40 protein-coding genes are annotated in these 40529 nt (G+C 39.7%); 8 read left to right on the top strand and 32 right to left on the bottom strand.

Going from position 1 to position 40529, the window contains the following annotated elements; all coding sequences use genetic code 11:
• Positions 1–230 precede the first annotated feature (230 nt).
• From SGI74_04825 to SGI74_04800, 6 genes are all read right to left on the bottom strand, one after another.
• On the bottom strand, positions 231–476 hold the full coding sequence (locus SGI74_04825; protein ID MDZ4676816.1) for a hypothetical protein: 246 nt from the start codon (positions 474–476) through the stop codon (positions 231–233).
• A 410-nt stretch (positions 477–886) separates the two neighbouring features.
• Positions 887–1273 carry an SRPBCC domain-containing protein gene (locus tag SGI74_04820; protein ID MDZ4676815.1) on the bottom strand — a complete coding sequence of 129 codons (387 nt, stop codon included), beginning with the start codon at positions 1271–1273 and terminating at the stop codon, positions 887–889.
• A gap of 577 nt (positions 1274–1850) precedes the next feature.
• Positions 1851–2531: a hypothetical protein gene (locus SGI74_04815; GenBank protein ID MDZ4676814.1), complete on the bottom strand. Its 681-nt coding sequence runs from the start codon at positions 2529–2531 to the stop codon at positions 1851–1853.
• Positions 2532–2536: 5 nt separating this feature from the next.
• The gene (locus SGI74_04810; protein ID MDZ4676813.1) at positions 2537–3790 is read right to left on the bottom strand and encodes a recombinase family protein; all 1254 of its coding nucleotides are present in this window, start codon (positions 3788–3790) and stop codon (positions 2537–2539) included.
• Between the two features lie 295 nt (positions 3791–4085).
• Entirely contained in the window at positions 4086–4286 is a 201-nt protein-coding gene (locus tag SGI74_04805) for a hypothetical protein (protein ID MDZ4676812.1), read from the bottom strand.
• A gap of 17 nt (positions 4287–4303) precedes the next feature.
• Complete coding sequence (locus tag SGI74_04800; protein ID MDZ4676811.1) at positions 4304–4612, bottom strand: hypothetical protein; 309 nt, start codon at positions 4610–4612, stop codon at positions 4304–4306.
• 168 nt (positions 4613–4780) lie between these two features.
• Between SGI74_04800 and SGI74_04795 the strand changes: the two genes are divergently transcribed.
• Positions 4781–5191 carry a hypothetical protein gene (locus SGI74_04795; GenBank protein MDZ4676810.1) on the top strand — a complete coding sequence of 137 codons (411 nt, stop codon included), beginning with the start codon at positions 4781–4783 and terminating at the stop codon, positions 5189–5191.
• Positions 5192–5210: 19 nt separating this feature from the next.
• Here the strand turns inward: SGI74_04795 and SGI74_04790 are convergent, their stop codons facing one another.
• From SGI74_04790 to SGI74_04750, 9 genes are all read right to left on the bottom strand, one after another.
• On the bottom strand, positions 5211–5741 hold the full coding sequence (locus SGI74_04790; protein ID MDZ4676809.1) for a GNAT family N-acetyltransferase: 531 nt from the start codon (positions 5739–5741) through the stop codon (positions 5211–5213).
• A gap of 299 nt (positions 5742–6040) precedes the next feature.
• Complete coding sequence (gene lexA, locus SGI74_04785; protein ID MDZ4676808.1) at positions 6041–6652, bottom strand: transcriptional repressor LexA; 612 nt, start codon at positions 6650–6652, stop codon at positions 6041–6043.
• 48 nt (positions 6653–6700) lie between these two features.
• On the bottom strand, positions 6701–7786 hold the full coding sequence (locus SGI74_04780) for a hypothetical protein (protein ID MDZ4676807.1): 1086 nt from the start codon (positions 7784–7786) through the stop codon (positions 6701–6703).
• A 188-nt stretch (positions 7787–7974) separates the two neighbouring features.
• Positions 7975–8499, bottom strand: coding sequence for a hemerythrin domain-containing protein (locus SGI74_04775; GenBank protein ID MDZ4676806.1), 525 nt, complete (start codon positions 8497–8499; stop codon positions 7975–7977).
• 26 nt (positions 8500–8525) lie between these two features.
• A complete protein-coding gene (locus SGI74_04770) occupies positions 8526–8855 on the bottom strand; it encodes a hypothetical protein (protein MDZ4676805.1) in 330 nt (109 codons plus the stop codon).
• Between the two features lie 79 nt (positions 8856–8934).
• On the bottom strand, positions 8935–9129 hold the full coding sequence (locus SGI74_04765; protein ID MDZ4676804.1) for a hypothetical protein: 195 nt from the start codon (positions 9127–9129) through the stop codon (positions 8935–8937).
• 168 nt (positions 9130–9297) lie between these two features.
• Positions 9298–9993, bottom strand: a complete 696-nt coding sequence (locus SGI74_04760; GenBank protein MDZ4676803.1) for a hypothetical protein — start codon at positions 9991–9993, stop codon at positions 9298–9300.
• On the bottom strand, positions 9990–10706 hold the full coding sequence (locus SGI74_04755) for a hypothetical protein (GenBank protein ID MDZ4676802.1): 717 nt from the start codon (positions 10704–10706) through the stop codon (positions 9990–9992). Before SGI74_04755 ends, SGI74_04760 begins: the two co-directional genes overlap by 4 nt.
• A 26-nt stretch (positions 10707–10732) precedes the next feature.
• A complete protein-coding gene (locus SGI74_04750; protein ID MDZ4676801.1) occupies positions 10733–12055 on the bottom strand; it encodes a hypothetical protein in 1323 nt (440 codons plus the stop codon).
• A 182-nt stretch (positions 12056–12237) separates the two neighbouring features.
• On the opposite strand from SGI74_04750, the gene SGI74_04745 reads away from it, so the two are divergent.
• On the top strand, positions 12238–12948 hold the full coding sequence (locus tag SGI74_04745) for a VIT1/CCC1 transporter family protein (protein MDZ4676800.1): 711 nt from the start codon (positions 12238–12240) through the stop codon (positions 12946–12948).
• Here SGI74_04745 and SGI74_04740 read toward each other — a convergent pair.
• On the bottom strand, positions 12926–13390 hold the full coding sequence (locus tag SGI74_04740) for a hypothetical protein (protein MDZ4676799.1): 465 nt from the start codon (positions 13388–13390) through the stop codon (positions 12926–12928). The genes SGI74_04745 and SGI74_04740 overlap by 23 nt on opposite strands.
• A 350-nt stretch (positions 13391–13740) precedes the next feature.
• Here SGI74_04740 and SGI74_04735 point away from each other — a divergent pair, with 350 nt between their 5' ends.
• Together SGI74_04735 and SGI74_04730 are read left to right on the top strand one after the other, a co-directional pair.
• Positions 13741–14610 (top strand): hypothetical protein, encoded by an 870-nt coding sequence (locus tag SGI74_04735; protein MDZ4676798.1) that lies wholly within the window; start codon positions 13741–13743, stop codon positions 14608–14610.
• 235 nt (positions 14611–14845) lie between these two features.
• Entirely contained in the window at positions 14846–19738 is a 4893-nt protein-coding gene (locus SGI74_04730; protein MDZ4676797.1) for a hypothetical protein, read from the top strand.
• Here the strand turns inward: SGI74_04730 and epmA are convergent.
• Positions 19735–21051 (bottom strand): EF-P lysine aminoacylase EpmA, encoded by a 1317-nt coding sequence (gene epmA / locus SGI74_04725; protein ID MDZ4676796.1) that lies wholly within the window; start codon positions 21049–21051, stop codon positions 19735–19737. The two genes, SGI74_04730 and epmA, sit on opposite strands and share 4 nt — an antisense overlap.
• A gap of 181 nt (positions 21052–21232) precedes the next feature.
• Between epmA and SGI74_04720 the strand changes: the two genes are divergently transcribed.
• A complete protein-coding gene (locus tag SGI74_04720) occupies positions 21233–22045 on the top strand; it encodes a hypothetical protein (protein ID MDZ4676795.1) in 813 nt (270 codons plus the stop codon).
• Positions 22046–22064: 19 nt separating this feature from the next.
• On the opposite strand, the gene SGI74_04715 is transcribed toward SGI74_04720, so the two are convergent.
• The 3 genes from SGI74_04715 to SGI74_04705 all read right to left on the bottom strand — a co-directional run bounded on the left by SGI74_04715 (position 22065) and on the right by SGI74_04705 (position 25014).
• On the bottom strand, positions 22065–22349 hold the full coding sequence (locus SGI74_04715; protein ID MDZ4676794.1) for an HU family DNA-binding protein: 285 nt from the start codon (positions 22347–22349) through the stop codon (positions 22065–22067).
• Positions 22350–22465: 116 nt separating this feature from the next.
• Positions 22466–23767 (bottom strand): O-antigen ligase family protein, encoded by a 1302-nt coding sequence (locus SGI74_04710; protein ID MDZ4676793.1) that lies wholly within the window; start codon positions 23765–23767, stop codon positions 22466–22468.
• Positions 23764–25014, bottom strand: coding sequence for a glycosyltransferase family 4 protein (locus SGI74_04705; protein MDZ4676792.1), 1251 nt, complete (start codon positions 25012–25014; stop codon positions 23764–23766). The genes SGI74_04710 and SGI74_04705 overlap by 4 nt, the downstream gene beginning before the upstream one ends.
• A gap of 100 nt (positions 25015–25114) precedes the next feature.
• On the opposite strand from SGI74_04705, the gene SGI74_04700 reads away from it, so the two are divergent.
• Positions 25115–26254, top strand: a complete 1140-nt coding sequence (locus SGI74_04700; GenBank protein ID MDZ4676791.1) for a DegT/DnrJ/EryC1/StrS family aminotransferase — start codon at positions 25115–25117, stop codon at positions 26252–26254.
• On the opposite strand, the gene SGI74_04695 is transcribed toward SGI74_04700, so the two are convergent.
• Entirely contained in the window at positions 26217–27380 is a 1164-nt protein-coding gene (locus SGI74_04695; protein ID MDZ4676790.1) for a glycosyltransferase family 4 protein, read from the bottom strand. The genes SGI74_04700 and SGI74_04695 overlap by 38 nt on opposite strands.
• Before the next feature lie 5 nt (positions 27381–27385).
• Positions 27386–27820 (bottom strand): 8-oxo-dGTP diphosphatase MutT, encoded by a 435-nt coding sequence (gene mutT, locus SGI74_04690; GenBank protein MDZ4676789.1) that lies wholly within the window; start codon positions 27818–27820, stop codon positions 27386–27388.
• A 130-nt stretch (positions 27821–27950) separates the two neighbouring features.
• On the opposite strand from mutT, the gene SGI74_04685 reads away from it, so the two are divergent.
• A complete protein-coding gene (locus SGI74_04685; protein ID MDZ4676788.1) occupies positions 27951–28787 on the top strand; it encodes a serine protease in 837 nt (278 codons plus the stop codon).
• A 14-nt stretch (positions 28788–28801) separates the two neighbouring features.
• Here SGI74_04685 and SGI74_04680 read toward each other — a convergent pair whose 3' ends face one another.
• The 10 genes from SGI74_04680 to SGI74_04635 form a co-directional block, all read right to left on the bottom strand.
• The gene (locus tag SGI74_04680) at positions 28802–30037 is read right to left on the bottom strand and encodes a class I SAM-dependent methyltransferase (protein MDZ4676787.1); all 1236 of its coding nucleotides are present in this window, start codon (positions 30035–30037) and stop codon (positions 28802–28804) included.
• Positions 30034–31014, bottom strand: a complete 981-nt coding sequence (locus tag SGI74_04675; protein MDZ4676786.1) for a GDP-L-fucose synthase — start codon at positions 31012–31014, stop codon at positions 30034–30036. The genes SGI74_04680 and SGI74_04675 overlap by 4 nt, the downstream gene beginning before the upstream one ends.
• Positions 31015–31021: 7 nt before the next feature.
• Entirely contained in the window at positions 31022–32035 is a 1014-nt protein-coding gene (gmd, locus tag SGI74_04670) for a GDP-mannose 4,6-dehydratase (GenBank protein ID MDZ4676785.1), read from the bottom strand.
• A gap of 32 nt (positions 32036–32067) precedes the next feature.
• On the bottom strand, positions 32068–33054 hold the full coding sequence (gene galE / locus SGI74_04665) for a UDP-glucose 4-epimerase GalE (protein MDZ4676784.1): 987 nt from the start codon (positions 33052–33054) through the stop codon (positions 32068–32070).
• A 61-nt stretch (positions 33055–33115) separates the two neighbouring features.
• The gene (locus SGI74_04660; protein ID MDZ4676783.1) at positions 33116–33850 is read right to left on the bottom strand and encodes a WecB/TagA/CpsF family glycosyltransferase; all 735 of its coding nucleotides are present in this window, start codon (positions 33848–33850) and stop codon (positions 33116–33118) included.
• Positions 33850–34542, bottom strand: coding sequence for a hypothetical protein (locus SGI74_04655; protein MDZ4676782.1), 693 nt, complete (start codon positions 34540–34542; stop codon positions 33850–33852). Before SGI74_04655 ends, SGI74_04660 begins: the two co-directional genes overlap by 1 nt.
• Positions 34543–34568: 26 nt before the next feature.
• Complete coding sequence (locus SGI74_04650) at positions 34569–35558, bottom strand: Gfo/Idh/MocA family oxidoreductase (protein ID MDZ4676781.1); 990 nt, start codon at positions 35556–35558, stop codon at positions 34569–34571.
• Positions 35555–36388 (bottom strand): SDR family oxidoreductase, encoded by an 834-nt coding sequence (locus SGI74_04645; protein ID MDZ4676780.1) that lies wholly within the window; start codon positions 36386–36388, stop codon positions 35555–35557. Before SGI74_04645 ends, SGI74_04650 begins: the two co-directional genes overlap by 4 nt.
• Positions 36385–37716 carry a nucleotide sugar dehydrogenase gene (locus SGI74_04640; protein ID MDZ4676779.1) on the bottom strand — a complete coding sequence of 444 codons (1332 nt, stop codon included), beginning with the start codon at positions 37714–37716 and terminating at the stop codon, positions 36385–36387. The genes SGI74_04645 and SGI74_04640 overlap by 4 nt, the downstream gene beginning before the upstream one ends.
• The gene (locus tag SGI74_04635) at positions 37713–38690 is read right to left on the bottom strand and encodes a galactokinase (GenBank protein MDZ4676778.1); all 978 of its coding nucleotides are present in this window, start codon (positions 38688–38690) and stop codon (positions 37713–37715) included. Before SGI74_04635 ends, SGI74_04640 begins: the two co-directional genes overlap by 4 nt.
• A 177-nt stretch (positions 38691–38867) precedes the next feature.
• Here SGI74_04635 and SGI74_04630 point away from each other — a divergent pair, with 177 nt between their 5' ends.
• Entirely contained in the window at positions 38868–39992 is a 1125-nt protein-coding gene (locus tag SGI74_04630) for a phosphoglycerate dehydrogenase (GenBank protein ID MDZ4676777.1), read from the top strand.
• Positions 39993–40529: the final 537 nt, after the last annotated feature.

Raw genomic sequence — 40529 nt, 5'->3', positions numbered from 1 at the left:
TCATTAAGACAAGCATTCGTTACCAGCTTGCCTACGATCCACCCACTTGCCAGACCGTATAGCATCCGCTTTTATAGGCTGACGAAGATATAAAATCATCAGTTAGCAGCATCAATTTTTTGCATGACGATCGAACTGTAAAAGGTCTATCAAAGTTTATCTAGATTTTTGATGGCAACATCCAAGACTGTCGTTTTTTGTTCAAGATGCTCTAATCTTTTATCATGCTGTTAAACTTTTGAGCTAACATCAGGCAAACGAGCTGATGCATCAAAGGCACCAAGAATTTCTTCTTTCATCTTATGAATATCAGCTCTTTGATCTTGAATTTGGCGTTCTAGATCCTTTGAGGTAACATCAATTTTATTATGGAGATGAATTTCAAGACCCTCCATTTTACCATGAATATCTCTAATGGCAGACAAAATATCAGTGGAATCAGTGGATTTAGTCTTGGATTTTTTCTTTTCAGTCATCAATCATTCTTTTCCTCAAAATAAGAATGACAAACTATCAAAACTCTCAAGAGAGGTCAAAGTTTTTTAGTCTGAGATAGAGTCTTCTCCCATTGGTGGAAATCAAGACGTACGCACAGGCGGTTCAGCTGTAGGTGCTGCAGGAACTGTCGTCGCAATCATGATCGGTGGTGATGACTACACTGCTGAAATGTCGTTTAAGTGTCAGTGATAAAATACCAGCACATACTTACAATCCTGATATTTTTAACAATTGGGGCAATCTCCGCTCAGGCGGTAACACCTATTGAGTCTGAAACAAACGCGGGAAGTTATCTCTTAAAATCTTTTTGAGCCCTTTCGCAAGTGACTCCAAAACAATAGAAACAGCAAATCAGTCAATCACAACTACAAACCAAAAAAATTAATTCTTAAAGCAATTTCAAAGGCTCCCAATAATGGTCCTTCCAACCCTGACTCTTTGCTTTGAAGTCGTCTGCAGGCACTCCAATTTGAGAGAACTCGAGCAGTGTCTTATCGGAACCGGAATGTGAAAGGGAATAGGTCACTATGGAATAGTGGTGATCGGGCCATTCCTTTGAACGCCACGCTTGCACAATGAGTTTGCCTGGCCTGAGTTCAAGATTGAAACCGGTTATATAGTCGCCATAAACTTTGAAACTACTACCGATTTTTCCGCCAATCTTTGCCTTGTCTCCAGTAAAAACAGCATGCTTTTTTGAGTCCATTAGGGAGTCGTACACTTGCTTTGGTGTACCTGGTAAAATGACTTTCTGTAAAATATTTTTCGTTTTCATAGCTTTCCTTCTGATTAATGTTCTTTATCAGAATATTCAAATTCCTCAATCCCTTCAACCTAAAGTCTTTGTTTGAGTCTGTTGTGAAAATATATATGGAGCCTTTACCCATTGAATAATGGCCACAAAATTGGAATAATCAAAACATATGGTGAATAAGCATCTTGTAACGACAACATTTTTACTTTTGGTCATAGCTGGATGCGGCTTTATCAAGTATTCAGTCAACGGTCTTAGAGATCCCATTGTTTATTTAGCCGATGGGGGGAATCAGCGGATTTTGGCGTGGCGTTCTTTTCCAACGACTACTCAGCAACCAGCTGATCTTGTTTTGGGGCAACCTAATATGAACGTGGGCACCGCTAATCAATGTGCCTGCGCCACACCTGATTCATTTACGATGCGGGGTCCTGCATGGCTTGATACCGATGGACGAAGATTATTTATGGCCGATTTTGTTAATAACCGCGTTCTGATTTGGAACACCCTACCTACGATTACTAATCAACCCGCAGATATTGTTTTAGGTCAAAGTGTAATGACAACAAGTTCAATTAATAGCGGAGGGATTAGTGCTTCAAGTCTCTGGGCACCTACCATTTCCAACGACTTGCGAACCAATGATGGCCAAGTTGTTAGAATTCGTAGATTCCGAAGTAGCTTCCGCTTCTTCGGAATTTTTTTGCCTTTTTTCTGCTAAATCAATGACGTTATTTTCAAAAATCTTTGCCGCTGCTAACTCCTCGGGAGTGACATCTTTATTCAGATCGTGCTTCAAACGGAACTGAATCTTAAGCCCCTTGGGGCCGACGAGAACGAAGTAAACCAGATCTTTCAGCAAAGACTTCTTCATCACGGCTGACGCCTTTATCCAGCCTTTGCGGAATGAACCAAGGCGGTCCTTCAGGTCATTGATCGCGTCATCAACGTCACCTTTTTCGAATTCTTTGGCTTTCAGACTTTCAAGTTCTACCTCTAGGTGGCGTTTCTTCCGGCTAAGTTCTTCAAGCTCTCTGGCAGTTTCGCGAATGGCATCGGACTCGCAATTAAGGGCCGCCTGGATCTTAAAAGTATTTTTCACGGCAAGAGTTAGCTTTTGAAGTTCCACAGAAATTCGATTTTTATCTGCTTTAAGTTGCTCTGGCGAATGCGCCGCAAGCTGATGGATGCGCTCCTCGATCTGGTCGAAGTGGCCTGCCTCAAGTAAAATATCAGATAAATATTTGGCCAGTTTCAGTTCGATTTTCTCAGCCTTCACACGTTTCACCGAGCAATTGATGACGTCGCCTTTTTTAGTAGAGTGGACGTAATATCGGTGAACCTGAATTTTTCCGTGTGCTGACTGGCCGACGTATCAAGACGCATTCTTTCGCGTTCGAAATTTTCAGCGAGGATTGTATTTGTAGTGTTGAACATCACTTCATCAACAATCGCGGGCCAAGAAGCTGAATAGCTTCCAAATTTTTGCCAAGCTTTGAGTTTACTCTGATCTTTGTTCTTACTAACTTTATTGACATCGCGAACGGCAATGTAGGCCTTATTTTTAAGGACAAAACTCAAAGATTCGATGGTCCATCGTCCGGCTTTGACCAGACGGTTTTTTTCGTTTTCACGGACTTTCGGTTTTATGTTTTCTGCCGCGACTGCATCAATTGTGCGGCTTAGACTTCTTTGTTCGATGAAGAGTTCAAAAATTCTGCGAACATCTTTTGCTTCTTGTTCGTTGACGAGAAACGTAGCTTTCTTTGCCGGATCTTTATCGTAACCAAGGATTGCGGGACCGCCGTTAAGAAGTCCGCGCTGGGCGCGGGAGTGGCAGTTGATCGCAACACGTTCTGACGTTTGCTCTCGTTCGAACTGCGCCAAATTTATCATATTATAGAGCATCATTTTTCCGGCAGGAGTGCTCGAATCAAATTGTTCTTTGATCGAAAAAAACTTCGCTCCCTGACTTTCGAGCATCTTATGAAAGTCACAGAAGTCGGGAATGTTGCGCGATAGCCGTGAAAGTTCCGTCACCATCACAGCATCTATTTTACCGGACTTTAAAGCTTTCATCATCCGTGCGTAAGCCGGGCGGTTGGTGTCTTTGGCAGAGTATCCATCGTCTACGAAATACTCTACTAAGTGACCCCAGTTAGGCTCTTGCATATTTTTAATGTCGATAAAAGACTGCATTCGGTGGCGTTGGTTATCGAGTGATCCTTCGATAACATTTGCCTGCTCGTCCGTCGATACTCTTGAATAACACCCAATAAGAAGTGCCGCTACTTGACTGCAAAGTCCAGCATCTATTTTTTCAATCATCCTATTAAGAGCAGGTCGACTTTCTTTTGCTCCCGATATTCCGTGATCAGTGAAAATTTCAAAATTTATAATATTATTTTTTCCGCACCAATCAGTCAATGCACGTGCTTGGCTTTCGGCACCGCCGATTTGGTCGAGTGTCGAGACGCGGACATATAAAAAGACCGCTCTTGTATTATTTTGCTGCTGATAAATTTGATTTTGATTCACAGCTGACCTTGCTTTTGGTTTTTATTTTTAATCATAGATCACCTCCTAGGTTTGTTGTTTTCGATTCTTCTTGGAGATAGATTGAGCAAGAAATGTACATTGCAAAAAAGTTGTCACTGTCACCTAAGTAGGTACTTGAAATGTAAGAAGTAATTTAAATGTTCAAGAAACGACGGCTTGAACTTAGATGGCGAACTTCCGCCACCCTGTAATTTAAAAAGCTAAAAAAATACGGCTATTTAGCGAAATAAAGATCTCCTGGCGGGATGTCGCCATGGCGGCCGAGCAAAAATATTTATTTTTCTCTGACGGCATGCTTGTTAGATACTTCAACATCAGAGAAAAATCTTGGACTTCCCCAGTTTGAGGATCTGGATTCGTAAATAACGTGGGCTTGAGCCTTCCATATCCAATTTTGTAAAACGTCGAGCTGTCCGATGGAAGCGAATGCGATGACAACCCCAGTAATCCAAATAAAAAGTCTTTCTAAATTCATTTATGTGCTCCTTGATGTTATTGTTTTGTCGTTGTAATTTTAAGACGCTGAGTGATGTTAAAGACATGGGCTTGCTTCCAAGATTTGCCATGCCGAGTTTTAAACTTTTTGCCGTCCAAGTATCGGGCGATCTCCGTTGGATTTTCCCCGGTCTGCCGCTGTTTTTCGATTATTTGAAGGATTGGGTGCTCGCGAGGGTCTTTTTGCAGTCGGCCTTCAAGGTAACAAAATCCATATGCGGGCGGCGCTGAATTTTTAAAAGTCTGCCGTTGATTTTCTAAAAACTTGACGGACTTGTTTGCACGGAACGTCACTTGCTGCTTCACAAGTTGCCGATGGACGCTGGTATAGGCCAAATTAAATTGTGCTGCGATCTCTTTGATCGAGTGGCCTTGTTCATAAAGATACTTTAAATCGGGGTTTTCTTGCGAAATTAGGTGGACCTGAATTTCAATGAAATCATGTACTTGACTGAGATTGCAGGTCCTTAGAAGATGCCTAGCGCTGTATCGACAAATGGCACACAGCTCTTAGTAGTTGAAAGAGATAATCACCGAGCTCTCCTTTGGAACTCGATTCCTACCGTCACAAAACAACCAGCCGATGTGGTTTTAGGTCAACCTGATTTTACAACCGCTACTGCGGGCATCACTCAATCAAAACTTTCATCACCAATTGGTGGTTATATCGATAAAAACAGAATCTATATTGTTGATTTTGGAAACAGACGCGTTCTGATTTGGAACTCAATCCCAACTACTAATGGCGCTCCGGCAGATATCGTTTTAGGTCAGCCTAACTTTACAACAAATATTGCTGGTGCCACAGCTACTGGCATGAATGCTCCTCAAGGGTTTAGCTCCAATAGCTTGCTGCAGGGAATTAAACTTCCGAGTGGTTACTAATGGCCATCGGGAAGAGTTCCTAAGAAATGCCAGTTGATGTTTGTGAAATGGAGAAAAGTTTTAATTTTTCTGAATCTAGTTCGAAGTCTTTCTCAAAACTCATTCCGATTTTTTCTAATACTTTAATCGATGCTTGATGCTGGGGATTCACAATGGCGTCGATTTTTTTGCCATTGAGTACACCAAAGCCATAGTTTAAACAGGCTTGGGCACTCTCGGTGGCGAAGCCTTTGTTCCAGTGAGATTTTCGAAATCTGTAGCCAAGTTCCATGTTGGGAATGCTTTCACGGGCATGAAATAAACCACACACACCAATTACACTTTGCGATGCTTTTTCAATAACAGCCCATAAACCGTATGAGTATTTTTCATAATGGGTGAGATATCTATGAATACGTTTTTCTGTATCTGCAATTGATTTATCAAGACCATTATGGCTGATATATTTTGCGCCCTCAGGTTCACCGAATGTATGAAATGCTTCGGGTATATCTGTGGGTTCATAGCGGCGTATGATTGTTCTTTTGGTCTCAATGATTATTTTATTCATCTATTATAATACTTAATATTTTTTATTGTAATCACACAATTGAAAATATTTTATATAACCCGCGTTGGGGGCTCTTGCGTCTTATATATGTAAGAGCTGCAGGGAAAGAGCTCAATACAGTACGTAGAGGGTAGGGTCAGTGGGGTTCCCATGGACGGGAACTTGAGGAGTAAGGCCAGCCCTGGAGACGGATTTCCAGGACTGGCGCTACACGGACAATGGGGTGGACATCAATAGGCAGAACAGCAACAAGGCAAATATGAACAATGAGGTGAGTGGGGAAAACAGCTTAAAATATTTCATCGGAACTTCCTAATGAGGCCTACAACAACCCCTGCGAGAGTAACTGTATCTGCATGTACGAAGATGGGTTCCATCTCAGGATTTGCGGGTCGCAATTCAACTTCTTTACCGCGCAGAAAAAATCTTTTTACTGTGGCTTCATTATCAATCAATGCAACAACGGTTTGGCCATTTTGAGCGGTCTCTTGTCTTTGCACGACAAGAATATCACCCTCGCGAATTCCGTCATCGATCATAGATTGACCAACAACTTCGAGAGCAAATTTTTCTCCGCCATTTTTTGCCATCCAACTAGGAACTTCGACAAACTCATGGCGCTCGATTGCTTCAATGGGTTTACCGGCGGCAACTTTTCCTAAAAATGGAATAGAAGTATTGTCATCTGATTGCGCTTCAACGATTTCAAAGGCTCGTTTTTTGTTACCCCAAGGGCTGCGTAGATAGCCCTTGGTTTCAAGTTGTTTTAAGTAGCGTTGTACTGAGAAGAAAGAAGCGAAATCAAATTTCTCTTTGATTTCTAGGTAAGTGGGAACGTACCCTTTTTTTGTTTGGAAGTTCTTGATGTATTCCAAAACCATATGTTCTTTGGGGGTCAGTGGTATTCTCATACACCCAACATATGTGTAAGTAATGTGTAAGTCAATATTAAAAAAGGTCTAGAAAAGTTTGTCCGTAAAGAAATCCACAAAAATTGGGTAGTGGTCAGAGGGGTTTAAACCGCGCTCCTTAAAGCTTTCAGGCAGACGAAGCACGTTTCCCAAGGCATCTTTGTAACGATAAATTTTTGCAGATTTTAAGCTATTAGCAAAACCTTTAGAGAACAAGATCGCATCTAACTGATTCCAAATGGCGACACCTTCTTTTTTAGGACGCCATCTAACAAGTGGGTGATAGGTGAATGTAGTTCTATCTGGGCCCGGAGCTAGGGTGTCAGGCGCTGCATTAAACGAATCTACAAAGTGGGGCCATAGCGGAGCAATTTCATTTGAGTGCATAACGTTGGTGTTGTGATCACCAGCAAAAATCATAGGCACGTCGCCGAATTTTTGTTTGAATTGTTCAACAATTTTCGCGGCACCTTTGAATTGAGCAGTTCTCCATTTAGAAGAAAGCGGATCACCTTTTCGATTTCTTTGAGATTTTGCATGATTACCAAAAAGGATCAGAAATGGTTTTGCATTTGCTTCTGTTCTGAAGAGAAGAACAGGTAAATCGCGGGAGAAAAGTGGAACATCTTTTTTGGTAATATGGTCATACCACATTACATGTTTGTGAGAAATCTGTTCAATATGAAATGGAAGATCTTTTTTAACGGCAAAGCCAATGTTGATACCACGAGGATCATTACCTTGAATGAGATAACTTTCATATTCGGTCTTTGGATAACCTTTGCTGATTTTATCTAGTGAGGCTTTACTAGCAACCTCGGTGAAGACTGCGAAATCAGGATTAGTTTCTTGAATGATGTCTCTAAGGCGTTTGATTTCGAATTCAGATTTTACTTGTGGAGGTTTGGGGCCGACGCGTTCAACTTCTGATGTAAATAGATTGTTCACATTAAAAGCCATGACCCGCATGGTTTTGATTTCTTTTAGTTCTCGAACATTAACTGCGGCTTGAGTACTTGAGCCGATAAGCTTAAGAGTTTGTTTACAAGATGCTTGTGCTTGAGATTGAGTGAGGCCAGCTACGAGTGTAAGTGCAGTTAACCACGTGAAAAGAAATCTTTTTGTCAGTTCCATTAATCCCCCCAGATGTTGTTCGAGCGAGTGGATTGCAGTGAGCATGCCGGCTTAAAGCTCTTAATTTCTTTGTGGTTTTCGAAAAATCGAAAAATTTTGTAAAAATGACATGTCACAAAGTTTTATAGGTAAAAAAGAAAGGCACCTCTTTAGGAGGTGCCTTAGCTTATCTTATTTATTTTGCAAAGTTAATGCGCGGCGACGCCGGTTTCTTGGTTGCGAGGTCGTCGATTTTGGTAAGCGGGTGTAAGTTTGCGTGAAGTTTTGAGTTCTTCTTTAATTTTCACAAACTCCTCGGTCATCTCACTTCGCTCAAGTCGAGAAAAATTCTTTTTAACATACTTAAAAATATATTTTTCTTCTTCTTGCACGTGATGCTCAACCATTTCTCGTAAAACTTTAAGTTTACTAAACCACTTCAATGGATTCTTTGGTTGCACACTTCTTTTTAATTCAGTGAGAAGCTTGTCTACTAATTCATGTTCAATCGCGCTCTCATGAGTCATGAATTCAACATCTTGCTTCTTCACGGTAAAAAGGCGTTTGTAAACGACGCGCTCTTCAGCTTTTGCGTGACAGCTCAAAGTCTCATGTAGTTTTAAATAAAGTTCTTTTAAGCCAGCGCTTTTGGTTTCTCCGCAATAGCTTTCAAGTTGTTTAAATAAAACAGAAATCATCTTGTGATCACGATTTAATGCCTTAGCAATATCCATTTTCACTTACCTCCAAATACTAATAATTATTTTAAATGCTGGGCTGATTTTTGAAGTGAATCAGTAATTTCGCAATATGCGCGTTTAAAACCTGACATAACTTCTTTCCAAGCTTTCATAAAACCAACTCGTAATTCTTGATATGATTCACGGCCCACTTTACTTACAGTTTGAGCTGTATCTTTTAGGGTGGTGGTTATGGTTTCACTGCTACTATCACTTTGGTTCCAAGCTTTTGCTTGACCATTGCTATTGCCGCTCATTTGACTGCCATTATTTGACATCGTGGATGATGAGCCCATGGGTGAAGTTTTTTTACTTTTATTTACTGAAGTTGATGGATCGATGTAAGCCATTTTATTTCTCCTTGTATGTTGCTCATCTGAGCAGATTTAAAAATATGAAGCCCTATTTAAAGGGCTTCATAATAAGATTTTACTCTTCGTCTTCGTTGGTTAAATTTGGTTTGCGTTGCTCTTGACCACCTGAGCCTTCTTGTGAGCGACGATCAGATTGTTTTTGATCATCATTCATTCTTTTATCAGCTTGCAACTTTTGATTGCCTTCATCAGGTTGCCCAGCTTGTCGTTTGTCATCGGGTCTTTGTTCGCGATTTTCATTGTTACCCATAAAATTACCTCCAGTTGATTGTTTTACCGATGGTCTGTATTGCAATGCTGTTGCCAAATAAATATATGCTCTATTTGCGCTTAGCTTGAAGAAGAGCTTTTTGCAGAGTCAAAATAACTCTATGAGAGTTGTTTTGACTCTAATGCAATTGAAATTAATGTTGATATTTTAAGTGTGTAGAATAATTCCGTAGCGTGATTTTTTTTGTACTGATTCTAGCCCAGGCGACCAGATTGTTTCGTTGCCCCGCGTAAAACCAATGTCAGTTGCATATGCTAACGAAATATTGAATTCTTCAAGTGAGGGATTACTTAAAATTAAAATTCCTTTTTGTGATTTGAGCAACTGATAAGCATGCTCAAAAATTTTGTATGGGTTTAGATGTTGAATTGGTAAACCCCACGAGAGTAATGGCTCTACAGTTACAAACGGGTGCAGTAAAAAAGCTACATGGAGTGGTTGTTTCCAATTGAGAAAATCCATTGCATGATAACTTCCGTTTTTAACTCTCTGTGCAAAATACTTTCCATATGCTGCACGTGTTCTGCCGTTTTGGAGTCTACGGTGAGCGTCGATTTCAATGCCAAATAGCTGTGGATCTAAATTGTACTTATTGAAATAATTTTCATAAGCCGGTGCGAAACCAAAATTACGAGCCCCAATATCTGCAACCAGTGGTGATTGAGTATTAAAATTTACTGCAGAAATTAAATCAATGGCGATTAAAAACTCAGATATTTCATCATGAAGAGCGAGATCACTTGTGGGAATTGGATGTGAATGAGGAATTGATGGGGCCCATGACAATCGGTTACGCACAAAAAATTCTATTTTATTTTTTATATTTAAAATGGAGTATTTCATAAATCTACATTTAATTGCGCAAAAATTGAGTCGCGAATAATTCGTTTATTTGTAGGGATAAAATAACCGATTTTAAATGTAGCGTTTTGTAGCTTCCAAGAAGTACCAATAAGTGCTCCGCCTTTGTAGCTTTGACTGCCCATCCATTCAGCTGAAAGTGTGAGGCTATTTATTAACTCAGGTAGTGGGCGTGCCCAACCAGCTATGATGCCTTTGTTTGAGGCTTGAAAATTTTCATTGACCATTACTTCAGAATTCCCTGAGAAATATCCAATTTTAAATGCCCCGGTAAGATCCCATTTTTTTTCAAATTGAAGGTATAAAATATTGGGGCTGTTTGCATTTGTTTTAAAGGCATATTCATAAAAGCCTATGGCTACGCTGATGGGTGACGCATTTTGTGAGACTAAAAACTTTCCGTGGGTTCGAAGTGCGTTGAGATTGTCTTGTGTTGTTGGCTCAAACCAATCTAGACCTGCTTCAACTGAAAGTTCTTGATTATCAAAAATACCATAAGTTGCGCCTAAACTTGTCGAAGGAGGAATTGCTTGAGTGTCAGAATATCTTTTATCAACATTAAAGTGTGACCTAGTATCAATGCGCCATTTTTGAGCAGTAAGTGTTTCGTTATTGGGTAGCATTAAATAATTAGTTGAGTATGCAAGTGCATTTGAAGCAAATAATATGAGGCTCAGGTAAATGATGATTTTCATATTTTAAAATCGTAGCAAGCTTTTACTTAGAAATCAAAACTATCAGCTCCTGAGAGCTGCACAAACACTTTTCCTGTCCAAGGATTCCCATCATAAGCGTTTGCAAATTCTGGAGGCAAAATATTATGAGTGACAGAACCGCCCAGACCAAAATTTAAAGAATCCATCTGAAATAAATCGTATGTATAACCTAAAGTGAGGGCGGTGAGCCATTGAGCAACGCCTGAATTGGCGCTTACAACTAGTAATTCTGCGGGGCGCCGTTCGATCAGTTCAAATCTTCCCCATATTTTACTTTGAGTAAGTGGAACAATAAATTCCTCACCAATTGATCTTAATGCAGTTTCACTATTATTCCGTGTCATGCCGACGATGAGAGCATTAATTAATTTAAAGTGGTGTGAAAATTCACTAAATGTATAAGCAGATAGTGAGTACTGCACACGAAATGCAAGACCTGTGTCATCGTGTTCAGGGCTAGTAATATAGGCAGCTGATCCCATAAGCCAAATAGAGGGGCTCAATTCTTGGGTGAGTCTAAGCGCATAAGAATTAAATCTTCCAAGTTCAATGTCTGTTTCAGTCGGGTGTGGTTCTAAGCCATGAAATACAGAGGGCTCAATTCTCAATGCGCCTAATTGAAGTGCTCCTCCTAAAACATTACTTGAGATGTGTCCTGAGTCTTGACCTAAATGATGTCCTAGTGGTGCGTCTGGATTCACCATGCCCGTAGGTCTATGCATAAATGCTATGGGGCCAGCTGTTGAAGAACCACGAGGAGAATAAAATATTTTTGCATGATTGTTTCCAACGGGTAGGCGAATGGTGTCGCTCAAAGTGAGTCCCATAATGGGAGAAGTGTGGGGATGTTGAGCATCTATATAAGGTTGTCGGTAAGAATTTTCTTCTCCTATTTGAAGTAGTTCGGGGTTACCGGTGTTTGGGAGTGTCCATAATTCTGATGTAAGCATGAGTTCTAGATTAACGTAATTGTTCATATCAAGTGAACTACCTGATTCAATCATCAGCATGTGAGGTGCGGCAAATGAACGTTTTCCACGTTTGCCAGAAGATGATTGCCCGATTAAAAAAGCATTTCCATGAACCATTGTATGGAGTGAACCTATGTATTCACCCGGTCGAGGTACACACATAGCAAGTGCTGGATCAACATATTCTGCATCTGAACATTCAAACGGACGGCTACTTTGATGCTGGTGTGAAGTTTTAATTTGCTGCTGTTGAGAAGTTTTAATCGGTTGTGCGACATTATGTTTTGAATGATCTTCTTGACCGTAACTGAAAGTCAGGGGAATAAAAATTAATAAACAAAATAAAAATGTCTTCATTGTTTAACAACAAATAACATCAAAATTAAAAACCAATAAGACCCGTATTTCATGGGTTTACTCCTCTTATTGAGCCTTAGAGCAAAGCGCATGCCTGCATTAAAACGAACTAATGCTTAATAAGTATTTCTCTGGGACATTTTGTCGCACTTGCACTAAGATTAAGATTCACAGGAGAACAAATGGCGAAATCACCCCACCACCATCATCACCATGTGGAAACACATTTTAAATCACCAGAGATTTTGCGTGATTTAGTTTTGGGTATGTCAGATGGTCTTACGGTTCCTTTTGCATTAGCTGCCGGACTCTACGGCGCTACTTCGAGCAATTCACTTATAGTAACTGCCGGTATTGCTGAAATCGTTGCTGGTTCAATAGCCATGGGTCTTGGCGGATATTTAGCTGCGAAAAGTGAAGTTGAGCATTATTCAAGTGAACGTGCGCGGGAACAGCGAGAGGTGCGTGATATTCCGCACGTTGAAGAAAAAGAAATTTATGAAGTATTTGAAGCTTACGGATTAGATGAGAAAACAGTTCGGCCTGTTGCAGAAGCTTTGAGTAAAAATCCAGAGGCTTGGGTTGATTTTATGATGCGCTTTGAATTGGGATTAGAAAAACCAGATCCACGTCGAGCATTTAAAGGGGGCTTAACAATCGCATTTGCCTATATTGCAGGAGGCAGTATTCCTCTTGCTCCGTACATTATTTTTTCAGATGTTCATAAATCACTTTTGTATTCTTGTGGGTTTACACTAATAGCTTTATTAGTTTTTGGTTATGTCAAAAGTAAATTTCTCGGCACAGCCCCATTGAAAGGTGCTCTTCAAACTTTATTTGTTGGAAGTGTTGCTGCGAGTGCGGCGTTTTTTATTGCGCGGGCAATATCTTAAAATCACATTGAGTAATTGTATCGGTTAAATATGCTGCATCTTTTTTTGAACCATATTTGAGAATTCCGTAAGCGCGCTGGCCGCAGGGAAGTGTCAGTGTTAAAATTTTTGATCTATTAATTGCTGTGATTTTAATAGACTCATCTACAACACCGAGTTCAGTAATTTGTGGCGAAACTCGTTCAGACTTAATAACGCTTAGAATTTCTTGCCCGTTTCCGAATCTACCAGTTGCCTGAACTGTGGCCTTGAGATTGATAATTTCTATTTTTAGAATTGATCGAGCCTCATCTTTATCAACCGTGCAGCTGATTTGAGTTAATTCGTTAGATGAAGTGCCTATGCATTGCTCATAGAACCCGCGATTTGATGCACGTGCATCTATAGAAATACTCCAAATCAATAGTGTAAGGATTATATAAAAAGGACTGAGTTTATTCATCGCCTTACCCCGCTAGCATCTGAATACTATCTATCAGGAGGCACCTTAGTAAAAGCTTCAATACCCTGTCAAAAGGTTTCGCTTGAGTTGCATATTTGCTTAAGAAGTTTACAGAGAGCCGCCGTAAAACGGCAATATGTACATGGCTCGATTATAAGGGCATTTAAATGCGAGCTCAGGCTTGAGAGAAATTGAGAAAATCTGTCATTGGCTTGTACTGATTTTGCATAAATTTGGGCATGAGCTATGAATAGAATTGAGTTGGCTTTATTTTTAGGCGGTTTTAGTAATATTTCAAAAAGCTGGCATTGATCACAATCCCTGGCCTTTGGATTGCAATAAGTTTCAAAATGAACCCGTTAACATTAACTACTAATAGGAGTATTAATATGTTTCGTATGATTTTAAGTAGCGTCGTTATCGCCTCAGTTCTTGTAGGCGCAAACGTAAACGCACAAGTAAATAAACCAGCTGCCCCCAAAACACATGGTAAAGGTGAAGTAAAGCCTGAAACCAAAGTTCTAAAAGGCCCCGCAATTGGTGAGAAAGCTCGCGTTGAAGCAGCTGAACAAGCTAAGCGTAACGAAGCACTCAAAGCAAAAGTAGATGGTCTTAAATCAGCTGCTACAGCTGAAAATATCAATCACCTTTCCAATAATTCTGGAGATGGCGCAAAAATTCGTGGTGAAGCCGCAAAATTTAATTTCCTTAATAATGTAAACGTTCTTAGCCGTTCATTAGATGTAAGCTTAGCTAAAGATGGCAAAGTAAATGCTAATGTTAATTTGGCTGACCTTAACCGTGTTGAAGAATTAGCTCGCAAATCACCAGCTCGTTTCGAAGGTTTAAATGAAGCGCTTTCTTTGATCGGTAAAGTTGAGACAGCACAACAGACTCAATTTCAAGAATTCACACGTGCTATGTTCGACGTATTGATCGCAGAAGTATCTGTAAGCAAAGCTGAACGTAGTATGTTTAATGCTAAATTCATCGCTGATGCTTACAAATCATACAGTAATTCAAATGCAATTGAAGCTTACGTTGGTATTCTACGCATGACCAAAACTGTTATGGCTAAACAGGGTCTTACTGGTAAACTTGCTCTTAAAGAAGGAACAATTTTATACGTAATGGAAAAAACTGGTAAAGATCGCTTACAAGCTACAAAGATTGCCGATGATTTGATCGCCGGTCGTTGTTTAGCTGCAATGGCTGCGTAATTATTTAATAAAAGATTATACGGGAACTAATACTCCTAAAAGGGTCGGTAGAAATACCGGCCCTTTTTTTATCAACTGACCTTAACCTGTTGTCTATACTTTAGACGCCTGTCTGCCGCTTACGCGAGTTTGTGAATTTGCAAATGAGTAACTCTAAGCTAAATCATTGTAATTATAGGGGATTCTAGGGTCTTCTGTGGCCCAGGCCTTGCTTTAAGAAGCAGTAGAGGTAAGCATGAGAAAATTATTCTTAAACTTTTTGACTCTGATTTTCTTTATTGAATCAAGCGTGGGTATGACTCACGGAGCATGGGCGCAAGTTGGTGGCCGTGTACCGATTGATAATATTAAAGAAGAAAAAAAAGAAAATCCAATTGCGAGTCTTAAATTAAAAATCATGGGGCAAAAAACTGAAATCTTGCGTCTTACAAATGAAGAGAAGATTTTAAATAAACGAATTAAAGCAGGAAACGCAACAACTGATGAATATAAAGCACAACGAGTAATGAAGTTTAACATTGCCGCTATGAAAGCAGAGCTTCCCCAATTAGAAGCTCAGTTGGCGCAATTAAAAGCTAATTTAAAGCCAGCAGCTCCATTAATTAAAGAAGATCTTAGCCGTTTAACATTTGAAGACGTTCAAACAAGAATTAAAGGAATTGAAGATCAAAATAAAATTTTTAATGATGAAAAAGATAAAATTGAGAAAAAAATTGAAGATAGCAAATCTAGCATTGCTGATTTAACGCGACTGAATGTTCTTAAAACAAAAATTTCTATTAATAATGCTGATCTTCAAGATTTTAAAGCGCGAGAAGCGCGTTTAAAAACAAAAACTCCTACTATTCGAGTAACAACACCGCTGGTAACAGAAAGAACCCAAAGACCTGATTACAAAACTGCACTTAAAGAAATTCAAGAAGCGATTGTAGACACTGAAGGTTCTATTGGTGATATTAAAGCGAAAAAATCTGACCCAAAAGCTACTGTAAAACTATCGGATTATGAGCAGTTGCCACGCTTAACAAGTGAGCTAGAAACACTTAAAAAGAAACAAGAGCAATTAAAATATATTATTAGTCGCACAGATGAAAAGCTCTCACCTTTTGAACTTGGTGAGCGAGTAGATGCTCTGCGTGCACAAGCTGAGAAATTAAGAAAACAAGCTGCTGAGTTAGAAGCTAAAATTGATTATACAAAAACCGCTGAAGAAATTTCTAAACAGCAAATGGAAGCAGCAAAAATTCAGCTGCGCGCTCAAGAAACTGAAGAAGTAGCTGCTAAGATTGAAAATAAAAATCAAGAGCGTGATCGGCGAGCAGAGAATAAATTTTTAAATCTAAAAAATAAAAATCTAAACAAACCTAATAATAATGAAGCTCTACTTGCTCAAAATGTAAAAGATCTTCGTGCGAAAGATTCAGCAAATAACCCTGTTAAAGTTAAACTTAACGGTTTTGGAACAAATTTAGATCCTGCATGGCTTGCTGCGACTCAAGGGCCAGCTGCCGTTACAAAAGAGATTGCACAAGATGGCGAGATCTTAAGTTTAAGAGACATGCTCAATAGGGGCAGTGTTCATAAACAAACCATTGTACCCATCGGTTATGCTAAATTGTTATTTGCAATGACCATCAGTGAGGCTTTTCAAGCGGGCCTATCCGGGGATCCACAGCGTTGGACTGATTTTATTCATTCATTAGTGGGCGTTGATTTTCATCTCACCATGGGTATGTTTGAAGGATCAATGGGGCTTTCTACTGGTCTATTAAGACAAGTTGGTGGATTCAAAGCCCGACATTTTGGTTACTCAGAATATTCTGCTCCTAGTTTTAGACCGGCTCCACTTGATAGGGCAAGCCCTTTGAAGGGCGCAGCGATGGAAAGCTTTCAGCAAAAAGTTCTCAGACAAGATAATATGCATCTTTTGAGTCCAATACAAAATGCGCATATCCCGACTAACGCAATGGAAGTTTCTAAAAAACTAAGTTTCTTGGTACTTCCAATGGGAGATATCATCACCGCGTATTTTTCAGAAGTGTATAATCATCCTCGCATGCGCGCGATACTTGATAGCTATGATCAGCACAAGGGTGTTGTAAACCCAGATAGACCTAATGATCCACCAACGAATGACCCAGATTTAAAAAGAGTATTTCGTCAGCGCATGAGAGTTAATTTCATGAAATATATTTTAGCTGATCTGAATAAACCAGAATCACACTTTAAAAAATTCTATCATGGTATTCAAATTGGTATGGTTGCAAAGACCTATGGAACCCTTCAGGCAAGTAAACATCTCGGATTATCTGTTTACGGTTCAAAAATTAAAAACGGTCGCATCATGCTCTATAAAATTGCACATGGCCCAAAAGGTTTAGGCTTACCCTCCAAAGTTCGTATTGTTAAATCTATTAATATGCCCCGATTAGCACGCGCTGTGAAGGCTGCACCTGGTGTGTTTTTATGGACAGGCAATGCTTTACTTACAGCAGGGTTTTTCTTAGTAGATGCGGTTATTTCAGCCGTTGCAATGCCACATGTAGAATCGGCTGTGGCTCTGACACATTTACAAAAAGCTGAGCGCAAACTTGTAGAAGCTGTGACTTGGTATTTGGATCCTAAGCGCGATGAAACACTTCCTTGGAGCATGCATGCAAACGAAGGAAAGAGTTTTTCTTGGCTTAAATTTTTTCATGATGATAGTGGTAAAACTACATCAAAGAGATATATCGATAACAATAATAAATGGCATGCCAATAAGCCCTATTTTTATGCTCAAGCATTTGATTTTATGAAAGAGTTCAGTGAGAACTACATGGCTGAATATCTTGACCCAACATCCTATGAAAAATGTTTAGCAGCTGTTGAGAGTCCAATAACTCTTGATGTTAGTTATCCAATGGCGGGGCCATGCCTTGACCTGTGGTATGTCGAGCGTAAAAAAGATTTCGTTCAGAAGGTTCAAAACTTTAAGCCTGAAGGTTTTGTACAAGCGCGGCTTACACTTTTAAACAATGCTTACTCTGAGTATAGAAATGCCATTATTCTAAAAGATCTTTCTGAAACCAATTCTATTTGGACCACTGCTGTTGCAGAGACAATCAATGAGAGCAAACGCAAAGAGAGTTGGTATCTTTGGATTGCTAGAGGCATGAGAGAAGATGACCCCCATTTTGTGTTAAATGAAGAAATTTGGCACATTCATCCTAAAGATAAAGTTGATTTGCTAAAAGAAAAATTAGATATGATTCAAAATTTTGACAAAGAAGTTTTAAATCGACCATTTTATAAAGCTGATAGTTGTGCGGGTGGTTCACCAGCACAGAAAGAATTTTGCATTCCACAAAATTTAACACCTATGTATTGGGAGCAAGAAATTCTCAAACATCACAATGCAAGTATGAAAGAAGTGGCCGGTAAAGTTAAGAATTTTACTCTAAGTGATATCTCAAGTCTGATTAAAGTCGCTAATCCAGATGCATTTGCGAGCACTGATCCGGTGACTCAAGAAGTAAATCAGACTCGTAATCGTATTATGTATAATTCGTTTGATGCAGCATCTGACAAGGAAAGTCCTTTGGCAGAAGAGATGAAGCGAAATGCTTTAAGTCGTATAGCTAGGTGGTTAGCTGCGGGCATGACTAACACGAGTGAATTTCAAAAAAATGAAGGTGAATGGCATCCAACTGAGCCTCAAAAAATTACTGAGTATATCTATGATGTAGTAAGAGAATTTTTGACTACAAAATTCTTTAATACAATACCCCCTCGTGCAACAACTGAAGATATTGCTCTGCAAGCTAGCAGTAATAATAATTTCAACGATAATGATACAGCACCACAAGCTACACATGCAGCACATACAGCTCCAGCAGCGGCAAATTCAGCTGTTGCTAAAGATCAGGGGCCTGATGTTGGTGGAATTCAGCAAAAACGTTTAACTGAGGCGCTTTTAAATCTATATGTAGGCGAAGGTGGTAAAATTTCTACCGAAGATCGTGAGCATATGGGAATTATTATTCACACATATAAATGGGTGAATAAACATCGTGAAGAATTGTCACAAACTTTGTCTGAGAAAAAAGAAAAATACCATAAAGTTATGCAAGAAGCTCTTTATGCTCCTGGTAAAATGCAACATCCCATTGAATCAGTGCAGAGACATTTTACTATCAAAGATTATTACGCTAAAAAATATAGCAAACTAGAAAAAGGCGGGGACGATGCAAGTCTCTGGTCAGTACTCTCAAATTTCTTCAATTATATGAAGGGATATCAATTCATCACCACTGAAACGGGTCGAAGTACACCCGCTGGTTTTGTAAATGCGTATAACCAAGAGCTTCGCATTTATCTTCAACTCTTACAAAACGTCATCGCAGATAGAGTTGCGCAAAATCAAAAATCTCCCAATATTGAGAAAAATTTAAAAGCAACTCTAGCTCCAAGCATGAAGACTACTGAGCCTACTTTTGACCTGACAAATACAGCTGAAAAAGCGGGAAAACTTTTAACTGCAATTCAACGCTCTATGATTGGTGACCCTGAACTTAAATCAAACATGGCGCAAAGAGCATTGAAGCATGTTGGCCGCTTGTTTAATATGGCGACTACTGAAATAAGTAGTGTAGAAAAAAGTGACAAGTTAGGTGCACAAGAATTTGTTCAGACCGCACAGGGATATTCAAAACTTATTCAAATGGTAGCCACACCTTTAGTAAAAGAAGGAGATGAGGCGAGTTTACAAAACGCTAAAAATTTGATGCTTGAATATACAGAAATGCTTTCAAAAGAAGATAAAGCAAAACGTGAAGCCAACTTTTTGCAGAACAAGACTTGGTTTTTAAATCAAGCAGATCTACAAGTAAGATCGATGGTGGATATGTTAAAGCGCCGAGGTTCTTCTGAAGTAAATAGTGCAGATGAGCGAGCGTTATTTGAAGGCATTAGTGACGGAAAGTTTGCGATTCCATTAATGGCGGCAACACAAGGCGAGAATTCTTTACCCATGCGACTCATCTATACATTGGGTTCACATGTAACAAATGTGACAAACCAAAAGACCATCTATGCTCGAGTGGGTTGTTATTTACTTAAGGATCCGATTTGCAGCTCAAGTCATTAACGCTGGTGTTGGGGAAACAATCTTACTTCACTGATCTTTTTAATTTCAAAGAGCGCCATAAAAAGGCGCTCTACACCTAGTGCAATCCCGGCAGAAGGTGGCATTCCCCATTTAAGTGCATTCATAAATTCGTCATCTATAGGAACCACTTCTTTATTAAGTGATGATTTTTTTTCTTGATCGTTTTTAAATCGAATTAATTGTTCAACGGGGTCATTTAGTTCATGAAATGCGTTAGCGATCTCTAGACCCTTCCAATAAAGTTCAAAACGATCGGCCCAACCATCAGTTGTTGAGCGCGCAAGTGCTGCTTGGCTCGGAGGATAATGCCAAACAATGACGGGGTTTAAATTCTTTTGTAATTCAGGTTCAATTTTTTCTAAAAATATTCTAGCAAATAGGTCATCAAAATTTTCTTTCTCGTTAAAATCAAGTTGAAGCTTATGAGCAAGTTTTGCTAAATCATTTTGAGAAGTTTGTGGTGTAAGGTCAAAACCCACTGTGTTTTTCCAAAGCATTTCCATTTTAATGACTTCAACGAAAATTTCTTTTGGAAAGTGTGATGAGATGCCTAATTCTTCTATCAGAAAAGGAATCAATTGTTTGATGTCTTCAATAAGAGCATTGCTTGTGGCATAAGCTCTATACCATTCGAGCATTAAAAATTCTGGTTGATGGTGTTCACTGATTTCATTATTTCGAAAACACTCTTTGATTTCAAAACAACGCTCAAACCCTAGTGCCAATGCCTTTTTTAAATGAAATTCGGGGCTGGTAGGCAGATAATAGTTTTTTTCTACTCGGCCAAAGTTAAGCTGCGTTTTAAAAACATCGAGGTGAGGTTCAAGCCCAGGTGATGAAACTAAAGTGGGTGTTCGTAATTCAATAAACTCTCTGGCGGCAAAAAAATATTTAAGAGTTTTAATAAACACTTGCCATTGATGAGCACGATCAGGCGTGAGTGTGTTTTCACTTAGTGGGTTTTCAAGTAGTGATGGGACAAGTAGTTTTATATTTTGAATTTTTTTATTTTCGATAGTGATCAAAACGATATCATTTGGTTTTAATATCTCAAATAGTATTGACCCACCGAAAGTTAACGTCTGTGGTATTTCAAAATTTCGCTCCACACCATTTGAAGTTAAACGTATTTCTTGATCATTAATGATTTGAATACGACCCGCAGTCTTAAACGCTTTACTCATAGTGATTTCATTCACATGAGAAAGTGGCAAAACACCATCCTCAGAAGCAGGATAGGCTGAATTTTTGAGACTTTTAAGAAATTCAGTGCGTTTCAAATCACTGGTCATATGAACTCATCATAGGCCCCAAACTACCAGGGGGCATGCAAAATAACTATATGAAATTACTAGGTTTTAAGGTGTATATTTTTTTCAAAAGTAGAGTGTAATTTATTGACGCAATGCGGTAAATACCGTACAATTTAGCATACTTAGATGAGTTATTCACAATACCAACAAAAGGATTTTCGTGTTTTGGCAGCCCTCAAAAATCAGTACTCTTTTAATGACCACTGCGGTCTTAGTGAGTTTTTCAGCACAAGCTTTTCAAGGTCTTGTTGGATTAGATAGATTAAATCCAGAGACATTGTACCCGCTAGCTGAAAAAAACACACCACTCACTAAACTTGAACGTGTGATTAAAGCAGACCTTGTTCGCATGAAGTTACTAAACTCAAAAAAATTCTATTCTGAATTAAGTAATGAAGATGTTAACCCGAAACTTTATCAAAGCTATTTGCGCGAGATTAGCGAAACCATCACAAATATTTCTGAAGATGGTAAGAAAAATCTAAGAGGTATGACCAGTGACGAGATTTATACAAAGTTTCTAAAGAACACAAAAATTGATAAAGCAAAAAAACTAGCTAAGTATCATATTCTTAAAGTCATCGAAGATAATTGGGATTGTTCGAAAGGCTCAAGAAATTCGCCTTATCGATTTCGCAATTGCCCAAATTTAAAAGATACAGTTTTTAACGACGTCAGTGTTGAAGATCTTAAGACGGCAAAAATGATTGCACGAGATAAACTCAATGAGTCTTTGGTTTACACCTCCGGTTCAAAAGATTCATATCATTTTGAATGGGATTTCGGGCACGTTGATATTAATAAAAGAAATTTAAAAGCTCAACGTGTGATTCTTGAAGTAGCTTCGAATAACGATGCAAATCGTCCTGACCCTGTGGCTCAAGAACTTAAAGCTGATAATGAGTCACGAGGAAACGCAATTCAGGAAATTCCACAAAGCGAATCTTTAGATGAATTTGGATCTGGTGAGTAAGAGTTAGGTTGTAGGCAGATTATTTATTAGGTTTGTTAACGTCTTCTTTAAGTTCTTTTCCAACCTTAAAAAACGGTAATTTCTTTTCTTCTACATTAATGATCTCACCGGTGCGTGGATTTCGACCTTGATAGGCACCATAAGCACGGTTAACAAATGAGCCAAAACCACGAATTTCGATTCTGTCATCACGCATGAGAGCCTCAACCATCGAGTCAAATATGGTATTCACAACGGTTTCTGCTTTAACGCGCGTGATACCGGCTTTTTCTGAAATTTGATTAATCAGATCTGCTTTTGTCATTAAATCCCCCTGCTGATTTCATGATACAAGCACTTGCCTTTGATTCAACACATATTTTCAAAAACCGTAGTTATTTCGCTGGTTATCGAGCTTATGGATATTTTGCGTGCACAGCGTTACAAGCTCTGATCATCGGGAACAATATGTGCGTAATACCTTTGGCTCATATAGGCCACTACTGCGAGCCAGAAGATGAATTGGTGTTGAACTTCTGCATCGCCGAAATTCCATTGCGTGAGCCCACCTACATGAAAGGCTAGTTGGGCGCCCAGAGCTGATAAGGCAAAAACACGATGCCAGTAGTGAGTTGTGGGAATTGTGGAAAACAATCGTGCTGTCATCAACACAAAAGCTAAAATGAAAAGCATGTAACAACTAAAACCTAATATTCCGGTAGTTGAAAGAAGCTCTACATAATTGCTATGTGCGTGGCCCGCAAGGCCTTCTGGAATTCCCAATTTTTTATAATAGGTATTTGTAAGTGGTTCATTTTGTCGGTAACCAACGCCGATCCAGGGGTGGTCATGAAACATGGCCATGTTGGCTTGCCAAACTTGTTTGCGTTCTTCATTGCTGTTGTAATTTTGTGCAAATACCGAGAGTGCACGTTCTCTAAAGTTTGAATCAAATTTGAGAAGACCGCCGCCGCTGATCGCAAGAAGTGTGACGGTGATGAAAAAAAGTTTTCGGCTTGCGAAAAAAGCCATCATGGGGAGGCAGACCAGAAGTGCAATCCAAGCACCGCGTCCGTATGTAAAAATAATGCTCGTGAATATGAGCAAGAATGAAACGATAAACAATGCAATTTGCCACCAGCGATTTCTACGAGATAAAAGTAGGGCTGCCCAGGGCAAACATAAAATCATCATGAAACTATGGCCATAGGTTAAATGATGACTGAAAAAACCTACTGTCGAATAAACGCTTTGATCTCCCCAATTCACTTGAACAAGGGCTCTTTGGCTTAAACGCCAGAGATCAATGCCTGAGAAGTGTTGCCAAATACCATAAATAGCTATGAGCGAAGCACAACCCACGAGAATGGCAAATACACGATTAAGATTACGCACGAGTTGAAGTGAATAAGTAAACATCACGAGCAAAACAAGGTTTCGTAAACTTCCCAGAGCAAACCAAAAATCACCTTCAGGCGCGTTTATTTTTAAGCCACAAATCACAACGATTATGAAAATCAATAATGGAAGTTCAATCCCTATTGTGTGAAATTCGAGATGTTTGTTTTTACTGATGCGATCAACGATTGTGTAAAGAATGAAAAGTAATGCAATCATCCAGGCAGTGATTTCCATACCAGCCATAGAACAAGTAAGTGAAACGACATATAAATAAGTAAGAATTATAAGAGGCTTTGCAAGTACGGCCCTGATATTCGATTTTATTCGTTGGGACGAAGTCATTTCTTATACTTTCCTGTGCTCAGAAGTATATTTTGGTATGCTTGAATAGTTTCGTCGACCATCCACTTAGTATCAAACATTTTTAGTATTTTTTGTCGTGTTCTTTCTCCGATGCTTTTAGTATCGATTTGACCTGAAACAATCTCTAAAAGTAGGCGACTCAGTGTACCGATCTCAGTGGGTCGTAGTAAAAAGCCGTCAACTCCATTTTCAATGATATTACTGCTCGTTCCAACTTCACTCGCAATCACTGTTTTACTACAAGCCATGGCTTCTAACACGGTGGGTTCAAAACCTGAAGATTTGCTGTATAAATTGACGTAAGCATCACTGGCATTGATGTACACGTTGATCTCTTCGGGAGGTAAGGTGCCTGTAAAATGCACTTTGCTTGCCAGGGCAAGGTGGAGTGTGTGGAATTCTAATTCTCGACGCTTTGGTCCATCGCCGGCAATAATCAGGGCTGTTTTTGGTTTTTTTATTACTACCCGTTCAAAGGCTGTGAGCAAATTTTTGGTCTCTTCAGCATTATCCATGGGTGTAACCGTAAGAATGATTTTGGTATCAGGCTCAATTTCAAGTTTTTCTAAGATCTGGGCTTTAGTATCGATAGGCTTAAAACCCCGCGTGTCTATTCCAAAGGGAATCACGTAGGTTTTTCGAGAGGGAATATAGTAATAACGCTCCAGAATGTCTCGTTGCTGGTGACTTCCTACAAAAATGCCATCTGCTCGAGCCAGTTGTTTGTGTTCTTCACCAAAAAAACTTTTCATAAATCTAAAGCCTACGGCCCAGCATGTTCTAAAGTAACTTAAGAAATTTTCTTCAGTCATGCCCAATATTCCAAATATTTGATCAAGTTGGATGACGTTAACATCCACGGCCAGATTGATGTTCAGAGTCTTTTTGTTCAACGCAATATTAAGCCCCACGTTATCGACGCAATGTATTAAGTCTATTTGTTTTTCAAGATGAAGTTCTTCTACACGATCAAGTGCGGCTTCTTTTGAAGAAAATGATGGATCTCCAGAAAATGATGAGCCCAGGTAGTGAATTTGAATTCCATTTACATTTTGTATGGCGTTAGCAACGTGATGTTCAGCGGTTATAACAATGATTTCATGGCCGCGGGCGACCAATTGTTGAGCTAATGACCATAGATAACCATAGTCGTCGGCAAATTCCGACTGTGGAAACTTTTGTGTGACAAAACAAATTCGCCAATGCTGAGGAAGTGGTTTTTTCATCTCTATTAGACCTATTCGGGAGCAAGAGTTAAATCAACTATAGATTGGCAATCTAGAAGAGCCTGTGTATTCTTGGAGGCCTAAATGTGGAGGAACACCAATGAGCCAGTCTATGTTTCCTTTTTTTGATCTTACAAGACAACATCAGACAATCAAAGACGAAGTCATGGATGTCGTAAATCGTGTGTTTGAAAAACAAGCATTCGTTATGGGAGATGAGGTTACACTTTTTGAAAGTGAAGTGGCAAAGTACATGGGTGTTAAACATGTGATTAGCTGTTCTTCGGGTACTGATGCTCTTGTTTTGGCACTTAAGACAATGGATATTGGCCCAGGTGATGAAGTAATCACATCACCCTTTAGTTTTTTTGCATCAACAAGTTCGATTTTATTAACAGGGGCAAAACCTGTGTTCGTTGATATTGATCCTGTGACATATAATATTGACCCTGGTTCGTTAAGCAAACACATGAGTGATAAAACAAAAGCCATCATGCCTGTGCATCTTTTTGGTCAGGCTTGCGAGATGGATTCGATTTTGAGTTTTGCAAAAAGACATAACCTAATGGTTCTTGAAGATGCCGCACAATCTATTGGTGCAAAATATAGCGATCATGGTGCTGGTTCAATGGGCACAATGGGAGCTGTAAGTTTTTATCCGACAAAAAATTTAGGTGGTGCAGGTGAAGGCGGAGCTGTTTCAACAAATGATGACAAGCTCGCTGAAAAAGCAAAACTTTTGCGTGTACATGGTATGAAAGTTCGTTACACCCATGATCTATTGGGTTGGAATTCTCGTCTATCAGCTATTCAAGCTGCAGTGTTGAGAGTAAAACTTCGACATTTAAATACTTGGGTCGCTCGTCGTAATCAATTGGCACGTCAATATATTGAAGCATTGTCACCATTAGTAAAATCAGAGCGTTTAGTTTTACCCAGAACAGTTGGTGGGCGTAGCCATGTTTGGAATCAATTTGTGGTCTTGGTAAATGATCGTGATGGCATACGCAAAAAATTAGATGAAAAAGGAATTCCTACAGATATTTTTTACCCCAAAACAATTCCAGCTCAACCTGTTATGAAAGAATTGGGATTTAAAGAGGAAGGTTTTCCGGTTGCCGTTGATTGCGCTAAGCGAGCACTTGCACTTCCTATATTTCCAGAGCTTACTGATGGTGAGCAACGAAAAGTCATTGAAGCACTTACCGCCGTGTTAACAGATCAGAATACACGCGGCTAAATGCATTTGAAATAGCATCAAAGCTAAGTTCGTGGCGCAAAGCCAATGCACCTTGTGAAAGGTTCTCAAGTTGTTCTGTGTGATCAAGTAGATTTTGTATATCGTTTCGAAGTGCCTCTGTGTTTCCAATCGGGGTAAACCAGATGTTTTCTTTATGTTTAAAACCAAATTCAGAATAATTTATATCGTTGGCATAAACTACAGTGGGTAGGCCTTTAAATATGACTTGTCGTAAAGGGCCAGAGCTTCTTTCTTCTACGGGAAAATCAAACGCAAATACGCAAAGATCAATAGCACTCAGGGCTGACCAAAGATCGTCATCTTCAAGAAAACCAGAAAAAATCACTTGATGAGAGATTCCTGCTTTCTCAATGAGATCCATGATTTTTTGGCGGTATGAGGGTTTTGTGAGATTCCAACTAGAAAGTGCTAATACTTTTAACTTTGGATCTTTTTTCAATAGAGGTGTAACGGCTGTGATGAGATTGTGAAAACCCTTTGGTGGTGTGATGAAGCCGACAAAACCTATGACTTTATCATCAGGGTTGATATCCCATCTTTGTTTTTGTTCAAATTTGGTTCTGGCAGGCAAATTTTGTTTAAACTGTGAGCCAAGATTAATGACCTGAATGCGTCTGTCATAATTTGCTGGGAGATACTTGAGCATTTTTTCTTTGTAATGCCTATTGGTCACAGTGACTACGTCACTAGAGAGAAGCATAGGAATAATTTTTAATTTTCCAAGTAAGCTTACGTTCGGAAATTCGTGAATAGTAGTGATTAAGGGTAGCTTCCAAGTGGTGCGATTAATTTCAGGCAAAAGATTGACGAGCACTTTTGATTTAGCACTTGCGATTGCTGTTGGGTGATTGATGTGAATAATGTCAGGTTTGATTTGAAAAAATAAGCGCATGAGTTTTGGGAGATCCGGCATATTCCAACCACTCAACGCTTTATGAACAGTAACTTTGCCAAATGTCGGGCGAATTTCAGGAATGCTTGACGTGATTACATGAACGTCGTGCCCTTGCTGCGCAAGTGCTTCGGTAAGATAACCTGCGTAAATGCCTGTTCCACATTTTTGATAATCGGGGAATGTGCTTGAAATATAGGCGATGCGTGGCACTTAGTTCACACTTTGATAATCTTGATTAATTTTTTAAGTATATTTCTGTTTGCTTCGGGTATCTGAAGTTTTTCCATTTCATCAGGGTCAACCCACTTTAAGTCTTCGTGATAAACTGTTTTGGGTTCACCTTTCCAGAAATGAACATCATAAAACATGAGCAAAACTCCGCGCTCACCATAAGAGTGTGTGTGAACGAGGCGAAGCTCACCAATTTCAGCTTCGATGGCAAGTTCTTCCATAAGTTCACGTTTGAGAGCTTGTTCGGGAGTTTCTCCTTGGTCTATTTTCCCGCCAGGAAATTCCCAAGAACCCGCTAAACTTTCTCCTTGAGGTCGTAAACCTAAAAGGATTTTGCCATTTTTTCGCATAAGACCCGTTACTACTGGAATCCATACGCTGCGCTTTTTTGGTTGTTTACCGGGTGTTCTAGAGTCCATGAACTTAGCTTAGGCGAGAGAATTACTTTTGTCACGAGGCGTGTAAATATTCCTTACAGAATTATTAAGAGTTTATACTTTTACTTTTCTGCGGAGCGTCCTTATTGTGGGTCAAAAATAAGGGGAAAATATGGGACGGGGAAAGACTTTAGTCATTTTATGTGTATTCATTTTTACATATCAATTTGCTCATGCGGAAGAAGGGTTTCACCCTCTCTCGACACTGGCGCCAATATTTCAGCGTACTGAAAAAGCGACTGTTTGTATTTATGCAGTCAGCAGCAACGGAAAAACAGCACGGGGTACTGCATTTTTAGTTGGGACAAAAATAGAGAAAAATAAAACTATCGGAATATTTCTCACCAACGCACATGTTGTAGAGCGCATTAAGTCTGATTTTGCATATAACTCTCGAGTTCAAGTTGGTTATCACTATCAAATTCTAGGTACCGTCGTTTCTACTTCAGATGCCAATTCTTGGATCACAAAACTTACTAATTACGGCGCTAAAGATTCAGATCTCGACATGGCACTTGTTGAAATTGAAATGCCAAAAGGGAGAATCCTTGAACCTGTGCAATTTAAAGTTGATCCAGTTTCTGCGGGTGACCAAGTCTATCTTTTGGGTAACCCCGCTTTAAATATGCGTAAAGTTTGGAATGTGCCAAAACCTGAAATATATCTAGTGACTCTGTGGTCTCAAGGCATTGTTAGTGGGTACGCCCAATTTGAGGGACGTAAGAATTCTAAACTGCAACATCGAACTCTTTGGCATACTGCTGATACCTTAGAGGGAAACAGTGGTGGACCAGTGATGGATAGCTCTGGTTATGTAGTGGGTATCACCAAGGCGCGGATGGGTTCACCAGAATTGAATAAAGAATATAAGTATATAAAACATCTTAAGGGAGTCGCACTTCCTGCAAAAGAAATTCAAGAATTTCTGCGAGCCCAGGGTATTTATTGAAATTAATTTTATAATTAATCGATGATGCGAACTTCGGGTATTGGAATCACGAATTTTCCGCCCCATTCTCTTAAGAATTGGGTTTTATCCATGATCTCTTCTTTGAAATTCCAAGGTAAAATAAGTACGTAATCAGGTTTTGTTTCTTTGATTTTATCGGGATGCTCAATAGGAATATGAGTGCCGGGCAGTAGGCATCCGATTTTATGAGGGGAAATATCGACGGTATAATCTAAAAAGTCTTGTCGAATTCCGCAGAAATTTAAAAGTGTGTTGCCTTTTGCAGGTGCACCATAACCGACAATCGTTTTGCCTTCACGTTTTGCAGAGATAAGAAATTCTAAAAGTTTTCTTTTAGTATCCCACACCTTGTCGTTAAATTTTTTGTAAGTTTCAATTTTATTTAAGCCTGATTTTGCTTCTTTTTCTTTGAGGCGATCAATATTGGGAGTGAGTTTATGTGTCGTATCTTCTTTGTGATGGGCATAAATTCTGATGGAGCCCCCATGAGTTGGCAATTCTTCAACATCAAAAAGTGTAAGACCATGGTGATTAAACACGCGTTCAACTGTTTGAAGTGAGAAATAAGAAAAGTGCTCGTGGTAAATTGTATCAAATTGATTTTGTTCAATAAGATTTAGTAGGTGAGGAAATTCCATGGTGAGCACACCATGATCATTGAGAAGAAGTTTCATCCCTTTTACGAAGTCATTGAGATCAGGAACATGAGCTAAAACGTTATTACCTAAGAGAAGATCTGCTTTTTTACCCGACTCAATTAATGTTTGTGCTGTTTGTACGCCGAAGAATTTTACAACAGTTGGAATCCCTTTTTGCTCTGCTACTTTGGCTACGTTTTCAGCAGGTTCGATTCCTATTACGGGAATATTCTTTTCTTTAAAATATTGAAGTAGATAGCCATCATTACTCGCAATTTCGATAACCAGGCTTTTGGGGTTGAGCCCAAATTTTTCGATCATGAGGCTGGTGTATTTTTGGCAATGTGTTAGCCAGGTTTTAGAGTATGAAGAAAAATAAGCGTAATCGCTAAAAATGGCTTGAGGTGTTTCAAATTCTTCAACTTGCACAAGTAGGCATTTGTCACAGATAAATGCATGAAGCGGGAAAAAATACTCTAGGCCCCTTTTACGCTCTGGACGTATATATGCATTTGCTAAAGGCGACATCCCAAGATCGGCCACTGACGTTTTTAGTTCAGTTTTACAAAATCGGCAATTTCCATGTTTCATAATTTATTCTCCGCATACCAATCGATAGTTTTTTTCAAACCATCACGTAAAGTTACTTGAGCTTTAAAATTAAAGGCCTCTACTGCACGTGAAACGTCAAGTTGGCGTTTGGGTTGCCCGTTGGGACGATTGGTATCCCATTGTATTAAACCACTATAGCCCACAAGATCTTTTACAGTTTCGGCTAAATATTTAATCTGCGTTTCTTCATGTGTACCTAAATTAATGGCCTCGGGGCCATCATACTTTAAAGTGGCTTCAATAATACCGCGAGCACAATCTTCTACATATAAAAACTCACGTGACGGACTGCCATCACCCCAAAGTGTAACAGTGGGCGTTTCATTTGTGCGGGCTTCAACGAATTTGCGAATCATGGCTGGAATAACATGGGATGATTCAAGATCAAAATTATCATGGGGCCCGTAGAGATTTGCGGGTAATAAAAAAATTCCAGAGAGATTATATTGCTGGCGATATGATTGAAGGGCAACTAACAATAATTTTTTAGCTACTCCATAGGGAGCATTTGTTTCTTCGGGGTAACCGTTCCAGAGATCTTCTTCTTTAAATGGAACTGGAGTAAATTTTGGATAAGCGCATACGGTGCCAGCGACTACAATTTTTTTAACTTTAGCTTTATGACTTTCATGGATGACGTTGATGCCCATAGTTGCGTTGTCATAAATTAAGTCTGCCGGGCATTTTTGATTTAAACCTATGCCACCCACTCGGGCAGCGAGATGAATCACTAGATCTTTATTTTTCACAGCTTGTGCTGCGTCTTGGGGCTTTCGCAAATCGCATTCGCGACTAGTGGGGCAATAGATATTTTCTTTTTGAGCACCACGTTCAATAAGTTGTGCTACGAGATGGCGGCCTAAAAAGCCATTGCCACCAGTGACTGTGATTTTGAGATTTTTGAAATCGTTATAAAGTACTGGGTTTTTTACGTTCCAAGATTTTGTGTCGCTCACTGTATTTCTAACCCTTCATAATAGTTGTAGGGTCAATTCCCTCAGCCTTAAGATCTTCTTCAACCATCAGGCGAACAAGGCCTTCGAAAGAAAGAGTTGTCTTCCAGCCGAGCTCTTTACGTGCCTTTGTGGGATCTCCAATGAGCAAATCAACTTCAGTAGGTCTGAAATAGCGAGGGTCAATTTTGACATGCTCACGGTAATCTCGGCCAACTAATCCAAAGGCGATTTCTAAGAATTCTTTAACGGTGTGTGTTTCGCCGGTAGCGATAACATAGTCATCAGCTTTTGGTTGTTGAAGCATCAACCACATTGCTTCAACATAATCTTTTGCGTAACCCCAATCGCGCTTGGCATCGAGGTTTCCAACAAAGAGATCTCGCTGTTGACCCGCAACAATCTTGGCTAGGGCTCGAGTGATTTTGCGTGTAACGAATGTTTCGCCTCGACGTGGACTCTCATGATTAAAGAGAATACCGTTACAGGCAAACATTTTGTACGCTTCACGATAATTTACGGTGATCCAATAGGCGAAAACCTTTGCGCAACCATAGGGGCTGCGTGGGTAAAAGGGTGTTGATTCTTTTTGTGGAACTTCTTGCACTTTTCCGTACATCTCTGAGCTTGAAGCTTGATAAAATTTGGTTTCAATCCCTGAATGTAAAATCGCATCGAGTAAACGAACTGTTCCGGTTCCAGTAATATCGGCAGTGTAATCGGGCATATCGAAACTCACGCGAACGTGACTTTGAGCCCCTAGATGATAAACCTCTGTTGGTTTGACGGCCTTAAGAATTTGATTAAGATTTGTTGAATCGCTGAGATCGCCATAGTGAAGAAAAAGTCGTGTGTCTTGGTAATGAGGGTCGCGGTAAAGATGATCAATTCGACCTGTGTTAAATGTACTGGCGCGACGGATGAGTCCGTGGACTTCGTAGCCTTTTTCTAAAAGAAGTTCAGCTAAATAAGACCCGTCTTGGCCTGTGATACCAGTGATAAAGGCTTTCTTAGTAGTGCTCATGACTCTCCTTTAAAATAGGCACATTAATCAATTCACGTCTCATTTGCGAGTAATTTTTCCCATTGCCAGGCGTGCTCAATAATCACTTTTAAGTCTTGATATTGGGGGGTCCAATGCAGTTTTTCACAGATTCTCTCTGCCTTGGCTACCAATAGGGGTGGGTCACCCGGTCTTCGTGGGCTGTGAATGACTTTGAAATCAACTCCACTGACTTTTTTGACCATATCAATAACTTCTAAAACACTATGGCCCTGCCCGTAACCCACGTTGGCAGTCAGGGTGGGTTTACCATTGAGGAGATGTTTCAGTGCTAAAATATGGGATTCAGCTAGGTCTTCTACATGAATATAATCCCTTATGCAGGTGCCATCGGGAGTTTGATAATCGTTTCCAAAAATTTCTACTTTTTCTTTTAAGCCAAGAGCCACTTGGCAGCACACTTTTATGAGGAGAGTTGACTCTGGGCTACGTTGCCCGATGCGACCCATTGGATCAGCTCCTGCAACATTGAAATAACGAAGAATCACATGAGTAAAATCAGGGTTTGCATGTGATGTATCTTTTAAGATTTGTTCACTCATCAATTTGGACCAACCATAAGGGTTTATAGGTTGGAGTTGAGAGTCTTCGGTAATGTGCCCTTTTGTTTGTACTCCGTATACAGCTGCGGTGCTTGAAAAAATAAAATTCTTTATTTTATGTCGGACACAAGCGTCTATGAGTGTTAGTGTGTTTCGAGTGTTGTTTTGATAATACTTGAGTGGGTTTTTTACAGATTCAGGGACAACTATCGATGCTGCGAAATGAAGAACGGCTTCGATTTTGTGGGTGCTAAAAATTTTATCAAGGACTGCTTTGTCGCCTACATCTCCAAAAATAAATTGTTCATTGTGTAATAGGCTTTCTCGAAAACCTGTGGTGAGGTTATCAAGTACAATAACTTCAAACTTATTTTCTGTAAGCCTTCGAACAACATGGCTACCGATATAACCGGCGCCACCTGTGACTAAGATCTTCATCCTCGCAAGAATAAGAGCATTGGGGTTGAGAGTCAACATCTCAACTTATTTATACTTTGTGTTAATTTTTGCTGAATAACAATTCTTGTAAGGCGAGTTTGATAAACACAGGATTAGTGGAGAAGTATCTTTTGGTTAAGCGTCTTGGTTCAGACATCATGCGAAAAGCCCACTCCATTCCAATTTTTTGAACGATACGTGGAGCTCTTGGTTTAACGCCCGCATAAAAATCAAAGGCGGCACCTACTGCAAACCAAACTCCTTGAGAGGCATGCTGGGCCATTTGAACTACGTAGCGTTCTTGTTTGGGGGCCCCAAGACCAACCCAAACATAGTGAGCTCCACTTTCTTGAACTAATCGCAGCTGCTTTTGTTTTTCTTCTTCTGAGAATTCTTTAGCAAACGGGGGTGAGTAAGTACCGGCGAGTTGCCCTTTGAATTTTATTTTTATTTTTTCAATAACTTCGGGAGTTGAACCTAAAAAGAAATGTTTGCCTTGAGGATCTTCATTAAAAATATCTTCCATGAGATCAACGCCTGAATAGCGTTGAGCGTTTTTTTGCCCTTTTGCCTGGAGTAGCCACGCAATGGGAGTTCCATCTGACATCACGAGAGTGGCTTTTTGCAAAAGTTCTTTTAGAGTTTGATCCCATTCTGATTCTACAACGACATGTGCATTGCACAGAATGACGGATGAAGCTTTGGGCTTTCTCGATTCTTTAATGAGAAAACCGAGAGTTTGTTTTTGCGATAATGTTGAAAATGGAATTTGAAATAACTCAAAAATTCCATTCATTAGATAATGCCTTTTTCAGTGGCCAGTTTTCGAAGGTTGGTATTTGATTCAATGAAATTTTTAAAAATTTCATAACCCTCAACTGAACCTGTTTCATAAAAAGGTTCATTGACGACAAATGGTGTGATTCTTTGATCTTTACATGCTTGGGTGACGAATTGTGCGAGATCGAATGTTCCTTCTGGACTATTTTTTATAAAATAATTTTTACTAAAAACTGACATTCCATAATCAATAAATTCCATATCCGGTGTGATATTGAATTTATCATAAAACATTTGACCGTTACGATAGGTTACGTTGCTGGTGTCTCCGATGTTTTGATTTTTCATGATTGAAAAAGTAACTGGGTTTTTTGCTTTCACATGTGTACGCATGAGTTTAACAAGATTAATAAAGAGAAATGAATCGCCATAGGCGACAAGAAAATCTTCTTGCAAGTGAGTTATTGCGCGCTTAACGGCCCCACCTGTACCTAGTGGTGAAGAGCCGTCGTAAGAAAATTTTATCTTCGGATAGATTAATGATGTTTTTGTTTGAAGATATTTTTCAATCAGATCACCTCGATGACCAAGAGCCATGATGACTTCTGAAACACCAAGGAGTCTTAACCATTGAAGTTGCCAGTCAATAAAAGTCTGAGAACCAGCGGGTAGTAAGGCTTTTGGAATATCTTTGGCGATTGATTGCATGCGGGTTCCGAGCCCGCCCGCTAAAATTAAACACTGCATGGTAATTTATATCCATTTTGCCGATAAGCAGCGCGTACTTGCTCTAAAGCATAAGAGGCTGATTCAAGATCTCCCCAGAGAGGTTTTTGATTTTTCACATGATCAACGAGATTTTCTAAATCGAGCAGCCATGATTCATCTTTTTCATTGAAATCAAAAGTTTCAATTATTGGAGGGCCCATTTCAGGAAGCATTTTATAATACGTGAGTGTTTCTTTTCCGTAACTTCGACCAAGACCGTTTATTAAAATTTTTCCGGTACGGCCATAAAGTTCGATGGAGAAAGTGTTTTTCCATTCAGAACAACTCACATGAAATGTAGCCCAACGTTTTTTATCAGAGAGTGTGAGGACCGCATTATCGTCGACTTTCATATCCCAAAAAGAAGTTGTTACAAATGATGATTGCAAGGGTAGTGGGCCTAAATACCAATAAATAAGATCTAAAATATGAACACCTTGATCAAGAAGTTCACCGCCACCGCTTAATTCAGGAATCGAGCGCCATTCTTTTTCGTAACCCACTCTGGCCCCATGACCATAGCGCGCACGCAAATACATCATCTCGCCAAGTTGGCCGTCATCGATGAGCTGACGTGCTTTTAAAAGAGCTGGATGAAAGCGATGGTTAAAACCGACTTTCACTGCAACTTTATTTTGTGCAGCAGCTTGTCTGAGTTGATTTACTTCATTCACGCTGATGGATCCTGGTTTTTCAACAAGGACATGCTTTTTAGCCATGATGGCTTTAAGTGTAAGTGGTGCCAATTCTCTATTGGTTGTGGCGACAACAATAATGTCTGCGTTTGATTCTTTTAATAGTGAATCTTCACAAGCGTATGATTTTGTATTGAGATCATTTGCAAGTTTTTGTGCACGCCCTTGATCGGGATCATAAACGCCTACGACATCATGATTGCCTCTGTCTTTAGAGCGCTTTTCACCGATATACCCGCAACCAAAAAAGGCGAGCTTCATGATAATCTATCTTCAGGTAAGATGCGTCTAAGTGTGTAGATTTCACTTTTATCAAGTTTATCTGCCCACTCGTGAAAATTAGCCCATTCATCCCAAAGTGAAGCAATAAGTTTACCTGTAACAACTCCACCTTTGGGCCCAAAGAGGTAGCTCACAAGTTCAGCTGAAATTTCAGGATTAGCACCGCCTTGTTTTATTTGCTTGACGGTATTATCGTAAAATTCTTTGCCTGCTTTTTCAGGGCCCGCATTGAGAATTTCTTCAGTGAGTTTTGTATTAACGGCCCCTGGAGCGATGCTGTTTACGGTGATATTAAAAGGTCTTAATTCTTTAGCGACAGTTTCACCAAATCTCACTACACCGGCTTTCGTAGCGCAGTAGCTACTTACATTTGGAATAGGTTTTGTGGCGCCACCACCAGAAAGGAGAACGATTCTGCCGGGCAATTTTTTTTCAGTTAAAATTTCAGTGAAGATTTTTACACTCATAACAGTACCAAAAAGATTAATGTCTACTGCATTTTGCCAATCTTCCCAGGAGTTTTCAATTAAGGTTCCTACCGGGCCATGAATTCCAGCTGCAGTGACTAGGCCCCACGGAGTAGCATCAGTTGCCTGGCATTCTTTAGTCATCCAGTTTTCAATAGATTTATAATCTCGAATATCAAGTGTGGTGATATTGATTTTTCCGCCAGATAATTTTTTTGTTTCTTGAAGTTCATCTAAGGTGCGAGCGCACCCGCTGACGCTGTAGCCTTCAGCGGCGAGTTTTAAGGCAATAACGCGACCGATACCTCGACCCATGCCTGTGACGAAAACAAGTTTTTTCATAGGAGTTCCTTTTTCGTCGGCTTACCGGGAATAATAATGTGAAAGCCTTTTAAAATGTTTTTTGGGGCCAAATGATTTTTCGTGTCGATGAGAACATGTTCACTCATTAAGCGATGAATTTGTGGCCAATCAAGTTCAAAAAATTGGGGCCATTCTGTGACAAGTACTGCTGCTTGTGTATTTTCAAAAGCGGCCAGTGGATCTTTCATCAATTCAAAGGGTAAGTTTTTGCGTTCTTCTGGAGACAACTCTGTCAAATCGGCCATGGGGTCAATTGCTCGGCAATGTGCGCCTTCTTTTGCCAAAAGTTCTGCGATTTGTAAGGCGGGAGATCTACGTACGGTGCTCGTGAATGGTTTGTATGTAACACCCATTAATACGATAGTTTTATGTGTGAGTGTGCCTAATTGGGCTTTAAGTGTGTCGACAACCCATTGATTGCGTTTATCGTTAATGGCGTAAAGATCATTGAAAAAATTAATATCTTCTTTTTTCTTAGCAAACTTACTTAAGGTCTTCACATCACGGGCAAGTGTACCACCGGCAAAACCGAGACCAGGGCGTAAAAATGCTTTTGGCCCCACTCGTGAATCTTGCTTGAGGCTTGAGACAACATCCCAAGCGTCAGCGCCGCTTTTTTCACAGATTTCTGAAATCTCATTTGCAAAAACCACACACGTAGCTAAAAAAGAATTCAGCGCATGTTTTACCATTTCAGCACTTTCAAGGCTCATTACATTTAGTGGAGTTGTTTCATTGCCTAAAAGTTTTTGAAAATCTTTTGCCAGTGTTTCTTGTTGGCTCATATCATCTAAGCCTAAGACCATGCGATCGGGAGTTTTAAAAGATTTTATGGCTTCACCAAGTCTTAAATTTTCTGGTTGATACATCATATGACCATGCCATCCAGGATGAAGCCTTAAGATTTCTTGACGAAATTTTCGACAAGTACCTACAGGGACTTGTGCTGTGACAAAAACATTTGTTTTATCTGAAAGTGATTTAAAAGCGCGTTGTGCACCTTCTTCGACAGTTTGGAGTTGTACTTCATCTTGTTCATTGATGGGAGTGTCGTAAGCAATGATCACCCAATTAGCTTTTGATGCCACGATTTCGGGCGTTGATGTCCATGAGAGGTCTTTTTTCCAGTGTTTATTTACCAGATCTGAGAGTCCGGGTTCATGAATGGGCGCAAGGCCTTGACTCCATTTTTCTTCGACTGATTTATTTTGATCCCAGAGGTAAACCTGATTGCCTGCATCGGCCAGACATGCACCGACAACAGAACCTAGGTGCCAAGCACCTACGACTAAAACTCTTTGACTCATGTGGAAACCACCTTAGCTCCTTCGAAATCAAAATTAAATCTCACTTCTTCTAAACCAACCTTGGCCATAGCTTTACGCAACATGCCTTGGTCTTTGGCATAAAACATTAAAAAACCACCAGCTCCTGCGCCAATGAGTTTCCCGCCAAGTGCTCCGTTATCAAGTGCTATCGTGTAGGCGTTATCAATGTCTGATTTAGACATATTGTTTGAGCGTTTTTTCTTATTTTCCCAATGAACGTTCATGAGTCTTGCAAATTCTTCGAGATTTCCTGAGACAAGAGATTTTTGAGAAGAGAGGCCCAATTCTTTTGTGAAATCTAAATTGCTGATCATTTCTTTATCAAGTTTGTCTGATTTTTCTTTTTGATCAGCGAGAACAGAAGATGCGCTTCGACTGTATCCGGTGAAAAAGAGCAGTAGATTATCTTCAAGTAAATGCAGTGTTTCGCTTGAGATGGGAACGGGGTGAATTTCGACGGTGTCATCTTTATGAAAAGTAAAAGAGGTGATTCCACCAAAGGCTGCCGCGTATTGATCTTGTTTTCCGACAGGTTGATTGAGGCGGTTGATTTCAATATCACATGCCATTTCTGCAAGATCTTCAGTGAGTAGATGTTGACGCTGATAAAATGAAATGGCTTTTAAGAGTGCAACGGTAAATGAACCTGATGATCCTAATCCGGTTCCGTCGGGAATATCAGCCATACTTGCGATTTCTAAGCGCGGATCAACTTTGTATGATTTTAATACTTCGCGAATAATAGGGTGTTTGATTTCAGAGATGTTCGCGACTCTTTCAAATTGCGAATATTTAATAATAAATTCATTTGGAAATATTTTATGTAGTGCGATGTAGATATATTTATTTATTCCACCCGCTACAAGTTGACCGCCAAATTTGCGGTAATATGAAGGAAGGTCAGTGCCTCCTCCGCCGAAAGTGATTCTTAAAGGTGCTCTAGTTATTATCATGGGGAAGAGTTTCTTCTAAAATGATCGCAATCTCAATGATATATTGATGTGGGGGGTATTCTTTGAGCGAGCCCTCATGCCGTTTCATTGAGCGCCTCATGTTGGATGTTGTTTAGGGGGCTTATTCTAAATATGCGGTGCAGTATTTTTTAATAAATGCTATATCCTCGAGCCATAATGGATACTAAAAAAAAGTCAATAAATGGCCTTACAGCCAAAAATTCAAAAGATAGCTGTGCAGCGGAAGCGTCGAAAGATAGCTGTACAGTGGAAACGTCAATAAATAGCCTTGCAGCGGCAACTGATATTAAAAATTTGCCAATTGCAGTTTCGTCGCGATCATTTTCTAAAAATGAAGAGCTTAAAAAGCTACTCTCAGCACATTTTACGTCAATCAAATACAATTTGACCGATCGAGTTCTTGAGGCTCAAGAGCTTATCGATTTTTTAAGAGGTGCAGAAGCTGCCATAGTTGGTTTGGATAAGGTTACTGAGAGTGTTTTAATTCAGCTTCCACATTTAAAGGTTATTTCTAAATACGGAGTGGGCATTAATAATCTTGATCTTTCAGCGATGAAACGTCAGGGAATAGCATTTGGGTGGACGGGTGGTGTTAATGCGCGGTCGGTGAGTGAGCTTGTTTTAAGCTTTATTCTGGGACTTTTACGCAATGTCTTTGTAAACAGCCGTAAAATTTCACAAGGCGTGTGGCGGGGCACGGGGGGAATTCAACTCTCGGGTAAAACCATCGGAATTATTGGTTGCGGTCATATCGGCAAAGACCTGATCAAAATTTTAAAACCGTTTGATTGTGAAATTCTTATCTGTGACATTCTCGACATGAAAGAGTTTTGTCTTGAGTGGGAGGTTGATCAGGTATCTAAAGTGAATGACCGGACATCTAAACAGATTGAGCGGGTATCTAAACAAATTGAGCAGGTATCTAAAACAGAAATTTTAAAACGATCTGATGTGGTGAGTTTACATGTTCCCTATGATTCATCGACTCATCATTTGATTGGGGCGAGTGATTTTGAATTAATGAAATCCACAGCCATTTTGATCAATACCAGTAGAGGCGAGATTGTAGATGAAAATGCCTTATGCGAGAGTTTAAAACAAAAAAAAATCGCCGGCGCCGCCGCTGACGTATTTGCGAATGAACCGGTTGGGAATTGTGAACTTGTGCGTTTAGAAAATTTCGTGGCCACACCACATATCGGGGGCAACAGCGTGGAAGCCGTGCAAGCAATGGGGAAATCAGCGATTGATAATTTGGTGGGGTTACTTGCCGCGAAGTGAGGTGAGGAGCTGTGCTGAGCATGTCCGCGCGGTGAGGCGAGTTGCGGTGCTGTGTGGAGCGGTAATGTTTAGCACAGATGGGTGGCGTAGTGTTGTTTGGTAAATACAAAGTGTTTTTAGTGACGGCTTAAATTTCAAACATTCTCAGTTTATAATTGCAATATTACATCATTATATCACTAGCCAGAAACCACTATGCACTATGCAAGGTGGCATGAACGGTAATGGTCAAATCATGTTGAGCTTAATGATTAATAAATTGTGGTTCAATGAATGAATATAATGTTATTCAAAAAATTAATAAATAGGTCGACTATTAATTATTATACTAACAACAACAGAGTTTGTAATGCCCCTGTTTCAGATCTCACTTCGATGGAACAATTGAGTTACTTGTTATTATAAAAACAATAATAATATTGCCCCCGCTTCAGATCGCACTTCGATGGAGTAACAAAGTTTGTAATCCCCCGCTTCAGATCGCACTTCGATGGAGCAACAAAGTTTGTAATCCCCCGCTTCAGATCGCACTTCGAT

The sequence above is a fragment of the Oligoflexia bacterium genome, from assembly GCA_034439615.1.
Lineage (GTDB): Bacteria > Bdellovibrionota > Bdellovibrionia > JABDDW01 > JABDDW01 > JAWXAT01.
Note: the sequence above shows the minus strand (reverse complement) of the source record. Positions and strands in the feature narration are given on the sequence as shown.

What these genes read in the sequence shown, in the direction of transcription:
- SGI74_04825 (MDZ4676816.1), bottom strand. Translation starts at nt 476, where the DNA reads ATGACTGAAAAGAAAAAATCCAAGACTAAATCCACTGATTCCACTGAT.
- SGI74_04820 (MDZ4676815.1), bottom strand. Translation starts at nt 1,273, where the DNA reads ATGAAAACGAAAAATATTTTACAGAAAGTCATTTTACCAGGTACACCA.
- SGI74_04805 (MDZ4676812.1), bottom strand. Translation starts at nt 4,286, where the DNA reads ATGAATTTAGAAAGACTTTTTATTTGGATTACTGGGGTTGTCATCGCA.
- SGI74_04795 (MDZ4676810.1), top strand. Translation starts at nt 4,781, where the DNA reads ATGCCTAGCGCTGTATCGACAAATGGCACACAGCTCTTAGTAGTTGAA.
- SGI74_04790 (MDZ4676809.1), bottom strand. Translation starts at nt 5,741, where the DNA reads ATGAATAAAATAATCATTGAGACCAAAAGAACAATCATACGCCGCTAT.
- lexA (MDZ4676808.1), bottom strand. Translation starts at nt 6,652, where the DNA reads ATGAGAATACCACTGACCCCCAAAGAACATATGGTTTTGGAATACATC.
- SGI74_04780 (MDZ4676807.1), bottom strand. Translation starts at nt 7,786, where the DNA reads ATGGAACTGACAAAAAGATTTCTTTTCACGTGGTTAACTGCACTTACA.
- SGI74_04775 (MDZ4676806.1), bottom strand. Translation starts at nt 8,499, where the DNA reads ATGGATATTGCTAAGGCATTAAATCGTGATCACAAGATGATTTCTGTT.
- SGI74_04770 (MDZ4676805.1), bottom strand. Translation starts at nt 8,855, where the DNA reads ATGGCTTACATCGATCCATCAACTTCAGTAAATAAAAGTAAAAAAACT.
- SGI74_04765 (MDZ4676804.1), bottom strand. Translation starts at nt 9,129, where the DNA reads ATGGGTAACAATGAAAATCGCGAACAAAGACCCGATGACAAACGACAA.
- SGI74_04760 (MDZ4676803.1), bottom strand. Translation starts at nt 9,993, where the DNA reads ATGAAATACTCCATTTTAAATATAAAAAATAAAATAGAATTTTTTGTG.
- SGI74_04755 (MDZ4676802.1), bottom strand. Translation starts at nt 10,706, where the DNA reads ATGAAAATCATCATTTACCTGAGCCTCATATTATTTGCTTCAAATGCA.
- SGI74_04750 (MDZ4676801.1), bottom strand. Translation starts at nt 12,055, where the DNA reads ATGAAGACATTTTTATTTTGTTTATTAATTTTTATTCCCCTGACTTTC.
- SGI74_04745 (MDZ4676800.1), top strand. Translation starts at nt 12,238, where the DNA reads ATGGCGAAATCACCCCACCACCATCATCACCATGTGGAAACACATTTT.
- SGI74_04740 (MDZ4676799.1), bottom strand. Translation starts at nt 13,390, where the DNA reads ATGAATAAACTCAGTCCTTTTTATATAATCCTTACACTATTGATTTGG.
- SGI74_04735 (MDZ4676798.1), top strand. Translation starts at nt 13,741, where the DNA reads ATGAACCCGTTAACATTAACTACTAATAGGAGTATTAATATGTTTCGT.
- SGI74_04730 (MDZ4676797.1), top strand. Translation starts at nt 14,846, where the DNA reads ATGAGAAAATTATTCTTAAACTTTTTGACTCTGATTTTCTTTATTGAA.
- epmA (MDZ4676796.1), bottom strand. Translation starts at nt 21,051, where the DNA reads ATGACCAGTGATTTGAAACGCACTGAATTTCTTAAAAGTCTCAAAAAT.
- SGI74_04715 (MDZ4676794.1), bottom strand. Translation starts at nt 22,349, where the DNA reads ATGACAAAAGCAGATCTGATTAATCAAATTTCAGAAAAAGCCGGTATC.
- SGI74_04710 (MDZ4676793.1), bottom strand. Translation starts at nt 23,767, where the DNA reads ATGACTTCGTCCCAACGAATAAAATCGAATATCAGGGCCGTACTTGCA.
- SGI74_04705 (MDZ4676792.1), bottom strand. Translation starts at nt 25,014, where the DNA reads ATGAAAAAACCACTTCCTCAGCATTGGCGAATTTGTTTTGTCACACAA.
- SGI74_04700 (MDZ4676791.1), top strand. Translation starts at nt 25,115, where the DNA reads ATGAGCCAGTCTATGTTTCCTTTTTTTGATCTTACAAGACAACATCAG.
- mutT (MDZ4676789.1), bottom strand. Translation starts at nt 27,820, where the DNA reads ATGGACTCTAGAACACCCGGTAAACAACCAAAAAAGCGCAGCGTATGG.
- SGI74_04685 (MDZ4676788.1), top strand. Translation starts at nt 27,951, where the DNA reads ATGGGACGGGGAAAGACTTTAGTCATTTTATGTGTATTCATTTTTACA.
- SGI74_04680 (MDZ4676787.1), bottom strand. Translation starts at nt 30,037, where the DNA reads ATGAAACATGGAAATTGCCGATTTTGTAAAACTGAACTAAAAACGTCA.
- gmd (MDZ4676785.1), bottom strand. Translation starts at nt 32,035, where the DNA reads ATGAGCACTACTAAGAAAGCCTTTATCACTGGTATCACAGGCCAAGAC.
- galE (MDZ4676784.1), bottom strand. Translation starts at nt 33,054, where the DNA reads ATGAAGATCTTAGTCACAGGTGGCGCCGGTTATATCGGTAGCCATGTT.
- SGI74_04660 (MDZ4676783.1), bottom strand. Translation starts at nt 33,850, where the DNA reads ATGAATGGAATTTTTGAGTTATTTCAAATTCCATTTTCAACATTATCG.
- SGI74_04655 (MDZ4676782.1), bottom strand. Translation starts at nt 34,542, where the DNA reads ATGCAATCAATCGCCAAAGATATTCCAAAAGCCTTACTACCCGCTGGT.
- SGI74_04650 (MDZ4676781.1), bottom strand. Translation starts at nt 35,558, where the DNA reads ATGAAGCTCGCCTTTTTTGGTTGCGGGTATATCGGTGAAAAGCGCTCT.
- SGI74_04645 (MDZ4676780.1), bottom strand. Translation starts at nt 36,388, where the DNA reads ATGAAAAAACTTGTTTTCGTCACAGGCATGGGTCGAGGTATCGGTCGC.
- SGI74_04640 (MDZ4676779.1), bottom strand. Translation starts at nt 37,716, where the DNA reads ATGAGTCAAAGAGTTTTAGTCGTAGGTGCTTGGCACCTAGGTTCTGTT.
- SGI74_04635 (MDZ4676778.1), bottom strand. Translation starts at nt 38,690, where the DNA reads ATGATAATAACTAGAGCACCTTTAAGAATCACTTTCGGCGGAGGAGGC.
- SGI74_04630 (MDZ4676777.1), top strand. Translation starts at nt 38,868, where the DNA reads ATGGATACTAAAAAAAAGTCAATAAATGGCCTTACAGCCAAAAATTCA.